This is a genomic window from Zunongwangia pacifica (assembly GCF_023499215.1).
GTDB classification, from domain to species: Bacteria; Bacteroidota; Bacteroidia; order Flavobacteriales; family Flavobacteriaceae; genus Zunongwangia; species Zunongwangia pacifica.
In genome coordinates this window covers 1-45784 of the sequence record NZ_JAKHSK010000038.1, presented here as the reverse complement: position 1 = coordinate 45784, position 45784 = coordinate 1, and the positions used below count along the sequence as shown (strand labels likewise).

Sequence of the window (45784 nt, the reverse complement as noted above, 5' to 3'; positions counted from 1 at the left end):
AAAGGTGGAAAAGTCCAAAGGCAAACGTGGCCGAGGTGCAGCAGGCAAATCCAATGTTGCGGTAATGGCAGAATCAGAGCAACTGGAAGATATCGATACTGGTAAGAAAAGCAGTCAGTGCGGTGGGTGCACATTACCATCAGCAATGCGAAGAAGAACTTCGTGGGCAACTATAACAAGATCAAGGGAAAGTACCTACAATTATACCTGAATGAATTTATCTACAAACTCAACAGAAGATATTTCGGAGAAAAACTCTTCGATAGGCTCGTTATAGCAGGAATTACAGGTTATGACTAATTGCGGATAATCAATTATTTTTTAAATGACGAAGGCGTTATTTTAAATTGATTGAAATTATATCGGAGATTAATAGTTTATTATCTTTACCAAGACGAATCAAATGAATTCAATTTTAAAGTTCACAGATCGTCAACATGAAAAATAGACACTATTATTTATAGGACTTTAAAGAGATGGGTGAATCCTGCCTAGGTCACTTTTAAAGAAGACAATAGACTACAAAACCACGCAAATCTTAGGAATTGCGTGGTTTTCGCGTTTTTTAGGGGGTTTATTTGTGAGCCGATTTATTACAGATCAATCCTAAAGTTGTGTTTAGGGAAAAATTGTGGTTCATCGGTATAGAAAGAATTACCTTCAAAACTGTAACGATTTGATAATTTTAAAGGGATCAGCCTAAAAGTTTAAAGCTCACAAATACTTAATTTATAGCTATCTTTAATATGAAATTACATTCTCAAAAGTAAGAAAATGACCCAATCTGAACTGATAATTTTAAACTTCACAGAAATAAGGAAAAAAAGCATAAAGCTTTGGAAAGCACTTCCTAAAAACCGTTACAATTGGAAGCCTGACGATAAAGCAATGACGGCAATAGAAATGATTAGGCACGTTTTAGAAGCCGATTATGGATGGAATATTATAATAAACAATGGTCAAATGACAAACTACAAAACTCCTTGGAATAATCGACCATTCATTAATGTTACTGATGAACTTGAATTTGCTGAACCCTACAGAAATAAATTTATAGAAAGTGTTCGGAAATTTTCGGATGCAGAATTAAATACAGTCGAAATTGTTCATCCTGGAAATGGAGACAAAAAAATCCTTGGAAAATATTTATTACGAATTGGATATCACGAATCTGTTCACGCAGGGCAATTCTTATCGTATTTGAGAGCAATGGAGATCAATAGACCAGAAATATGGGACTGAAAAATAAAATACTACAGTCAATAATGAAAAAAGCCTTTACCATTGTTTTATTAATTGCAATTCCTTCAGTCACGTACTTACAAAAACGAATGGAGTTTTAATCAGATTAAATAATTCATCTATTGCTGAAGGATTTTTGGAACAAGTTTCAATTACCGGCAAAATGGGATTCCATATCGTGGGGGTATGAATTTGACTTATATGAAAAGATAAAATTTAGTCTAAAACTGACGTATTCCCAATAAGGAAGTATGGCATTTGATTCTTTTGGAATGAATTGTTTGTTTTAGTTCTTACTATAATTTTTATGGATCTCATGAGAAGCTTTCTTATATCTAAAGAAGATCGCAAAGCTTCAAAAAGTCAAGAGTGATCCTTTTAATTCTTCAAACTTTAATTTCTTCAAAATACTTTTTTATTGATCCTTCCACTATCATTTATTGGCATTGGCGCGAAGGACGATTTAAAAAGTGTTGACAATGAATTGATTGTGATTAATGAGTTTTGCTTATTAATTTTTCGTTATCGTATACAATATTCATTTTACAATTTGTTGATTTTTGTTTTTACGGGAAAATTCAACTTTCGGGACTCCTTATAGTAAAGGACCTGACGCATGAATAAAATAAGTAAAAAAGAACTAAAGTGTATTCGATATCTTACCAAAGAGATGTCTCGGGAAGATCGTTCGGTTTTCGAAATTGAATTATCGCTAGATGAAGGGTTGCGTGAAATTTTCGAAAATTATAAATCGGTTTGGGAGCATTACGAAACCGAACAAAGTATTCCTGTAAGTTTTCAGGAGAAATCTTTTTCCCGTAAAAAAGTATTGGTTTTTAGTTCTATAGCAGCTGTAGGCTTACTGATTTTCTTTAGTTTTTCCTGGTTTAGCACTATACCAAAATTCCACGAGGTTATTGCAGAAAATGGCCAAAGAAAAACCCTTTTTTTATCAGATAGCAGTAAGGTGATTTTAAACGCCGGGAGTAGTCTTTTTTTTCCAGAAGAGTTTGTCGATAACCGGGAAGTTAAACTTATTGGGGAAGGCTATTTTGAAATTACAAAAGATGCCTCACATCCTTTTATCGTGAATAGTAAAGATTTTAAGGTAAAGGTACTGGGTACGCAATTTTCAGTAAACAATACATTCTCTAAAAAAGAGATTGCTTTAAGAGAAGGAGCTGTAGAATTCATTCAGAATACCAATAACGATAAGATTACATTATCACCGGGCGAGCGTTTAATTTGGGATACGGCAAATAATCAGGTCCATAAAGAACGCTTTAATGCTAAAGTAGAATTCGCCTGGACCACCAATACACTGTTACTTGATAATATATTATTCAGCAATGCCATAAAAGACATCAACCAGTTTTATGGGGTCACCTTTGTGATTAAGAATGAAGGCTTATTAAATCAACATATCACAGGGACATTTAAAAATGAAAATCTAAATGACTTTATCCATTCTTTAGAATTTATTGCCGATGTAGAAATAGAAGAACTTCAGGATAAAATATTTCTAATTAAATCTAAGCAAAATGATTAAGCCATTAAAATCTTTAGGTGTGACAAAGTCTACAGATAGGCAACTCTTTATAAGAATGAGTAATGGCGAATACAAAGCATTAAACATTCTTTTTAATAGATATTATGCGGCCTTGTGCAAATTTGGAAATCTCTATGAGAATGATGCTGCACTGGTAGAAGAAAAAATTTCAGATGTATTTATCCAATTATGGAATAAAAGAAACCTCTTAAAAGATATCACAAACCCAAAACCATATTTATATGTAACAGTTAGAAATAAGCTGCTCAAAAAGAGTAAAACTCAACTAGACCTTCAGTATCTCGACGATCATAAAACCGATATTGGACTTTTGCATGCACCCAGTATCGAGGAAGAAACGATTATAGAGGAGCAAAACGAAGGAATTAAGCAGTATATCAACAGGGTTTTAAATATTCTGCCAAAAAAATCTAGAAGGATTTTTGTAATGAGTAGGGTAGAAGGCTTTAAATACCATGAGATTGCTGAAATTATGGAGATTTCTCCAAGAACTGTAGAAACACATATTGCTATTGCCATTAAATATCTAAGCAAACAACAAAAATTTCCAAACACCTAAAACAGGAAAAATGCGGGTACGTATTTTATAAAAAGTACCCACAAAAACTAACAAAATGGTAAGAAAATTATTTTTAATACTTTTTGCGTTTAGTTTAAGTGTAAACTTTTACGCAAATTCTTTCAGGAAAAAATTGAGTCCTGATATAACCAAAATCAGGATTAAAGATCAGTTAATAGGTCTGGACCTTAAGGATAGTCCTTTAACACAGGTTTTTGTAGAAATTGAATCACAAATAGAGAAAAAGTTTATCTATTTACCAGATCAGGAAATCTATCGATCTAAAGTTTCTCTAAAAATTAGCGATGCACCTTTACAAGACGTGTTACAGCGATTAGAGAAACTGGTGGCTTTAAAGTTTAAAGTAACCGAAAATGGAATATTAGTTAAAGAAAAATCGACATCTGGGACAACAAGCCTACAGCAGGTGCGCATTCAGGGTAAAGTTTTAGACGAAAAGGCTTTACCAATCCCGGGAGCTACCGTTATGTTAACTTCTGAAAATAGAGGAACAGCTACAGATTTTGAAGGAAACTTCAATTTGTCTTTAAATGCCAGCGATTTACCGGTAGAACTTAAAGTTACTTTTGTTGGATATAAAACAAAGTATATTCCTATTACCAAAGCGGTGAACGACCTTCAGATTATTCTTGGAGCTTCTACAGAAAGCCTGAATGAGGTCGTAATTACCGGCCAGGGAGCCGATGTGCGAAAAAAGAGATTATCTACATCGGTGGTGACTATTAATGAAGACGAGCTTAATAAAATTTCAGCCCAACGGATCGACCAAAAATTATCGGCAGAACTTCCAAATGCTCAAATCAATTTAACCGGTGGGCAGGCAGGAGCCACTTCTATTATTCGTGCAAGAGGGGTGAACTCTGCTTTTTTAAGTTCTACACCAATTATTTATTTAGATGGGGTAAGAATGGATAATTTAAATACCAAAATGCAATTGGGAGGAACGTCACAAGGAGCTGCAATTAGTGCTTTGGCCGATATCCCCATGGATAATATCGAGAAGATTGAATATATTAACGGTGGTGCCGCCACAACTTTATATGGTTCTGATGCGGCAAACGGCGTCATCCAAATATTTACCAAGAAAGGAGGAAAATTAGGAACGAGTCTAACCTTGCAAGCTGAAAGCGGGGTAGAAACGCCAACGAACGATTATCTGTATTTTGATCGTACTAAAGATCTTTTATTTAGAAATGGTTTTTACCAAAATTACAGGCTTAATTTAAATGGTAAAGGTGAAGGAGGCTTTGGGTATAGTTTTTCCGGAAGTTATAGAAATAGCTCAGGGGTACAAATTCACGATCAAAACGAGAATCTAAAAGCCGATTTTAGCACCGGTTTTCGCGCTAAACTTAATGATAAATTGACTTACGAAAGTTCTTTTATATACGTCCACAACGAATATAAAAGGAACAGAAACGGAAACCAGGGTGGATATACCGGTCTTTGGTTTGCTGAAGATGGATCGTCGTCGTTTACCGGCCCTGGATTTAATAATAGGCTCGACGAACTTACAAGCCAGGAATTTGAAGATATAAAAGCCTATGTAGATAATGCTGAACGATTACAGGATAATCAAATTGTTGTAAACCGTTTTACTACTTCCCAAATCTTTAAGTATACGCCTTTAGATCATCTTAATTTTAGATTTACAGGAGGTCTGGATTATCGTGCACAGGATCAAAATACGGTGATTACTAATGAGTATCTAACCGCTACTCGTGGGCAGGAAGTTATGGACGAAGGTAGTATTCAAAATGTGCAACGTAATTATCTAGGGTTAACCTTAGAGCTTACCGGGCAGCATAATTGGGAGGTTGGAAACTTCTCTTTAATTACCACTTTTGGCGGACAGTTTTTTAGGACCAAAGATCATCAGATTTTATATAGCGGCTCTAATATTCGTGATGGCGCGCAAACCATTAGTGATGCGGCCGTAAAAGATAGTGACGAGTATCTAAGCGAAGTATTAAACTATGGGGTTTATCTTCAGGAAAACATAGGATTTAAAGATAAGCTGTTCTTTGATCTTGGTATTCGTGGGGATCGTAACCCTGCCTTTGGAGAAAATATTGGAACACAATTTTATCCAAAAGCAGGAATCTCCTATATGCTTTCTTCAGAATCCTGGTTTAATTCAACATTATTCAATTCGGTTAGACTTCGGGGAAGCTACGGGGTAGCAGGAAACTTACCACCGGCGTATGCTAATGAGAAAACGATTAAATTCGATGGATTTTTAGGAGAGCAATCTGCTTATTTTGGGCAGCCGGGGAATGATAATTTAAAACCTGAAAAAACCACAACTATTGAAGGTGGTATAGATATTTCACTTGCCAACAGCCGTATTAATTTTTCAGCAGGTTATTATAGATCGCTTACCAAAGATGGTCTCTTTTATGTTCCCTCTGCGCCCTCTACGGGCTACAGCATTGCTCAGCTTTATAACATTGGGGAAATAGAAAATTATGGTTTAGAGGTTAGTGCAAATTTTATTCCTATAGAAACTAAGGATATGAATCTAAGCATTACCGCTTCTTTTAATACCTTGCATAACGAAGTATTAGATTCTGGTGGTGCTCCTGCCTTCAATATTAATGGGTTTAGTTCCAGGACTTTGCAAACTGTGGTTCAAGAAGGTTATCCAATAGGTTTTCTTCGTGGAAACTACGGCACTTTTGATGAAAACGGAGTTTTAGAAAAATCAGAGCCACAATCTTATTTAGGAACTACCATACCCGATATTTTTGGAAACTTAAGCCTGAATTATAGTTATAAAAACTTCGGTTTATTTGCGAATGCTTCCTACCAGGCGGGTGCTTATGCGCATAATTGGGATGCACAATTTAGATATTATTATGGAGCTTCCGAAGATTATATTCCGGCAGGGGAAATTGAAGCAAATGGTAGACGCAACTGGCTTTCGTTCACGAATAGATTTGTAGAAAAAACCGATTTCATAAAAATTAGGACTATCGGTCTTAGCTATACACTTCAACCAAAAAATAAAGCCATTTATAAAACGATTATGTTTGGTTTTACCGCGGTAAACCCATTGAATTTTACTTCCTCTTCATTCGATCCAGAAGCGACTATAAGTGGCGCGGCACAAGGCCAGGGAGGTGCAAGTACAGGAGGTATTTCTTATGCAACATACTCGGCTCCAAGACAATTTTTAGGTTCAATTAGAATTAACTTATAAACTTATAATTATGCATTCTTATATAAGGCATAACATAATGACCATGCTAGTTGTACTAGTAATGGTTGGTTGTGTAGAAAATCCAAATGTAACTGAAGAAGTATATCTTGAAAATCCTAATGCTATGCGCAGTTGGGTAGTGGGATTACAAAGGCAATTAGCGGTAACCACCAATACCGTTACCGTCAACACAGCGATTACATCAGATAATTACTATAATAATTACACGCAGTATAGTAAGATTTTTGATCGTTTACAGATCGATTATTATGACACCGATGTAAACAACCTTCAGGCAGATATTCAGGAATTAAGAGCAATGGCCATGTATGGGTTAGAGGTGGTATTGCCGGCAGATCCCGTATCGACTAAAGAGCAGGAAGCTTATCTTTATTTTTGTTTGGGTTACGCCGATCTTTTAGGAGGGGAATTATTTATTGGTTTACCACAAAATAATTATGGAGAAGTAGAATCCTGGGAAAAATTGCTCCAAAATGCAATCGTCGCTTTTGATGAAGCAATGGCTTTAGAAACCTCTGCTGAAATGAATAGGGTTTACACACTATTACAGGCAAGAGCTTATTATAACTTAGGGGATCGTGAAAATGCTGTGCAACTAGCCAGTCAGCTTATTGGGCAGGAGGTACTTTACAGCGTTGAATTTGATGGGCAAAATGGAGTCGCTAACGAAATGCAAAATGCTACATTCGATGCCTTACCAAACCGTCTGGCTCCATTGCCAAGATTAGACTTTTTAGACCCTAAATATTATTCAGTAGGAACACCTGCAACAGATCAAAAAACAGTAGCTATAGCAAAGGTAGAAGAAGCTTATTTAATCCTTGCAGAAGCAAATTTGGGAAAAGGAGATCTGGCTGCTGCTCAATCTAACTTAGTGCAATTATTGCAAGTAGTTAAGAATAGACCGGTGGTAATGATCGATGATAGCGGCGAAACCCGAAATGGCGGGAAGCGGGAAGATTATCCAAATCAGTCGGTGCCGGTGCGTTTTACCAAAGAGGGAAAATATCAGGAAGGTTATATTTTAAATCGTCAGGAAGGACCAATTGCCGCGCATACCATCTCTGGAACCAAGGTAACCGAATTGGATATTAATAGTACCAGCACCATAGACGATTTATTGTATTTAACGTATCGTTTACGCCAGGAGATTTTTATAAGTGAAGGTAGACGCTTATCTGATCTTGGAATTAAGTTTCCGGTTTCTCAAATAGAACAATTAAATAATCCTAATGTATCTGAAGAATATACGATCCCGCAAATTCCATCCTTTTTACCCGCAGAATCTATGGATGATTTTAGTGTAGCCGAAGATGGAAGCATTACGATTGTTGAAGACCTTAACCGATTAATTATCCAGAATAAATCACTGCCTGAAGTAGTGCCATTCTTTTAAAATTAGATGATGCTAAAGAGATTTTTTATAAGTAGTTGTTTGTGCATGCTTCCGTTTTTAGGAACCGCACAAAAAGTAGAACATGTGGTGCTAATAAGTATAGATGGTTTTAGGCCCGATTTTTATAGGGATAGCAAGTGGCCAACACCAAATTTAAAAATGCTGGCTGAAAATGGGGTATCTGCCGATGAGGTAAGAACTATTTTCCCATCGGTAACTTACCCTTCACATACCACATTGATTACGGGTGTTTTACCAGAGCAGCATGGGATCTATTATAATACTATAATTAAAGACGATGGTAGTCCCGGTGGTTGGGTTTATAATTTTGCCGAAATAAAGGCGCAAACATTGTGGCAGGCCGCAAAAGAGAAAAACTTAAAAACGGCTTCCATTTCCTGGCCTATATCTGTAGATAGCCCGTATATCGATTATAATATTCCTGAATTTTGGTCTTTTACAGATCCATTAGATCGAAGGCAGGCCACTTCAGAGCATGCTCATCCAAAAGGACTCTTTGAGGAAGTGGTTAAAAATGCAACCGGAGATTTATCTAAAAATGAGTATAATCTTACTTCTTTAAGGATGGACCAAAATTTAGGAAGGATCGCTAGCTATATTTTAGCCAATTATAAGCCTAATTTTTTAAGTATGCACCTACCCAATCTTGATGGGGCAGAACATGCTAATGGCAGGGAAGGTATAGAAGTCTCCAGAGCAATAGCAGGTGCAGATTTTGTTGTAGGACAAATTTACGACGCGTTAAAGCGTGAAGGAATGATTGAAAATACGGTGATAATTGTAACCGGAGACCATGGCTTTGTAAGTACACATACCAGTATAAGTCCTAATCTTTGGCTTAAAGATATGGGGGTAGACGATAAAGCTTTTTTCTTTTCTGTTGGAGGATCTGCATTTCTTCATATAACGGGAAAAGAGGAAAAAAAGATCATAGAAATCGTAAAATCTGGATTAGCTAAACTACCATTAGTGCAGCGAGAAATGTTTAGATTGGTAGACAAAGAAGAAATTGAAAAAATGCAAAGCGACCCAAGGGTGAAGTTGGCCATTTCAGCTAAAGAAGGATTTTCTTTTAGTAATGATAAAGAGGGAGAACTGCTTCAGAAGAAAAAAGGAGGGAAGCACGGTTATTTTCCTGATTTCTATAATATCTATACCGGCTTTATTGCTGCCGGAGCTGGCTTGGAGAGAAATGAGAAAATACAGCATATGCAATTGGAAGATGTCGCTGTAATTATCGCAAAATTATTAGATCTGGATTTACCACAAGCAACCGGAGTTACTTATCCCGGGATCATGGCGAGATAAAATTGTGTTTGTTTTTGATGTTAAAGAACCGTCTAAATTTTTTAGGCGGTTCTTTTTTAAAATCACTTTTAATACCCGTTTCAGTTTTTATTTTTTTATGAGATTCCAAAAACTTATTTTTCTTCTTGTTGAAAAACCTAACTTTTTATAAAGTTTAATTGCCCCTGTATTCGATTCTGCTACATGCAAATAAGGGATTTTATTTTCCTTAAATATTTCATCGGTCGTATGCTTTATCAATTGCTTAGCATAACCTTTTCCTGTGTATTCAGGATGTGTATCTACGGCGCTTACTTCAGTATATTTATTCATTTTCATTCGCTCACCTGTTACAGCAAGCAACCAATTTATGGTCTTTATATATGCCGTAATAGCTTCCCAAATCTGAAGTATTATCTTTAAAGTATCCGGGCTGGACCAGGTTTACAAGCTTAATTAAATCGATTTTTTGGTTTATAGTTTTAAGTTCCGTTATACATTCAGAAATTACCAGGTCAAATGGTTCTTTGAGTAACATCTGATGACAAACCAATTCTTTTTTGAGCTTTATGTTGTTACTAAAAGCAGGGCTATTTCCAACTACATAAAAATCTTACGTTAATAACGAATATTCATTGATTCCGGTTGTGGTTTTATCTTGCTCTATAAACTCACCAAAAGGACAATACTTTGGTTTATAAAATCTTATGTTGTCGTATTCTGCGGAAAGTTCACGATGTTCTTCTTGCAAAGAATACCATACAGGATGATCTAATTTTTCTTCTTCTATTTCCATCTTCAGTTTTAAATGAATGCCAATCGATATAGATACCTAACGTGCATAGGCGTGGGTAATTGTTGGTTAAAACCTTTTATTGTTTATAAATTCTTTGCTTTGTTGAAGGGAAGAAAAGCGAATTAAATTTTTCAATAAATGCATTCATCTATTCTAATAAAATCGTTTAGCTTAATTTTGAAATTTTAATTTACGCGATAATGGGGATAGGGATGCCTCGAAAAAAAATAATTTTCTAATAACAACCTCATGGGATTGCCCTGAGGTCGTTTACTTGTATTGTAAACACTACATTTGTGTTATTCCAAATAATTGAAGAGGGAATTAAGTAATGAAAATTTTATTAGTCGAAGACAACAAACACCTGGGTCAATCTTTAAGCAAAGGACTTATGGAAGAAGGTTTTTCTGTACAGCTTGAGCAAGATGGCTTTAAAGCACGCGACTTAATCTTTCAGCAAGACTGGGACCTGTTTATTTTCGATATTATGCTGCCGGGGCTCTCGGGTATCGAGCTTTGCGAACTTATTCGGTTTAAAAAAATGATCACTCCCATTATTATTCTTAGTGCGCTGGGAGAACCCGAAGATAAAATTAAAGCCTTAGATAAAGGTGCTGATGATTATCTGGTAAAGCCTTTCCATTTTCAGGAGCTTATTTCCAGGATCAACGCCTTAAATCGGCGTAGTAACAATTACCAGCAACAGCTTCAGGAAGATTTGTTTTGCGATAATTTAAAGCTGAATTACAAAGCGCATAAAGTAGAGCGTAACGGCCATACAATCGAATTATCACAAAAAGAATTTTTATTGCTAAAAACCCTACTCGAACATAAAAACGAAGTCGTAAGCCGCCAAACCATTTTACAAAACGTTTGGAAAACGCAGCAGGACACCTACACCAATGTGATCGATGTATATATCTCTTACCTTCGTAGCAAAATAGATACTAAAGGCGAAACCAAACTTATCCATACCGTAAAAGGCAGAGGATATATGATTGCTGAGCATTAATGAAAATTCAGCAAAAAATAACGCTTATTACCAGTCTAATTTTCGGGCTCATTTTCCTATGCTCGTCCTTTATTATTTACACCGCTTTTTATAGAAGTTCAAAAAATATTTTCTTTCAGGAACTCTCTAGAACCGCAAAAATATCGGCAATGTTTTACCTGGAACGGGACGAGCTGTCACAAAAAGGATTTCAACCCATTCAGGATGCGTTTTATAACCTGAGTGCCGATCAGGAAGTAAGTATTTTTAATAAAAACGGACGTATTGCCTTCAACACAAAACAGTTAGAGAAAGACTGGAGCGAAAAGATCGAGATTATCAAAGAAAAAGGCGAACTCAATTTTAGGGAAGATGATACTTACTACCACGGCCTTTTTTACCAAGACAATCAAGGCGATTTTGTCGTGCTGGTTAAAGCCATTAATCCGCTTATCCAAAGTCAGAAAAGTAAACTAATCAGTATTTTGGCGATTAGTTTTTTTATCTCGATGACGATTTTAATTTTTCTCACCTCTTACCTTTCCAAGCTCGCTTACAAACCCGTTCGGGAAATTATCAAACAGGTAAGTCACCTCAATTTAAACAAAACGCCGCTGCAACTTTCCTATAAAAGTTCTAAAGACGAATTAGAAGAGCTTTTTCAGGCTTTTAATCACCTTTTAAGTGAAATCGAAACCAGCTATGAGCAGCAAAAAAACTTTGTCGATTTTTCTTCGCACGAGCTAAAAACGCCACTGGCCACAATTATTAATCAGCTGGAAATTAGTTTAAAAAAAGAACGTGAAAATGCCGAATATCGGCAAACATCGGCCCAGGTTTTACAAGAAGCACGGCAATTGCAACAAATTTTAGAACATTTGCTCACGCTCTCTAATCTTAACCGAAAAATTCAGTACAAAGAAAAGCTAAGAATCGATGAAATTATCTGGCAAATTATCGAAAAGCTCTCGTTAACTTATGGCGAAGAAAAATTTCAGGTAAAATTGGAAGTTTTACCGGAAGATTTTGAAGTGCTTCAGTTTAAAGGAAATGAAACCCTGCTTTATATGGCACTTTTCAATTGCATAGAAAATGCGGCCAAATTTTCTAAAGAAGAAGTCGTAAACATTCGGCTTTTTCAACAAAAAGAACACTTGCATTTAGAAATACTCGATCACGGCATCGGGATTTTAGAAAAAGACTTAAAATATATCAACCAACCCTTTTTCCGCGGAAATAACACCGCCGGATTTCAGGGAAACGGACTGGGAATGAGCATTGCGCTAAAAGTTTTTCAGCTGCATCAAATAACCTATTCCATTACCAGCCAACCGCAAGAATTTACAAAAATTCAGCTTCAATTCCCGAAATGATTACTACTGCATATCACACCACATTAAAAAATTCTAATCTACTTTAACCTGTTTTTAATGTAGCTTCAATTTGGCTCTAAGCTTTGATTTCTTCTTTTGTACCGAAGAAATCAAAAAATGAAAAAAAGAACGCTAAATCCCTTAATCTTAATGTTTTGCTGTTGCCTCAACGTTTTACAGGCGCAAACGCAAGATACCCTTGTGCTCGATCTGGAACAGGCCGAGCATCTACTTTTAAAAAACAACCTGTCGCTACTTGCCCAGCAGCTTTCCATCGATATAGCTGAAGCCGAAGTTATTCAGGCAAAAGTTTGGCCCAATCCAACCCTAACGGTCGATGAAATGAACCTTTGGGCCACCGATTATCAAAAACGCACCGGCGAAGCACAACCCAGCCTTTTTGGTAGCGAAAGCTTTGGGAGGTATCGGCAGGTTTCAGCGCAAATAGAACAGGTTTTTGAAACTGCCGGGAAACGTAAAAAACGAATAGCCCTCGCAAAAGTATCGGCCCAAAAAGCACAGGCTTACCTCGAAGATTTTCTACTCAGCCTAAAAACCGAATTCAGGAAATCTATTTATGCATTTCGGTTTCACGAAGGCTATACTTTAATGCTGCAAAGCCAGCTTACTTCGTTAGAAAATATTGTAAAAGCCTACCAAAAACAATACGATCAGGGCAATGTTAATAAGGCCGAGCTAATACGCTTGCAGGCGTCTTTATTAAGTATTAAAGACGAATTAATTGATGAGCAAAAAACACTCAACGAGCGTAACGAAGAACTGGTGGTAATGCTCAACCTTCCCGAAGGCACAAGGCTCTCCTTTCATCCTGTTTTTCAGCGTGATTATAATTACCAGCTTCCGTTTAATTATACGCTGAATTATTTACAGGAAGAAGCCTTAAAAAACCGACCTGATATTGTGCTTAGCAATTTAGAAGTTAAACAAACACAACAAGAATTAAGTTATGAAAAAGCGATGGCGGTACCAGATCTTGCCCTGTCTGTGGGCTATGATCGCGGTGGTAATATTATGCGAGATTTTATTGGCGTTGGGTTTTCTATAGACCTTCCGTTTTTCGACAGGAATAAAGGAAACATCAAAAAAGCCCAATTTGCCGTAGAACAGCAACATTACCAAAATCAACATAAACTGCTGGAAGTACGCGAAGAAGTACGCAGAAAGTACCAAAATTTTCTAAAAGCGGCCCAGTTTTTTGATGATATCGATGCTGAATATATCGAGGGGGTCGATAAGACGATGGAAGCATATACCGAATATTTTAAGCTCCAAAACATCAACATTATTACCTATATGGATTTTCTGGAATCTTATATCGATACCAAACGCACAATCCTGGAAAATCAGCAAGAATATTTAGACGATCTAGAAGAATTAAAATACAGCACCGGATTAGAAATTAATACCCCTAACTAATGAAATTATTAAACAACATAAAATTGCCGGTCCTAATTATTTTAGGATCCATCATCTTAATAAGTTGCAAAGACGAACCTAAAAAAGAGGAAACAGCGCAGCAATGCCTTTCAGAAAAAGAAATTAGCGAATTACAGCCCTTAAAAATCACCAACGATAAAGTCGTGCGCAGCCTGCGATTAAACGGTGTAGTAGCCTACAATCCCAATGCCGTTGTGAACTACGTGAGTTTAGTAGGCGGTATTATTACCAATACCTATTTTACGTTGGGCGATAAAGTAGAAAAAAACCAGGTATTGGCAGAAATAAAAAGTACCGAGCTTAATGGAATCGAAGCAGAAATTAAACAGCTAAGAGCCAATATTGAAGTCGCCAAACGCCAGTTGCAATCTACCCAAAGTTTTTATGACGACGGTATCGCTTCAGAAAAAGAACTGATTGCAGCGAAAAGTGAAAAAGAAAACCTGGAATCAGATTTAGAAAAACTACGAACCAACCTTCAGTTGTATAGCGCCAGCCCAGAAAAAGGTGTTTTTCAGATCAAAGCACCACGCAGCGGTTTTGTAGTCGATAATAAAATTGCCGCCGGAATGCAGATTGGTGCCGAGGGCGATCCTTTATTTACCATTTCAGATTTAGATGAAGTGTGGATTAACGTGAATATTTATGCGACCGATATCGATGCGGTTGCTGAAGGAATGCCGGTTTCCATAAAAACCAGCAGTTATCCCGATAAGACTTTTGAAGGAAAAATAGACCGAATCTCTAACGTGCTAGAACCCGAAGCCAATGTGCTTAAAGCCCGAATCGTACTCGAAAACAAACAACTTTTCCTAAAACCCGGATTGCGCGTAGAAGCCATCGTAAAAAATAAAACCGAAGAAAAAGCGCCACATATTCCTGCAAAAGCGGTGGTTTTTAGCAACAATGCCTATTACACCGTTTTGTTGGAAGACCGTTGTACCCCAAGAATAAGCCAAGTACAAATTCTCTCGCAAGACGAAGATTCATTCTACATCAAAGAAGGTTTAGTAGAAGGCGACCAGATTGTGACCAATAATACGCTGTTGCTTTTTGAAAGCAGTGCTTCACTTTAAACCACCAGATTCAATAAAATAGTATGGAAAAATTCACCAATGCACTGGTTTCCTTTTCGTTAAAAAACACGCTCATTGTTTTTTTCTTAACCGGTTTACTGGCCGTTATCGGGATTTACAGTTACATCCACACGCCTATTGAAGCCTTTCCCGATGTAACCAATACCCGCGCAAGGATTATTACCCAATGGCCCGGACGAAGTGCCGAGGAGGTAGAGAAATTTGTCACTTTACCCATAATGAAAAAGATGAACACCATCCCCAGAAAGTCAGATGTGCGTTCCATATCACTTTTTGGGTTATCGGTAGTGACCATTATTTTTGAAGACGATGTAGAAGATTTTTACGCGCAGCAATATGCCGCCAACCGCTTGCAAGGCGTAGATTTACCCGAAGGAACCGATGCGGAAATTGATCCGCCTTATGGTGCTACGGGAGAAATTTTCAGGTATGTAATCGACAGTGAACGGCCTATTAAGGAACTTTCTGCAATTCAGGAATGGGTAATCGAACGCGAACTGTTGGCCGTTCCCGGAATATCAGATGTACAAAGTTTTGGTGGCGAAGAAAAAACCTATCAAATTCAGGTTAACCCAACCGCCTTAGAACAATACGATCTTACACCGCTCGATATTTACGAAGCCATCACCAAAAGCAACATCAACGTAGGTGGCGATATGATCCAGAAAGGGCAGCAAGCCTATGTAGTACGTGGTGTAGGCCTTTTAACCAGTATCGAAGATATTGAAAATACCCTGATCACTACCCACCACCAAACCCCGGTTTTGGTGAAAAACGTAGCCAAGGTTGAATTAACCGCAAAACCAAGATTAGGACAGGTAAGTTTAGATGATGAAGATGATCTGGTAGAAGGAATTGTAGTAATGCTTCGTGGAGAAAATCCTGCCGAAGTTATCGAACGCTTAAAAGATAAGATTACTGAATTAAACGAACGGATTTTACCCAAAGATGTTCAGATAAAACCCTTTATCGATCGCACCGAGCTCGTTAATTCAACCGTAAAAACCGTAAGCAAAAACCTGGTCGAAGGGATTGTACTGGTTTCACTTATCGTTCTGGTTTTCCTTTTTAACTGGAGAACTACAGTAACCGTAGCCTTAATTATTCCGCTTTCATTTTTGTTCAGTATTACGTTGTTGCGCATTCAGGGAATGCCTGCCAACCTAATTTCTATGGGCGCACTCGATTTTGGATTGTTACTGGAAGGAACACTGGTAATTGTAGAAGCCGTTTATGTAAAATTAGAAGAAAAATCGGCCCAATTAGGGATTGAGCGTTATAATAAAATCTCCAAAACCGATCTTATTCGGAAAAATGTGAGCAAAGTAGCCCCACATATTTTCTTTGCCCAGCTTATCTTAATTATTGCGCTCTCTCCCATTTTTTCATTTCAGAAGGTAGAAGGAAAAATGTTTACCCCACTCGCCTATACTTTAGGATATGCGCTTATGGGATCGCTGTTGCTTAGCTTAACTTTTGTGCCGGCAATGTGCAAAGTGCTCTTAAAAAAACACATTTCACCCAAAAACAATCCTGTGGTTAATTTTTTCCGCGGAAATATTTTCAGGTTATTTTCATTCACCACCAAACACAGAAGGCTAACATTGGCCGTTTTCGCTGCAATCTTTGCGCTCTGTATTTTTAAAATTATGAATTATGGAACAGAATTTATTCCGCAGTTAAACGAAGGTGCCGTTTACATTCGAGCCACGCTACCCAACAGCGTAAGCTTAGAAGAATCGGTAAAAACCGGTAAAAAAATAAAAGCCAAATTACGCCAATTTGAAGAAGTGAAATTTGTGTTGAACCAAACCGGGCGACCCAACGATGGAACTGATCCTACGGGATTTTTTAATAATGAATTTCATATTCAGCTAAAACCACAAGACGAATGGAACCGTGATTTAGACAAAGACGAATTGATTGCCGAAATGAAAGACAGCCTTTCAGAATTTAAAGGAATCACCTTCGGCTTCAGTCAGCCCATTCAGGATAATGTGGAAGAATTTGTTGCCGGAGTAAAAAGCTCGCTGGTAATCAAAATATTTGGCGACAACCTGTTCCAGATGGAAGAACAAGCCAATAAAGTGGCCAAAACCATTAGTAAAATTGAAGGAATTACCGATGTACTCGTCTATAAAAACATTGGATTACCCGAGTTGCGCATTAGTCTTCAGGAAAATAAAATGGCGCAATACGCTGTAAGTACCGAAGATGCCCAGGCTGTGATCGAGATGGCCATTGGTGGAAAAACAGCCTCTTATTTTTACGAAGATGAACGTAAATTTGATCTGCAAATTCGGTTTGAAAAAGCCTATCGGGATAGCGAAGAAGAAATTGGTAATATTTTAATCCCAACATTAGACGGAAAAAAAGTTCCGCTTAAAGATATCGCCAACATCGAGTTTAAAACCGGCCCTGCATTTATTTATCGGGAAGGCAGCAGCCGCTACACCGGGATTGGCTTTAGTATCGACGGAAGGGATTTAGGAAGTACCATTGCCGATGCACAAAAAGCCGTCGATGAAGAAATCAATTTCCCTGAAAACACCAAAGTGGAATGGGCCGGTGAGTTTGAAAGTAAAGAACGAGCTACCAAACAGCTGAGTTATATTGTCCCTGCTGTACTATTACTAATAGTATTCTTACTCTATATGAATTTTGGAAATATAAAAGATACCATTATTTGTATTTCTACGCTTTCGTTTGCTTTTATTGGCGGTTTTATCTCGCTTTGGCTAACCGGAACCATTTTCGGAATTTCCGCAGGAATTGGGTTTATTATTCTCTTCGGAGTTTGTACCATTGACGGAATTATTCTGGTAGCTGTGATGAAAGAAAACTTAGAACATATGCCGTTAAAAAAAGCAATTTCTGAAGGAGTATATAGCAGAATACGTCCGGTAATTATGATTGCTTTAATGGGTTCTTTAGGATTGTTACCCGCAGCGCTTTCCAATGGAATGGGGTCTGAAGTACAAAAACCACTCGCAATTATGATCGTAGGGGGATTACTAATCTGTATGTTGTTATCATTTACAGTACTACCACAGATCTTTTATTTGTTTTATAGAAGGAAAGGGGAGAAGAAATAAAGTTTTAGTTGATTTTGAGGATATATTTCATCATAATTGTTTAATGTAAAGGCTGCTTTAAATAAAGTAGCCTTTTCTATATTTCTGCTTTGTAATAAGAAAGAAGTTAAAATTAAAATAGGAATATAGTATCAGGATTGGTGAGCCTAAAATGAGTTTAATAATTCTGGGTGATTAATCATTTACAGCGCAAACTATCTAAAATGAATAGTTTAAGTTTAGTTTCATGGCGAACATTCTATATGAAATGATTTTTAATGAAGAATTGCAATAAAAGTATGAGTAATAGCAAATAAAGGAGAAGAGAATAGTTAAATATTCAGATATTTTTGAGAGCTTATAATCTTTCAATATGTTTCGACACCTCCAAATCGTAGGTAGTTTTTTCCTTTTTATTTGCAGTATTTCCTGCTCAGAAAGTGGCGATAAAAAAACATCTGGTAATCTAAAATTATGGTACGATAAACCGGCAGATGTGTCTGTTGCCGATATTTCAGATCCCTGGACTAATGATGCAGAATGGCTAAAAGCCTTGCCAATAGGTAACGGTTTTTTAGGGGCAATGGTTTATGGAGGGGTAGATCGCGAGCGTATTCAGCTTAATGAAAAAACACTGTGGTCTGGCAGCTGGCAGCAAAGCAACAATCCTGAAGCTGCTGAAAGTCTGGGAGAAATAAGACGGCTTCTTTTTGAAGGTAAATATGCGGAAGCAAATGAGTTGACTAAAAAAACTCAGGTGTGTTTGGGGCCGGGAACTGCCGGTCCGCAATACGGTTCGTATCAAAGTTTGGGGGATTTGTATTTTGATTTTGAATCGAAAAATTCCTTTTCAAACTACACACGAGAATTAGACCTACGTGAGGGACTTATTAAAATCTCCTATACTCAGGATGGGAATACATTTACACGGGAGATTTTTTCGAGCTATCCCGATCGGGTTTTGGTAATGCATTTTAAGGCTGACAAAAAAGGAGGTCTTAGTTTTAAAACCAGCCTTACCCGTAAAGAGCGATTTAAAACCAAAAATGAGAACGATCATCTTTTAATGACCGGAAGCCTGAGTGACGGAAATGGTGGTGAGGGCATGATTTATGCGGCTCGTCTAAAAGCGCTGAACAAGGGTGGGAGTGTAGTTTATAAAAACGGTTCTTTAAGTATAAAAGATGCCGATGAGGTAACGTTAATTCTTTCTGCCGGAACCGATTACAAGCAGGAGTTACCTAAATATGAAGGTGCAGCCCCGTTTCAAACTACGTTAGAGCAACTTGAGAAAGCTTCAGATTTTTCGTATGAAAAGCTTTTGGAACGCCATCAGGAGGATTACAAAACTCTGTTCAATAAGGTGGAATTAAAACTTTCTGAAGTTCAAAAAGACACTATTCCTACTAACATTCGCTTACAGAATCCGGGCGATTTATACTTGCAGCAATTGTATTTTCAGTACGGCAGGTATTTATTGCTTTCTTCCTCACGTGAAGGATCGCTACCCGCAAATTTACAGGGTTTGTGGAATAACAAAATTCAGGCACCCTGGAATTGCGATTATCACACTAATATCAATCTGCAAATGAATTATTGGCCTGCAGATGTGACCAATCTTTCTACCTGTTTTGGTCCGCTTACCAATTTGGTTGAATCTTTAAAAAAACCTGGTACGCTTACCGCCAAGGAACAGTATGATGCACCGGGTTGGGTAACGCAGACGGCTACAAACCTATGGGGGTTTACCTCTCCGGGCGAAGGCATAAGCTGGGGCATGTATGTGGCAGGAAGCGGCTGGCTGTGTCAACAGCTTTGGGATCATTATCAGTTTACACAGGATGAGGATTATTTAAAACGTATTTATCCCCTAATGCTTGAGTCTGCACGTTTTTATCTGGATTGGCTGGTAGAAGATCCACAAACAGGAAAACTGGTTTCTGGTCCTTCAACTTCACCTGAAAATAAGTTTATTGCTCCAGATGGTTCTGTAGTTTCCATATCTATGGGGCCAGCTCATGATCAGCAAATCATTTCAGGATTATTTACTAAAGTTTTACAGGCTGCAAGGGAACTTAATGATTCAAATCCCATTTTGCCAACGATTGAAAATGCGCTAACTCATTTGGCAAAAACCAAAATTGGTGAAGATGGCCGCTTGATGGAATGGAGCCGTGAATTTATAGAGATTGATACCACCCACCGCCATGTATCGCATTTGTTTGCCTTACATCCCGATAACGCAATCGATCCGCTCACTACTCCCGGGCTTGCCGAAGCCGCTCGTAAATCGCTAAATGTTAGAACAGATGTAGGTACCGGATGGTCTTTGGCCTGGAAGATTAATTTTTGGGCTCGTCTTAAGGATGGAAACCGGGCGTATAAATTGCTTGAGAACCTTCTAAAGCCTACCCAAAGTTATAGTGTTGAAATGTCAAGTTCGGGGGGGACGTATCCCAATCTTTTTTGTGGACATCCGCCGTTTCAGATTGATGGAAATTTTGGCGCTACTGCCGGTATTGCCGAGATGTTGCTTCAAAGCCATTTGGGAGAATTACATCTTTTGCCTGCTTTGCCCGATGATTGGAGCAAGGGTGAGGTGAAAGGCCTGAAAGCCCGTGGAGGTTTTGAAATAAGCGTGCGATGGGAAGAAGGTAAGTTGAAAACAGCTACTATAAAGGCATCGCAAAACGGCGAATGTATCCTACGCACAGATGTGCCGTTGGACATTGAGAAGATAGATTTTACAACCCGTAAATCAGAAGGCTATTACCTTAATATTTTTAAAGCCACTAAAGGAAAATCTTATTCAATTAAAGCTCAAGAAATCGAAGTCATCAAATCATATTCAGCCCAAAAACATTAATTTTAAAATCACTTAAATGAAGTATATTATGAGAACGTCTTTTTTTCTTCTAACCGCAGTTGTTGCTCTGCTTGGCTGCTTCAAATCAAGTGCACAAAAGTCTTCAGATAACTATGCAAATGCCTGGAAGGACGAGAAGATCTTTAGGGTTAATAAAGAAGAACCTACTGCCTGGTTTATTCCCTATCAAAATGAGGAGGCCGCAAAATCCCAAAACCCCGAAAAATCTTCCTATTATCTTTCGTTAAAAGGAAAATGGAAATTTAAATGGTCACAAAATCCAGCCAACGCTATGGTCGGTTTTGAAAAAACAGATTTAAATGATTCTAAATGGGATGAAATCCCAGTACCGGGCGACTGGCAAATGTATGGATACGATTATCCTATTTATACCAACATCCAATACCCTTTTGCAAATTGGGGTATAAATACAGATAATAGTCCTAAAGTTCCGGAAGACTTTAATCCAACCGGACTTTATAGAAAAAGCTTTAAACTTCCTTCAGATTGGGGTAATAAACAGGTTTTTATTCATTTTGGTGCTGTAAATTCAGCTTTCTATCTGTATGTGAACGGTAAGTTTGTAGGTTACAGTCAGGATACCAAAACACCTGCGGCTTTTAATCTTACGAAATATCTTGTTGATGGTAAAAATACCTTAGCGGTTAAAGTTATTCGTTGGAGTGATGGCTCTTATCTAGAAGATCAGGATTTTTGGAGATTATCGGGTATTGAGCGCGACGTATTTTTGGTTGCGACTCCGCAGCTGCGCATTCAGGATTTTGAAGTAACTTCTGTACTTTCCAATGATTATACCGATGGTAAATTTGATCTACATGTAAAACTAGAAGACCATCAGCCAAAGGCAGGCACAAACACAAGTGTAGCGGTTAAAATCAATCGTGATGGAAAAGTGGTTTATTCCGAAGAAAAGAAAACAGATAATACTGAAATAGATTTTGAAGCTACCATTGATGATGTCGCGCAATGGTCTGCAGAGTTTCCGAATCTGTACGAGTTAGAACTTGTTTTAAAGGAGGACGGAAAAGTTACTCAGGCCATCAGTCAAGATATAGGATTTAGAACGGTAGAAATTAAGGACGGATTATTAAAAATTAATGGTACGACGGTAACTTTACGTGGTGTGAATTTGCATGAGCATCATCCCGAAACCGGTCACTATGTGGATAAAGAAACCCGAAAGCTTGATTTGGAGTTGATGAAAAAAAACAACATCAATGCCATCAGAACCTGCCATTATCCTCAGGATCCCTTGTTTTATGAACTGTGCAATACTTATGGTTTTTATGTTGTTGATGAAATAAATATTGAATCACATGGGATAGGTTATGATCTCGATAAAACCTTGGGGAACAAACCCAACTGGGGACCTGCGCATTTAGACCGAACCAAAAACGCGGTAGAACGCGATCGCAATAATCCCAGTGTGATCATCTGGTCGCTGGGCAATGAGGCCGGAAACGGAGTTAATTTTTACAATACCTATAACTGGATTAAGAAAAATGATCCTACGCGCCCTGTGCAGTACGAGCGAGCAGGTGAAGAATTTAACACCGATATTGTTGCTTATATGTATATTAGGATTAAAGATATGGAGCGGTATGCCCGTGAACATTCCGATCGTCCGCTCATTCCTTGTGAATATGCGCATGCAATGGGTAATAGTTTAGGAAACTTCCAAGAGTATTGGGATGCTATTTATAAGTATAAGCAATTGCAGGGAGGTTTTATTTGGGATTGGGTAGATCAGGGATTGATGAAAAAAGGTAAAAATCCAGAAGATTTCTGGGCGTATGGTGGAGATTTTGGACCTGATGATGTGCCAAGTGATAATAACTTCTGTATGAATGGTTTGGTAACCCCAGATCGTAAACCGCATCCTGCCTTGTTTGAAATGAAAAAGGTGTACCAACCTGTTTATTTTGAAGCACTAAATTTAAAAACAGGAGAAATAAAATTGACCAGTCATTATAGCTTTGACAATCTTTCTAATCTGAAGTTGGAATGGATTATAGAAGCTAATGGAAAGGAAATTAAAAAAGGTACTTACGGCAACTTAGAAATTGAACCGCTTTCTTCCAAAGTAATAAATCTGAATTTACCCGATTTTGAGCCTGAGGTAAATGTGGAATACTTTGTCAACGTTTATTTAAAATCGAAGGCTGAAAAAGATCTGGTTCCTGCAAATTATACGGTAGCTTATGAGCAGTTTAAACTACCAGTTTCAATACTTAGGGAAGTAGCAAAATCTACAGCAGGAAATTTAAAATTGAATGAGGACGCCAAAGCCATTAATGTTTCGGGCAGTGATTTTAAAATTACAATAGATAAAACAACAGGCTGGGTAAAAGCAATTGAGAAGAAAGGCAAGTCGCTATTAGAAATGCCGCTAGAGCCCAATTTTTGGAGAGCACCAACAGATAATGATTTTGGTAACAAAATGCCTGAAAAAAGTGCGATTTGGAAAGCTATTGTTAATGATTTTGAGGTGCGACAAATTACCAACACTCAGGATATTCTGGGGCTGGTACAGGTAGATGTGGATTACGTTATTCCAACTTTAGGAAACCAAACAGCATCGGTAAGTTATAAGATCTATGGTGATGGTACATTAAGTGTTCACAGTGAATTCGACTTTTTAAACCATAGGCTGCCAGAAATACCAAGAATTGGTTTTAGAACCCGTATAAAACCAGAGTTTGATTCATTCAGTTATTTTGGTAGAGGCCCGCACGAAAATTATGTAGACCGTAATACTTCAGCACTTGTAGGATTATATGAGTCTCCAGTAAAAGACCAGCGCTTTAAATATGCGCGTCCTCAGGAAAACGGTTATAAAACCGATGTGCGTTGGGCGCGTTTGGAAAATAGCAAAGGGAATATTATCGAGGTTTCGTCTAATGGAACTTTTGGCACCAGTGCTATGCCGTACGCTCAGGAAAGTTTTGATGATGGTGGCGAAAAGGAGCAGCGTCATCCCGAAGATGTGGCTTTAGAGCCTTATGTAGAATGGCATATCGACAAATTACAGCGCGGGGTAGGAGGAGACGATAGCTGGGGAGCTTTGCCGCACGACCAGTATCGCATTTTCCCGGGACTGTATTCGTTTGATTTTACTTTAAAGTTTGATTTTTAGATTGGTTATTTCTAATACCATTTAAAATATTCTATAAAAAAACCACTTCATTGTATTAAACAATTAAGTGGTTTTTTTGTTTGTGGCTAACATGAAAATTAACCGTTAAACCTCGTTGGTTTAAAATGATCTTTAAATAATCAGGTCGGCATTATTTACTCGATAATCGAGATTACATGTTTCGATCCTGATAATTATAGGGATGCCTTTAAATAAAAATAATTTTCTAATAAACGTCTGCTGGGCTTGTTTCTAAGGTTGTTTACTTTTGAAGGTTTTATTTTTTATGTATAACCTCAAATCAATTAATAGCAGTGTAATAAGAATGATCCTTATTAATAATTATCCCAAGGCTCATTTTAGTACTCTAAATAGTTTTCTATTTATAATGATGGTACAGTTATAACCCACTATCCAATCTGACCGCCATCTACAATAATATTGCGTCCTGTTATAAATGATGCCTTGTCAGAACAAAGCCAAAGTGCGGTGTAGGCTTGCTCTTCGGGTTTACCCAGGCGGCCCATAGGGATGGTATCGGCAACTTGTTCTGGATGGTTACCCATAGACTCCATCAGCATAGGGGTCTATGTCTGGCCCGGGCACACCGAGTTGACCCGTATGTTCTGCCTGGCATATTCCTTCGCCACAGTTTTGGTAAGCCCGTTTACACCATGTTTAGAAGCAACATAAGAAGAAATCCCCGGTAAACCAATGTGTCCTGCCCCAGAAGAAGTATTAACAATGGCTCCCCCACCGGTTTTAAGCATCGCCCGAATTTCGTACTTCAGTGCATAGTACACCGAATCCAGGTTTACTTTAATAACCCGGTGCCAATTTTCAGACTCGCTTTCGGCTATAGGGGCATGATTGGGACTCATCCCGGCATTATTATGCGCAAAGTCAATTTTTCCGTAAGTGTCCACCACCTTGTCTACAAGTGCTTTTACCTGCTCTTCATTGCTAACATCACATTTAAAGAATATCGCCTCACCTCCCGCATCTATAATTTCACTTACAGTTTGTTTACCGCTTTCTTCATTAATGTCTGATACGACTACCTTAGCTCCTTCGGCTGCAAAAAGTTTGGCGCTTGCTTTGCCAATTCCAGAACCGGCACCGGAAATCAATCCGGCCTTTCCTTGCATTAATTTTTCCATATATTTAGAATCTCAAATTTATTTGTTTACGTTATTTTCTTGTCATTCAACATTAAAACCACTGTGGGTTTTGTATTGGCCAACCGCACTGTTAGTTTATACCGTCCTCGTTCTACAAATACCCAGAGGAAATAAAAGAAGCCCGGCCCGCTTATGAAACGATAGGTTTTTTAAGCTGTTGAAAATATACAACCTCACATCGTGCGGATGGCAAAATACCGCACTTGGCCATCCTCTAAACCTTGGCACTCCGCTAGTTGCTTGTTTTTACTGCAGCTATAAAAGCAGGCGGGACTTCATATCATAGAATTTTACCTAAAACGAGAATCTAATTTTACATAGTGATATTTACTTTTAATTTTAGTTTTTAAAGACGTTTCTGAAGTGGCTATAAATGTTTGGGGTTTTAGAATGCTATTGGTACTTACTCATAATGCCACCAAAATAATAGGCTAAGAAAAAGGCCATTACCCAGCAACCTGTGATAAAAATGATTTTGAGAAACTTGTTTTGGCTTTTTGTTACTTTTCCTAAATGCAGAAATAGATACCCCAGGATAAAATTGATCATTGCCCAAAGGATATTATACTCGGGTGAGGATAATCCTTCTCCCGGCGGATCGGCAAATGCTGATGGAAAGTTATTCCCAATAATGCCATTAATAAAATGGGGTAAGGTATTAATTAGACAAATACCGGCTAAAAACGCCCATATATAGTGATGCCATTTTGTTTTGGGATGCGAATGATTTTCCATAATTAAATAAGCTGAAGCATTAAATGATTTAAATTTTGTGAATTAAAGTGTACTCTTTGCGCTGTCGCGTGGCAATTAGCCACTCATTTTAGCTGCTAATTTTGGAAACAACCGACTCATAAAGCTCACGTATTTGGCCGGTCCCGGATAGCTGATTTGTTTACCTTTTTCGATGCACTTTTCCACATCATCAACAACTTCTTCCGGGGTAACCATCATCATTTTTTTCATCTTGCTTTCACCTTGTAAGAAGGAAGGACCGTCTTTGGCCTGATCTATTAAAGGGGTATCTACGGCCGGCGGACAAACCAGTACAAAACGTATGTTGGAATCTTTTAATTCTCCGTACAGGGCTTCGGTCAATATTTTAACGGCTGCCTTTGAGGCACTGTAAATAGATTGCCCGGGAAAAGGGATAAAACCACCCATACTGGCTACATTAGCAATATATGCTTCTGGTCGTTTTCGCAGCAGCGGAAGGAATGTTTTGATCATATTCAGGGTACCATAAAAATTAATGTTCATCACCCGTTCAATGGTCTCATAATTCAAATCTTCTACCTTTACAAACTCGTGAATAATCCCTGCGTTGTTAATAATCCCGTCAACTGCCCCAAAACGGTCGAGCACCATTTGGGGTAGGGTCTCTACATCTTTCCGGTTGGTTAAGTCTATTTTATGTATGGCTACGTGCTCTTTGCCCAGCAAATCTTCCACCTCTTTTAAGCCCTTTTGGTCGATATCTACGGCAACTACTTTTGTGCCTTTATCAACCAGCTGTATGGTGAGTTCGCGCCCCATACCATTAGCTCCTCCCGTAACTACTATTATTTTATCTTTTAAGTTTTTCATATTAAATTAATAACAGCAATCTAATTATGAATGAACTATCGGACCGTAAATCTCATCTAAAATGCCCAAAATCGATTTCTAAATATTACTCTAACAAATTTTTAAAATTAATTCGATACAAGCTGCACCAAATGGTGCAATATTTAATGAAAATGGATTAATTTATAGTTATTGATGGTGATATTATAAAAAAATAACAGCGATTTTATGGATAATGTATTAAGCGGGCTTGATTTAATTTTAGAGAAGGCGTGGCGGCTTTTTTATTGAATTTTTAAATTAGTTGAAGTCAAATCTTAAACGGGAGGCAGCATTAAAATGTAAAATACAAGCTTTGAATAATAAACTAATACAGACTGAAGTTTTCTAAATACCAGAAGTTTTTCTTCAGCGATTTGTGAAGCATATTTGTAAAATTTCCGCAGGGATATTCACTGTTTATTTAGGAATGAATGTGCAGGATTTTTGGCAAAGGAAGTTTTAGTTTTCTAAATGTCATTTTGGTTAAAATCAGTATTATTTTTTAACGGTTTTAAGTTATCCTGGCCAGGATTCTGCGGTAGGTATTGCGGTGCATCCCCAAATAGGAAGCGATATAGGAGTAGGGGAATATTTTAAAAATATTAGGTGATTGCTGCATTAGCTCTTTTACTTTATCGGCCGCATTTTTTGCCTGAAGCAATTTAATGGTATTCAAGGAATCAAAGTATCTCTCTTCGGCGAATTTTACCCTCACCACGATCAGGTTAGGGGCTTTTGCTAAAAGTTCATTAAATCTAACGTTGCTAAAAGAGATCATAACGGTATCTTCAAAGCATTCATACCATTGGCTAATGGCCTCTTCGTTAATGTAGCTTTGGTAATCGATAAGGGTATTTTTATTGGGTGGAAAATAAAATCCGGTCACCCTTTTTTCTCCGCTCTTATCGATATCGTAAGAATAAATGCTGCCTTTTATAATAAATCCAAACTTATTGCTTGGTGCAAATTTTTCAAGAAAAAGTTCTCCTTTTTTCAGTTCCTTAATGGTGCCGAACGTTTTTAGTATTTCCCGATCTGTGTCTGAAACGATGACTTCTTTCAGTAGGGTTTCTACTTGTTCACTATAATCTATGCAGGTATCCATCATAGCATTTACTTGGTGAATTCAAATTTACAACAGCTTTTATAGAATACTGTCCTAATATTTGCATCTGCTTTTACTGTGCTTCTAAGTTTTGTTATAAGTGACAAATTAGTGTTTTTTTTGTTTGAATTTTATTTTTAAGGGATTAATAATGAATAAACTAGTTTTATTAACCTCATTTTTGCTAGTTCAGCGTCAAGACCGTCCATTAAAGTAACATTTTGAATGCTAGATACAGTTGTTATCTGTCCAAAAATCACTCAAACTGACGTTTTTTTGTTTCTGAATTAATGTTGGTTTGCACCTTACTATTTTCGTCATTTTAAAGGGGAAATTTCATTCAGAATTATAATATTTTCTGAATGAATTCTTCCATTTTTTCGGGTTTGGTAGTAGGAGCGAACCTTTTTACGGGAGTTCCGTTTTTATCGATCACAAACTTGGTGAAGTTCCATTTAATTTTACTTCCCAATATACCACCAGAAAGTTCAGACTTTAAGTATTTGTATAGGGGGTGGGCGTTCTTTCCGTTCACTTCTATTTTTTCAAACATCTGAAAAGATACACCGTAATTCACCTGGCAAAATTCACTAATTTCTTCAGAAGATCCTTTTTCCTGGCTCCCAAATTGATTGCAGGGAAAGCCCAAAATCACCAATCCTTTGTCTTTATAATTTTGGTATAGCTTTTCGAGGCCTTCGTATTGTGGGGTTAAGCCACATTTGCTTGCGGTGTTGACTACAATGATGGTTTTACCTTTAAATTGATCTAAACCCATTTCTTTGCCGGTTAAGGTTGTGGCTTTAAAATCGTAAATTTTTTGTGCTGTCGTTTCCATATCTAATTTTTTTTGTTGAGTATATCACGTAACGCGCCTGTGGACCATAAGGCCCAAAGAATTAAAACAGGCTGAAAGAATAAACGAATTAATCTTTTAGTGTCGGTATCCAGCCCAAAAGCACTAATTTCATTGGTGTATTGTGAAATATTCCCGGGGAATATTAATACATAAAAGATGGCTAGGGCTAATCCTACTTTTACTTTGTGTTTCATAGGAAATAGCATTGCCAAGCCTAAAAGGATTTCAATAATTCCTGAAGATAAAACCACGGCATCCATAAAAATTGGATTTTCTGGGAGCCATCGCGGTACTTGGGCTAAAAACTCTTCTCTTTGAAAGGTGAGGTGACCTGTCCCTGCTATTACCATTAAAGCTCCCAATAGGATTCTGGCAATGTTTTGAAGGGAAGACGTTTTGTTATTCATATCGATATAGATTGAATCGTTTACGACACAAATATAACGACAATTTTACTGGAGGAAAAGGATTTTATAATGACATTATGTTTTTAGGGGGCTTTTTTATGGAAAATTTAGCGGTTGATTTTTTTTTGGAGTAGGGCGGAAGCAATACTTGTTGAAATGGTCGTATGGATGATTTCTTTTCAACTTTAGCATCCCGGCCAAGTATTATAAGGAGAAGGAAAATGAAGGGTATGTTTAATTTTGTTATAAAGTGTTATTCTATACATTTTAATTCAGCTTGTAATTCCCCTTTGCCCACTTTATAGTTGGCTCCATCCACTCTTGTAAGGGTTTGAATAAAAAACCGTGTCCCATCCCGGTATTCAGTGCTATTTCTTTAAAATTCTCAATGTGACAGGTGGAATTATTTTTTCGCTCCATTACCGAAACTCCGAAAGGGTCTGACTTTTCATAAATCGTTAATATATTGCCACAATAGTTGATTTCTGGAATGTTTTGAATATCGCTCTCCTGAAAACTGGCCACAAACACAAAATTGAGTTCAGGATTGTTCGCTAAGGTCGAAACGTATTGCGCAATATATCCGCCTTTAGACGTTCCTACAACGGTTATTTTATTGGGTAAAGTTCCGTTTTCTATTAAACTGTCTATCTGATTCACAATGCCAACAGCGTATTCGCGGGCATTTACATTACCGTTTCTTTTTTCGCTGATGACTTGCAGTCCACTCTTTTCAAATTCAGCTAAGATTTCTTGGTATTCAGTCCGTCCAAATTCCGGATGCGATTCGTTTAATTGATGCTCTTCTAAAAATCGGTTATGCAGAAAGAAAATGATCGGTTCCTTTTCTTTAAACAGATCAATCGTATAAGCTAAAAGCTCTTTCCCGCCGTTTTTTCCGTGTCCGGGAATTACAATTTCAACTTCAGGTAGTTCTCGTTTTAATTTTTCAATGGTTTTAGGCCATTCAGAAGTATTGGCATCGGCTAAATTCCCTTTTGACGCGTTAACTGACTTGATTAAACAACCGCCAAATAATGTTTTTTCACTGGGTATGTAACCAATAATATTATCTTTTGTGTGTCCTTGCCCAAAATATTTGGCAAAAACAACTTCATTTCCTATTTGAAATTCGTACTCACTTTCAAAACCATTTTGAGGTACTGTTTCTCTGTGATCTTCTTTGGCTAATTGAATGGTTTGTTTTGTGGCATAAGATTTAATTCCGTTAGCGTGAAATGGATTTAATCCGCCCAAACAGTCGATATGAAAATGAGTTACCAAAACTGCCTTGATATGTTTGTTACCTATCCAATTGATTAATTCGGATGAAGCTTTATCATTTGTGGGCGTGTCAAAAATGATAGCTTCATTTCCATTAAAATAGACCATTCCATTGCAAGGAACCACCCCTAAGCTTTTTGTTTCTAAATAAGAAGTATGCTGAAATATATTATCGTTGATTCGCTTGATTTGAAGTCTTTCCGATTCATAATCTTTATAGTGATTATTCGGTTTACAAGCACTGAAAATCAAGACAATGAATAATACGTTTAGTAGGAATTTTATCATTTTTGCAAAAAGGTGCTGTTGCTGATTGGCGAGGGACTAAGATAGCAAATCTACCGAGTCTTATACTTGCAATGGCAGCAGATTTATGGGGGTAACTAAATTTTGGAAGAATTTCTTAGCTCAGACCATGTTTTCATTGAACTTGCAGTGATTTTGAACGTAGTTCAGGTAGCTATTCTTGATTGTCGATTACGAAGGTTTGGTTGACTGGTTATGATTGTTGAGAATATCATCCCCGGGATAGTTCAGTTCATTCTAATTTTAGAATATAATAAAAAAGGGGACTAAAAGTCCCCGTATTCATGAACCGCTGCACTGAAAATGCAAAGTTGTTTAAATAAGACTGTAAAGCTATGAGGATTTGTGATCCTAAGTGTTACAATGGAGAAATCCTCCTTTATTTTATAAATTATCCGTTACAAACAAATACTTTGATTCTGCAATCTTATAATTGGCATAAGCATTGGCGTATTCGGTTTCTGCCGATTCTTCTTGTTGTTGCGCGTCTAACAGATCCGTAAGGTTGTTCAGTCCGCTGTTGTAATTATCCCGTTGAACTTTTAGGTTCTCATTGGCATACTCCAGATTGTCCTTTGCATAGTTAATTTGCTTGTAGGCATCCATCAGGTCGTACCAGGATTTCATAATGCCTATTTTAAGCTCGTCTTTGCGATCTTCGAAATTATTCTGAACAATTTTTTCCTGCAGCGCTTTTTGTTTCACTTTATGACGACCGGCTCCCCACCAATCGGAGATGGGAATGCTTACCATCCCAAAGGCCACCGGCATAAACTGACTGTCAATTGCATCGTTGAACGTCCCGAAATAACCCGCGTTTACTCCAACAGAAACCTGTGGTAATAAGTCGGCTTTTGTGATTTTCGTTTGCAGTTGGGATGCGGTTATCGATTTTTCAAGCAGCTTGTAATTATTGTTGTTTTGAAAATCGAGATCAGGATTAGGATATTTAAGTCTGGGTGGGGTAACTTGTTTTAACGTATCTGTGACTACGGTCGTCGTATCGTAAATTTTCCCTACATAAAGCCCTAAATCAAGTAATGCCAGTTTACGCTGATTGCCGAGTTTGCTTTGTTGTAAAAGTACTCTGCTGCGGTTGGTCCTTACCCGAAGTAATTGATTTTTGGCGATAAGTCCGGCTGAAAGCAAATCTTGTTGTTGCTTCAGTAATTCGTCCAGGTACATTTTGCTAGCGCGTATGGCTTTAAGTTGTTCTTGTACTTGTACCAGTTGCCAGTATTTTTGTTCGGTATTTAGAATTACCGAATCTGTTGCCTGCTCGGCTTGTATGGTTCGGGTTTCTGCCTGAAGACTTGCCAGGGCACTGGCGCTTCTTATTTTTCCGCCGGCGTAAACAACTTCGGTTGCTGTGGCTCCGGCCTGATAAAAATTATCGATTCCATCGGGCAGTATTTCTGGGATGGGTGGTACAAAGTCCTTAAACCCATATAAGCCGATTCCGGTTGCACTAATTTGCGGAAAATAATTGGCAATAGCTTCTTGTTTGGCGGCTTCGGCCTGTTCTATTCTTATTTTTCCGTTTTTGATATCGTTGCTGTACGATAATGCGGCTTGCTTAACTTCTTCTAAATTTAGTTTTTCTTGTGCAAGTAAACTTCCGCAGGACAAAAAACTTAGCATACACCAAATAACAAGGGGTGTACTGTTCTTTATTAGCATCTTTTTCATACTATTTCTAGGCGTTTGCATTATTTTCTTTTGTTTCTTCTTTTTCCTCTTCGTCTTTTTCGTTCCTAAAGAACAACCAGTATAATACGGGTAAAACATATAGGGTAAGTATCATAGACATCATTAAACCAAAGGCGATAACGGTTCCTAATGGTCCCCATAAACTTGATCTACTAATAATCATTGGCGTCACTCCAACGGCGGCGGCAGAGGAGGTAAGGAAAATAGGACGCATTCTTCGTTTGGCGGCGTGTGCGGCAGCTTGGTATACTGAATGGTCGTGATGAACTCTTAATTCATTGGCAAAATCGATTAAAATAATACCGTTTCTTACCACGATCCCGCAAAGTGCCAATATCCCTAAGAAGGAAGTAAATCCAAAAGGATATTGCATTAACATTAGTCCTAGGGCTGCACCAAATATACTAAGTGGCATTGTGATGAAACTTAATAGGGCTTGTTTAAATTCCCTAAAATGCCAAAGCAGGATAAGGAAAATAATAAGGACACTTATGGATAATGAGATTCCCATAGGTACCAGGTTTTCCTGACTCATTTCGTGTTCACCTCCATAGCCTACAGTGATACTGTCTGGAAGCTCCATTTCTTCGATTTTAGGACGAAGTTTACCTAATACCACATTGGCTACGGCTCCTTTTTCAATATCTACACGTACGGTTAAGCAGCGCATTCCGTTACGTCTTACAATTTGTTCTTGTTCCCAACCCGGGGTTATCTTGGCTACCTGACGTAGTGGTACTGTTTTACCGGTATTAGGTGAGATAATGGATAATTCCCTTAGGCTGGAAACCGATTGATCTTTATGATCTTCAGCCTTTACTTTTACGTTAATGGCATAATCGCCATCCCAAACCTGTGTGGCATTTAATCCTTCCATATTCATCGCTATGGTGTTGGCGATATTTTCACGGGTAAGTCCTATGCGTGATGCTTCGGCCTCATCGACATCAATGGCAACGGTTTGCTGCATTTCCCCATAATTGGTTCTGGACCAAATGGTTTCTGGGGTTTCTCTTGCCAGGTCAATGATTTTATCTCCGTAGCTTTTTAAGGTGTCGATATTATCACCAAAAAGGCGCACTTCTACCTGTGCGGGTTTGGCAATCATATTTAGCTGTTTCATCCTTAAATACGCATTGGTAAACATTTCAGCGTATTTTTTATCATATTCTTTCAGCACTTCTTCGGTAGCATCGTCTGAGGTAGTGGTGACCAAAATTTGAGCATAGTTCTTAGCGGGAAGGTTGGGCGCGTAAACCATATGGAAACGCGGTGAACTTTCGCCTATAAAACTGGTATAGTCGTGAATACGCTCGTCTTTTTCTAAAACCTTCTCAAATTCTTTTACTACTTTTTCGGTTTCTTCGAGACTGCTGTTTTTAGAAAGATAAACTTCTACAGCAAATTGGTTCCTTTCAATTACCGGAAACAATTCTTGCGATAGGTTAGAGAAAAAGAATACTCCCAAAACTATGGAAAGTACACCAATACCTACTGTAGTTCTATAATGCTTCATTGCGCTTTCAACACTCTTATCGAAGAAGTGCTGTAACTTTTCTAGCATCGATTTTTTCTTCTCTTTGTCTTCTTCCTTTTTGTTATGGTGCAATCCTTTTTTAATGAATATGGTATTGAAGAAGGGCACTAATAATACAGAAATGGCGAGCGAAAGGAATAATGCCAGCATTATGGTATAGGGGAAGGTACTTAAAAAGTCTTTCGCGGTTCCCGTCATAAAGAATACTAAAGGCAGGAAGGTGGCCGATATGGCAAGGGTTGCTGTAAATACCGATGGGAAAAGTTCTTTGGCACTGTTAAGGGCGGCTTTCCAAACCGATTGTCCTTCATCTAGTTTCTCTACGTGGTTATCTATGACCACAATGGGATCATCTACCACGATCCCCAGTACGATAATGAGGGCGGCTAAGGTTACGGTATTCAGCTCCATTCCCAACATAAACATTAACGCAAGGGTGGCGAGAATGGTAATAGGAATGGTGGCTGCGGCAACTGAAGCTACACGAAAGGGTAGGAGCAGTAGGGTTACAATAATTACACCCGCCAGGGCAAAGCCAAATTCTTTAAGGAAGTGGCTTATGGAGTGGTGAACTACTTCGGGCTGATTGGCAATTTTTCTTACCTGAATATCCTGCGGAAGTTGTTCTTTAAAGGTGTCGAGTTTTTCATCAATTCGGTCTCCAAATTGTACAATATTGTTGCCTGAAGCCATCTCGAGCGTAATGATCATCGCTTTGGTGCCGTTGGCGGTAATAAAGGAGTCTGGATCTTCGTATTCTTTTTTTACTTCGGCAATATCTTTTATACGGATCACACGACCGTCCCGATCGGTGCTTACAATGTGGTTGGAAATATCGGTCACATTTTTAAGGAACACGTCCATATTTATAGGGCGGTCAAAAGTGGGCGACTCTAACGTACCGTTGGGCCGTATGGTTCCCTGCGATTGCAAGCTTTGCATTAAAGTGCCCGGGCTAATGCCGTATTGTGCCAGTTTATTTTGATCTACGTAAACCGCAATTTGCTCGGTAAGTCCGCCAGAGTGGCTAATTTTTGCCATCCCTTCCACCTGGCGAAGTTGATCTTCTATTTCTTCTACGTGTTTTTGCAGGTCTTTGTAAGGTCTGGTTTTAGATTCTACAGCCAGGATCATCGCGGCGGTACTTCCAAAATCACTGTTCACTATAATTCCCTTAACACCGGGGGGAACACTACGCTGCTGAAAGATTAATAGGTCGTTTTTAATCTTGTTCCAAAATTGTTCAGTTTCATTGTGGCCTACGCGGTTGGCTACTTCCACATAAATGTACATTTCGCCATCACGGGTATAAGAGTAGGTTTTTTCTTTGTCTACTTCATTATAGCTGAACAGGAATTTTTCGACTTTAGCGGTAAGCTGCTCTTCTACTTCTTGTGAATTGGCGCCGGGATAAAACCCCATTACCAATCCTTGGCGAATCGTAAATTCAGGAAATTCGTTACGGGGCATATTGAAAAGCCCTAACAAGCCAATCACCACAAAAACAGAAGCTAATGCCAGTGGAAAAGCTTTGTTTTTCATTGCCCATTCTATCATCGAACCTTGCTTTTTCATAAAATAAGGACTTATTGTTTGTTTATAATTGTTACCGGAGTGTCTTGAGTGAGCTTATGGTAGCCTGAAGTAATAAGTTGATCTCCTTTTTGCAAACCTTCAGTGATGGTGATGCCATTGTTGTATAGTTTTCCGGTTTTTACAATGCGTCGTTCTGCTTTGTTTTCGTTTACTACATAGACAAAATTTTCATTCTTTTCGGTTACCGATACGGTTTCTACAGGAACAATGAAAGTGTTAGAGGTTTCTTCTGAAGTATTTTCTTTTTCGGGAAGTGTAACGGTACAGGCCATCCCGGGCTTAATTTTTTTATCGTCATTATTAATGGTAATTTTTGCGGTATAGCTAGGGGTGTTGCTGTCTGATTGTACGGATATTTCGGTGATTTCACCTTCATATTCGGTATCTAAGACTTCTATTTTTACAATGGCTTTATCTCCGGTTTGATATTGGTTTACCTGATCGTCTGGAATTGGAATGATGGCTTTAAGCTTATTGATATCAAAAAAATCGACGATGGGTTGCCCGGGTGATGCCAGATCTCCGGTTTCCATCATTTTTTCACCAATATAACCGGTAAAAGGAGCGGTAATACGGGTAAATTTTACGTTTTGGTAGCTGGCTTGCGCGGCGGCTTCGGCCTGTTTGTAATTAGAGCGTGCCTCTACCATTTTTACTTCAGCAATACTTCCTTTTTTATAGACTTCTTCTACACGGTTGTAATTGTCTTTTGCCATTTCAGCTTGCGCTCTTCTTGCTTCATATTGTTTTTGATAAGCGGTGCCGTCTATTTTGGCAATTAGGCTTCCTTTTTGTACAAAATCGCCCATACTTACCGGAAATTGTTCAATGGTCCCGGATACCTGAAAACTTAGTTTTACGCTTTTATCGGCAGCAATTCTACCAGTGGCAGAAAAATGGGCTCCACTACTTTCTAAAGAAGTGTTGCCAACCATTACGGTTTTAACCTCGATGGGTTGAATTTCCCTTTCTTTTTCTTCTTTTTTACAACTTTGAAGTGTTAACGTTGCTAAACAAAACAAAAGGATGAAATGAAACTTGCGCATATGTTATAATTTTAATTTGTGAGGATTTTCGTTATTGATCGTATTTTAAACCTTTAATAAGAATGTTGACCAGCCAATCGAGCCTTACCGACATATTTTCTAAGGAACCGTAAAGCAGCATTTCTTTTTCTAAACTGCTATAGGCGGTTACCATAGTCATTGCTAAAAATTGCATATTTTCCTGACTAATGGGAGCGATTTCTTTTTTATTGATAGCCCACGTGAGTATTTCCTGAAAAATGCTATTCTCTATATGTCTTAACTTCATAAATAGGGAATGTGCAATGTTTAAGTTTTGCTTAATGTCTTCCAGCAAAAAAGTATACTCTTTGGTTTTGTTTATGAGACTTTTGAGTTTAATCTCATTGTAGAACCGTAGGTTTTCTTCAATGTTATTGGATTTTTTAATTTTCGCTTTGGCTGGTTCTATTATAGAAAGGAATTCCACTTCGGCCACCTGCTCAAAAACCTCGTTTTTGTTTTTAAAGTAGTAGTAGAGTGTGCTCCTACCTTTATTTGCGGCTTTTGCAATATCATCCATCGTGACTTTATCAAACCCCAATTTTTTAAATACTGCAACAGAAGAATTAATAATGTGATCTTTAACTAAATCGTCTTTCATTCAACAAAAAATATAATTACGTCTGATTTTGGACAAAATTACTATTTTTGTCTAATCTGAAAAATAATTTAGTATTAAGTTAAGAAAAAAATTGATTGTGCATTGTTTTAATAGTCTTTTAAACAGGAGTTTATATTGAAAATTAATGATAAGGTACTAATGAAGCAGACTAAAGAGAACTAATAATAAAAGCTTTATATATTTATTTCTTCTGAGGCGTTAGTTTTTGTTTTTCTTTCTTGCAAAGCTTTTCCTAGTCTTTATTTACTGATGGTAGAATGGGATACTGATAGGTTTTTATAGGAAGCATTTGGATTTAAAAGACAGTTCGCTAAGCCATCCGCCTGAAGGGATATTGTTCATGATAGCATATTTTTTCTACTTTCTTTAAAGTAGCAAAGAGAAGTCTAATTTTAATAGATGCTAAATAGATGTATTTATTCAATGTCAATTTGAAAGCCAATAGCGATATTAAAAGGCATTTCATCTGGACAGGTAATAAAAAGGTTTTCATCTTCCTGTTGCCAGTCTAGTGCACCACTATATCCCAATAATTTTACTTGTTTGATTTTTTTTTGCAGGAGATTATCATTTAATCCTAAACATTTAATCTGTAATTTTTCACCTGCTTTAGGAACGGCCATCACCCATACATACAATTTATCATCTTTGCCTTTGGTAAATCGGATATCAGCAGTGCTAAATTTATGATTTGCTTGTCTGGCCCCTATTTTTCCACCTGGTAAAACATTAAGTTTGTCATTTTCTCCTTCTCCAATAATTTTCCAGGCATAGCTGCCGTAGATCCCTTCTCCATTTATTCTCATCCATTCTCCCATTTCTTTAAGCATTTGAGAACTACCAGCATCTAGTGAACCATCAGGGAGTAAGGACACGCAAAGACCTACATTACCATCCCGGGCAACTTCTTCTAACAGGTAACGGATAACAGCTTTAGAACTGTAGGTGAAATCAGGGGCATAAAACCAGTCTCCAACGGGAGTTTCAGCAATCCAGGCCTGATCTGTTTTAATCTGTTGTGGTATTCCGCCTTCTTCGGTATTTACTGTTCCGTTTGTCTTTTTTCTAAATTTGACTATGCTGAATACATCAACCTTGCCCCGGCGTTTAAGAGTTTTGTTATAATAATCTGCAATTACATGCTGCATGGCATTTGACTTATAACCAGTACCGGTACCATAACCGCTAAAAGGTTGTTGATCGGTTCCATCAGTATATATAAAATCGGGCTGGTATTTATCTACAGCATCCATCATGCGGGCTGCCCACCATTTGCTATACCAGTTGGCATAGTTGAGGTGATTTTTAAAAATTCCGGCGGGTGGTGGACTCCAGGCCGAATTGGCTGCGGATGCAACACCTTCATATTCCCTAAGATTTATGCCATAAAGCAGTCTGGGATCATAGCCTTCCCACCAGGTGCCTTTGCCATCTTCAAGACTTAGATTGCCATCGTAGGGAACTCCCGCAAGTGAGCCTTCTTGGTCAGCCTGAAATGCGGTTTGCCACCACCACCAAGAATACTCGTGATGAAAAGTGATTCCAAATCGCATATTTGCTTCGCGTGCCGCCTGTTTCCATTCCTTTAAAAGATCGCGTTTAGGGCCTAAATTTTTAGCATTCCAGGGTTGATATTTCGATTCCCATAAGTCAAATTGATCATGATGAACCCCTTGAATGATTAAAAATCTGAATCCGGCGTCCTTATAGATATTCACAAGTTTTTGAGGATCCAGTTTTTCGGGGTTCCATTCGCGCAAGACTTCTTTGTAACCTATTTTAGAAGGATGTCCATAGTTTTTAATATGATTTTTATAAGCTTTTGTTCCGGGTATATAAAGCCTTCGAGCATACCAGTCACCGCTATTTCCTGAAGATTGTGGGCCAAAATGTACCCATAACCCTAATTTGGCCTCCCTTAGCCATTCAGGAGTGCCTGGATAATTATGTTCAATGGAGGCCCATGTAGGCTTATAAGGTCCCTGCGTTATCGGTATGTCAATGGTTACCTGTTCAAAAGTATCTGAGTTTTCCAAAGGAACAGAGTTTTCCTTAAGGGTATGAGTGTCAGGAATAGCCGGTAACTCATAATTCATTTCTGTAGTAGAAACCTCTGATATAGCCGTAGAATTTTTACATCCGACTAATAAAATGGGCGCAGTAAGCATTGAAAAAATGAGGATTTTTAATTTAGACTTAAGCATTATGTATGAGATTGAAAGGGACTTTAAACTTTTTAGAATCATTCAGGTTATATACTTCCTTATTTTAAATTCAGGAATTTGTTTATTCTTTGTAATAACTTTTATAAATGATGTATACGTGATAACATCAAATTAAAAATAATGAAACTCTATGTTTATAAGCGCACAGCTAGCTAAAGTTATATATTATTTCAGTGATTTACTGTTTGATTCTTTGCCAATACTTATACTTATTTTGCTTATTCATAGTTTTTTATTACCTCAGAAATGATTACCTATTTTAAATATTTATACAAGCTGTTGTTTGTAGCTAATATTTATAAAATAATTTATGAGTATGAGCCAGTATACTCTATGAAGCTGTGATATTTTCTAAATAGTATTTATATCGTATTGCAACCTATGGTTTGAGGTTTTTAATTAAAATTTTAAAATGATGAAACCTTTTTAAAATGCCCGGGTCTTTATAATAAACACCATCGAATACTTGGAAAAACTAACCGACGAAGAATTGATGACCAGGATTGCAAAGGATCACCTGGACGATATGAGGATACTGTATGAACGCTATCACCAGTGGATCTATAACTTTTTTATGCAAATGATCCAAGATAGAGATACTTGTGAAGACTTAATGCAAACCACATTTTATAAGGCGATTAAATATCGAAAATCTTATAAAGGCGGAAAGTTTGATTCCTGGATATTCAGCATCGCTCGTAATCTTAGTTACGATTATTTTAAAGATCAAAAAAAGAAATATGTACGTGAAGACTATTCTGGTGTTAAGGAAATTAGGGAGGAACATGATACAAACGAAGATATTGTAAAGCTAAAAATGGTGATGCGCAAATTAGCACCCGATGAGCGAGAAATAATAGTACTCAGTCGTTTTCAGGAAATGCGTTATCTGCAAATAGCAGAGCTTTTAGGAAGTACAGAAAATGCCGTAAAAATAAAAGCACACCGGGCATTAAAAAAACTAAAGAAATTATTTTTTGAATCTGTTGAGATATGAATTGTAAAGAAATAGAACTAAGGATTTTTGATTATTTAGAAGGGCAACTTTCAAAGCAAGAAGTCAGCCAATTTGAAGGACATCTTACCCAGTGTGAAGCTTGTAATAGGGAATTAAAAGCGCGTAAAAAACTGCTTGATACCTTACAAGTAATTCCACAGGAAAAACCACTGCCGGGACATCTTGATTCTTTTGAGCAGATGCTTACGCGAGAAAAGCATCGTCTAAAAAAAGATGACGCTTTAAAAGTACAACCCCTTTACTGGAAAAGGGCATTTCAGATTGCGGCTTCTTTTTTATTGCTGCTGTTGGGATATCTCTATGGGGAATACCGAGGGACACAACTTGCACACACACAAATTGTCCAATTGCAGGAACAGTCCCAGCAGCTAAAAACAAATATGACGTTAGCGATGCTAGACAATCGTTCTGCCAGTAAGAGAATTCAGGCGGTAAATTATTCGGAGGAAATAAAAATGCCAGATAATCAGGTATTGGAAGCTATTGTAGGAAGACTGCAAAAAGATGATAACGTAAATGTAAGATTAGCTGCAGCGGCGTCCTTATCAAGGTTTCAGGAGAACAGGCTTGTAAAAGATGCTTTTATATCAGCGTTGGAAACCGAGGAAAATCCAGATGTTCAGATCGCTATCATTCAGTTTTTGGTACATATCAAGGACGAACGCTCTGTTACCCCAATGAAAAAACTTTTAAATCAGCCTGAAGTGCCAGATTATGTGAAATTTCAGGTAAATCAGGGACTCGATCAAATTTTATAATCAATCAAAAAAAGAAAACAATGAAAAGAACAGGTATGTTAAGTATTGTCTTTATGCTTATGTGCATAGTTACCAATGCTCAAAAAGAGTTTAAAAAATCGCTAAGTGGGATTTCAAGAATCGAAATTGAAACGGGGACTTCTATTTTTCTTAAAAAGGGAGCATCAAATGAGATTATCATTAAAGAAGGTTGCAGCAACTGCGGAAATGAAGAGGAAATGGATCAGGAAGAGTTTTACGAACCAGAAGAAGATGAAAAGGCGAAAGGCTTAACTGCAATTTATGCCGGAGGAGAGGATAATACAGGGGTAGGGATTTATATGGAGAAGGATGGCGAAATTCTAAGGATAAACGATCTTAAATCGTTTTATAAGCGTAAAGGTTTAACGATAATTGTTCCTAATGCTGTTGCGATAAAAATGAACTGTGGAAATTTAGGCAGTGCGAACATCCAGAATATAACTAATGAACTTGAAATAAATACTACTGTTGGTTATATTAAACTTAATAATGTAACCGGTCCAGTAACCGCGCATAGTTCTACAGGAAATATTGATGCTGTTTTTACCAGCGTAAACCAAACGGCACCAATTTCCATCAGTTCTTCTACCGGTATGATCGATGTGAGCCTTCCTTCTAACACAAAGGCATCAGTAGAACTAAAATCTACAATGGGTTCGGTATACTCAAACTTTAATCTTATTGAACCAAGGGAGGACGGACTTAAGGCTATTGGTGGACATAAATCCATTACAGGAAATATTAATAACGGAGGAGTGAAAATAGCCCTAAAGGCATCCATCGGAAATATTTATCTAAGGAAAAAATAATTACAGTTATCAATCAAAAAATGACAATTATGAAAAATCTATTTTTAGTAAGCTTTATAGTACTTTTTACTACTGCTAATTATGCGCAACGAAAAGTTGAAGAGCAATTTAAGACCTCTGAAGGTCAACAGATCAATTTCAATTTTAAATTCGCCTCAAACATCAAAGTTATTCAGTGGGATCGTAATGAGGTAAATGTTACAGCCAGTGTTCTTTTGGATAACGGAGAAGGCAATGAAGCCTTCAGTTTAAAGTCTGAAGAATATTCAGGAGAGATGAATATTTATTCTGATTATGGAGATTATTTTAAGCAACGAAACAATATAATGCTTAATTGCGGAGATCATAAAACGGAAATCAATTATGTTGTTCATGTTCCAAGAAATTGTAATCTTAAAATAAAAAGCATCACCGGTAATGTGTTTTCAGACAATTTTTCTGGGAAACTGGTAACCGATTTAGTTTCGGGCAATGTAGAGTTAAAGAAGTACGAAGGGGAACTTTCACTGAAGACGGTTAGCGGTAGTCTGGATGTTACTATGGATAAAGCAGAAGTTGATGCAAAAACCCTTACCGGAACTATTTATTCTGATCTTGAGATTGATAGGTTTAATAACAATTTTAAAAAATCAGTTTCCAGTAGAGTTCAGGGGATTGTGAGTAATGGTAAGCAAAGAACAAAACTTGAAACAATTTCAGGTAATATTTATATGCGTAAAGAATAATGCAATAGAAAGAAAATCTAACAATTTGTATCGCCTAACATGTAGCGGAATATTTAAAGAATGTCAAAATTTTTATAAATATTCCGCTTTTATATTTCTTCACTCCATACTTTCTTACCTTTAAAAGAAAAGCTATGAAATCAAAAAAGAGTAGGAGTATAGTTAGAATTTTAATGGGTTCGGCTATGGTTTTTGCAGGTATCGCACATCTTACATTTAAGCGAAAGGAATTTCAGGGCCAGGTACCCAGATGGTTACCGGCCAATCAAAAAGTGATGGATTTCACCGTTATTTCTTCCGGTTTTGTCGAAATAACTTTAGGGCTTTTGATGATCCTTTGGAAGGAAAAGCGAATAAGTACCGGACTTATGTTGACCTTATTCTACGTAGTTATTTTTCCGGGAAATATCTCGCAGTATCGCAATAGGATCGATGCTTTTGGATTGGATTCAGACCGTAAACGTTTTATTCGGTTATTATTTCAACCCTTGTTAATTTACGGCGCCTTATGGTCTACCGGAGCAGATACGTATTTAGCCGAGAAATACGAAGATTTAAAAGTATTAGAAGCTTAAAAATAGAGTAACCAGTCCAAATAATGCGGACTGGTTATTTTTTATGTCGTAGTTTTCCAATTTTATGTTCTTCGTCATTAAAATAAATGATTTAGAATATCTTCAATTTTTTCTAATTTCAGCAAATTGGGATGCTCCATGTTTGTTTCATGTTTTTCGTGTATCCAGGTGGTGTGAAATGGGATATGTGCTGCATAACTGTTGATTTCTAATACAGGGATAATATCTGATCGTACGGAATTACCAACCATAAGAAAGTTTTCCGCTGGTACTTCTATATGTCGAAGTAGTTTTTGAAAATTCTTAGGTTTCTTATCGCTCATCACTTCAATATGATGAAACCATTTTCCAAGCTTGGAAGCTTCTAATTTTCTTTCCTGATCTAACAAATCTCCTTTTGTAGCCAATACCAATTTATAATTTTTACTTAACCTTTCTAAGGTGTATGCTACCCCTTCTATAAGTTCTACAGGTTGTTGAATAAGGGTTTGCCCCAAATCGATTACTTTTTGCACCAGCTTTAAATCAGCTTTTCCTTCCGTGATACTATATAGTGTTTCTATCATGGAAAGCATAAACCCCTTGATACCGTAACCATAAAGTTCAAGGTTTTTCATTTCGGTTTTAAGGAGCTCAGCTGAAATTTTATCTTCGGACATAAATTCATTTAATAGGCAGCAAAATTCTTTTTCTGTAGCTTGAAAATAGGGTTCGTTAACCCACAAAGTATCATCTGCATCAAAGGCTATAGTTTCTATATTCATTATTCTTACATTTGTTTGAAGTGCAAACTTCTGTTCAAATTAATCTGTAATCAAGGACATTTGTCCCAGTGAAAAAATGTTTAGAATAAATCAGGAATTTTTAAAATTTATAGAGGATCATTTTCAGCATGCAAATGATAGCGTAGGGATTGAGTTAGTTTCTTTTGAATCTAATGAAATTTTGATGGAGCAGGATCAGATTGTGCGAAATGTATATTTGATCAAATCGGGAATTTGTAAAGTCTATTTCGAAGAGGAAAATGGAAAGGAATATATACTGGAGTTCTTGAGTACAGGTGAAATACTTGGAGAGCTTGAAATCATTAGAGATGAAACCTGTTTATGCTCAGTAAAATCGATTATTAAAGTTGAAGCTTTTAAAATTCCTAAGAATTACTTTCTAAAGCTTTTGAATGGGAATCTTTCTTTGAACAAAATGATCATTCATTCCTTTGCTGAAAGAATAATCAATACGAGTAAAAAGGCTTCTCATCAAAAATTATATTCGATTGAATATTCTTTGACGAAAATTATGGAAATGCAAAAGAAGAATGATTTTGAAATCTCGAAATCAGACCTATCTGCTTATCTGGGAATTTCTATTCGAAGTCTTAATAGATCGCTAAAGAGTTTAAAAGAGAATCCATCCTAAATGGGGATAGATAATTGCTTTATATTTTTTGTTCAAGCTTCTTTAAAATCTCCAACTGTACTTGTTGACTTTCAAATAGTGTTTGAATTTGGTCTTCGATTAAAAGTTCTATCTTCTGGTTTAGTGCTTTTATTTCTAATTCGGCTTTTAAATTGATCAGATAATCATTTTCAGCTCTTTTTCGGTCTTTTTCTTCTTGCCTGTTCTGACTCATCATGATTATAGGCGCTTGCAGCGCAGCGATACAAGAAAGAATAAGATTCATTAATATAAAAGGGTAAGGATCAAAGTTATCTTTTACAGGGGTTAAGGTATTAAAGGCAACCCAGGCCACCAGAACGATAAAGAAAGAAATGATGAATGCCCAGCTTCCTCCAAATTTGGCTACTTTATCAGAAATTGTTTGGCCTCTGGTGAGTATTTCCTTCGGTGGATTTAAAAGATTGTTTGTGATTAACGATTCTTCTTCAATAGCTTTTTTTACTATTTCCTGGAGTTTCTTTATCTGCTCAGATTTAGCAGTTAAAAGGTTGTCTATATCTTTATCCATTATTGATCTGAATTCGGTTTTTAATAAATCTGCCACAACGAGCGTATAATCGCAGAGGCTTATAAAGCTAGTAAAAAATCATATAGCTTAACTAAGGAAAATCTAAATGAATGATGATTTATAGTATTACAGGTTTTTGGTGCTAGTTCACTATGAAATGATTTAAACTTTTTTTAAAAATAAAAAAGGGTTGCAGATATTTGTGTTGCGAAACATACAATTATCAAAACCAACCCTTTATGTACTCTGTACTTGACAAAGATACAATAGAATT

At 37.3% G+C, this 45784-nt stretch carries 34 protein-coding genes and 3 pseudogenes; 20 read left to right on the top strand and 17 right to left on the bottom strand.

Annotated elements, in window-relative coordinates:
• The 7 genes and pseudogenes from L1967_RS18895 to L1967_RS18865 all read left to right on the top strand — a co-directional run.
• Nucleotides 1-300: pseudogene (locus L1967_RS18895) on the top strand (transposase); the annotation flags it as partial.
• 474 nt (nucleotides 301-774) lie between these two features.
• The gene (locus L1967_RS18890) at nucleotides 775-1242 is read left to right on the top strand and encodes a DinB family protein (RefSeq protein WP_249603063.1); all 468 of its coding nucleotides are present in this window, start codon (nucleotides 775-777) and stop codon (nucleotides 1240-1242) included.
• A gap of 616 nt (nucleotides 1243-1858) precedes the next feature.
• A complete protein-coding gene (locus L1967_RS18885) occupies nucleotides 1859-2791 on the top strand; it encodes a FecR family protein (RefSeq protein ID WP_249603062.1) in 933 nt (310 codons plus the stop codon).
• Nucleotides 2784-3371: an RNA polymerase sigma factor gene (locus tag L1967_RS18880; protein WP_249603061.1), complete on the top strand. Its 588-nt coding sequence runs from the start codon at nucleotides 2784-2786 to the stop codon at nucleotides 3369-3371. Before L1967_RS18885 ends, L1967_RS18880 begins: the two co-directional genes overlap by 8 nt.
• A 55-nt stretch (nucleotides 3372-3426) precedes the next feature.
• On the top strand, nucleotides 3427-6594 hold the full coding sequence (locus L1967_RS18875; protein ID WP_249603060.1) for a TonB-dependent receptor domain-containing protein: 3168 nt from the start codon (nucleotides 3427-3429) through the stop codon (nucleotides 6592-6594).
• A 43-nt stretch (nucleotides 6595-6637) separates the two neighbouring features.
• The gene (locus tag L1967_RS18870) at nucleotides 6638-8011 is read left to right on the top strand and encodes a tetratricopeptide repeat protein (RefSeq protein ID WP_249603059.1); all 1374 of its coding nucleotides are present in this window, start codon (nucleotides 6638-6640) and stop codon (nucleotides 8009-8011) included.
• 9 nt (nucleotides 8012-8020) lie between these two features.
• Nucleotides 8021-9340, top strand: coding sequence for an alkaline phosphatase family protein (locus L1967_RS18865; protein ID WP_249603058.1), 1320 nt, complete (start codon nucleotides 8021-8023; stop codon nucleotides 9338-9340).
• Between the two features lie 87 nt (nucleotides 9341-9427).
• On the opposite strand, the gene L1967_RS18860 is transcribed toward L1967_RS18865, so the two are convergent.
• Together L1967_RS18860 and L1967_RS18855 are read right to left on the bottom strand one after the other, a co-directional pair.
• A complete protein-coding gene (locus L1967_RS18860) occupies nucleotides 9428-9658 on the bottom strand; it encodes a GNAT family N-acetyltransferase (protein ID WP_249603057.1) in 231 nt (76 codons plus the stop codon).
• 274 nt (nucleotides 9659-9932) lie between these two features.
• The gene (locus tag L1967_RS18855; protein ID WP_249603056.1) at nucleotides 9933-10115 is read right to left on the bottom strand and encodes a hypothetical protein; all 183 of its coding nucleotides are present in this window, start codon (nucleotides 10113-10115) and stop codon (nucleotides 9933-9935) included.
• A 331-nt stretch (nucleotides 10116-10446) separates the two neighbouring features.
• Here L1967_RS18855 and L1967_RS18850 point away from each other — a divergent pair, with 331 nt between their 5' ends.
• The 7 genes from L1967_RS18850 to lacZ all read left to right on the top strand — a co-directional run bounded on the left by L1967_RS18850 (nucleotide 10447) and on the right by lacZ (nucleotide 24131).
• A complete protein-coding gene (locus L1967_RS18850; protein WP_249603055.1) occupies nucleotides 10447-11127 on the top strand; it encodes a response regulator transcription factor in 681 nt (226 codons plus the stop codon).
• On the top strand, nucleotides 11127-12479 hold the full coding sequence (locus L1967_RS18845) for a HAMP domain-containing sensor histidine kinase (RefSeq protein WP_249603054.1): 1353 nt from the start codon (nucleotides 11127-11129) through the stop codon (nucleotides 12477-12479). The genes L1967_RS18850 and L1967_RS18845 overlap by 1 nt, the downstream gene beginning before the upstream one ends.
• A gap of 117 nt (nucleotides 12480-12596) precedes the next feature.
• On the top strand, nucleotides 12597-13916 hold the full coding sequence (locus L1967_RS18840; protein ID WP_249603053.1) for a TolC family protein: 1320 nt from the start codon (nucleotides 12597-12599) through the stop codon (nucleotides 13914-13916).
• Nucleotides 13916-15013 carry an efflux RND transporter periplasmic adaptor subunit gene (locus L1967_RS18835; protein ID WP_249603052.1) on the top strand — a complete coding sequence of 366 codons (1098 nt, stop codon included), beginning with the start codon at nucleotides 13916-13918 and terminating at the stop codon, nucleotides 15011-15013. Before L1967_RS18840 ends, L1967_RS18835 begins: the two co-directional genes overlap by 1 nt.
• Before the next feature lie 23 nt (nucleotides 15014-15036).
• Nucleotides 15037-18129: an efflux RND transporter permease subunit gene (locus tag L1967_RS18830; RefSeq protein ID WP_249603051.1), complete on the top strand. Its 3093-nt coding sequence runs from the start codon at nucleotides 15037-15039 to the stop codon at nucleotides 18127-18129.
• Nucleotides 18130-18481: 352 nt separating this feature from the next.
• A complete protein-coding gene (locus tag L1967_RS18825) occupies nucleotides 18482-20974 on the top strand; it encodes a glycoside hydrolase family 95 protein (protein WP_249603050.1) in 2493 nt (830 codons plus the stop codon).
• A gap of 16 nt (nucleotides 20975-20990) precedes the next feature.
• Nucleotides 20991-24131, top strand: a complete 3141-nt coding sequence (gene lacZ, locus L1967_RS18820) for a beta-galactosidase, LacZ type (RefSeq protein WP_249603049.1) — start codon at nucleotides 20991-20993, stop codon at nucleotides 24129-24131.
• A 410-nt stretch (nucleotides 24132-24541) separates the two neighbouring features.
• Here lacZ and L1967_RS18815 read toward each other — a convergent pair.
• The 13 genes and pseudogenes from L1967_RS18815 to L1967_RS18755 form a co-directional block, all read right to left on the bottom strand.
• A pseudogene (locus L1967_RS18815) lies at nucleotides 24542-25279 on the bottom strand (SDR family NAD(P)-dependent oxidoreductase).
• Between the two features lie 426 nt (nucleotides 25280-25705).
• Nucleotides 25706-26047, bottom strand: coding sequence for a hypothetical protein (locus L1967_RS18810; RefSeq protein WP_249603048.1), 342 nt, complete (start codon nucleotides 26045-26047; stop codon nucleotides 25706-25708).
• 75 nt (nucleotides 26048-26122) lie between these two features.
• Nucleotides 26123-26899 (bottom strand): SDR family NAD(P)-dependent oxidoreductase, encoded by a 777-nt coding sequence (locus tag L1967_RS18805; protein WP_249603047.1) that lies wholly within the window; start codon nucleotides 26897-26899, stop codon nucleotides 26123-26125.
• A 532-nt stretch (nucleotides 26900-27431) separates the two neighbouring features.
• Nucleotides 27432-28028: a Crp/Fnr family transcriptional regulator gene (locus tag L1967_RS18800; RefSeq protein ID WP_249603046.1), complete on the bottom strand. Its 597-nt coding sequence runs from the start codon at nucleotides 28026-28028 to the stop codon at nucleotides 27432-27434.
• A 343-nt stretch (nucleotides 28029-28371) separates the two neighbouring features.
• The gene (locus L1967_RS18795) at nucleotides 28372-28863 is read right to left on the bottom strand and encodes a glutathione peroxidase (RefSeq protein ID WP_262917466.1); all 492 of its coding nucleotides are present in this window, start codon (nucleotides 28861-28863) and stop codon (nucleotides 28372-28374) included.
• A gap of 2 nt (nucleotides 28864-28865) precedes the next feature.
• The gene (locus tag L1967_RS18790) at nucleotides 28866-29291 is read right to left on the bottom strand and encodes a DoxX family protein (protein ID WP_249603045.1); all 426 of its coding nucleotides are present in this window, start codon (nucleotides 29289-29291) and stop codon (nucleotides 28866-28868) included.
• A 267-nt stretch (nucleotides 29292-29558) separates the two neighbouring features.
• Nucleotides 29559-30155, bottom strand: coding sequence for an alpha/beta hydrolase (locus L1967_RS18785; protein ID WP_249603064.1), 597 nt, complete (start codon nucleotides 30153-30155; stop codon nucleotides 29559-29561).
• A pseudogene (gene bla, locus L1967_RS18780) lies at nucleotides 30138-30863 on the bottom strand (subclass B1 metallo-beta-lactamase); the annotation flags it as partial. The pseudogene bla and the gene L1967_RS18785, both read right to left, overlap by 18 nt.
• Before the next feature lie 402 nt (nucleotides 30864-31265).
• Nucleotides 31266-32570, bottom strand: a complete 1305-nt coding sequence (locus L1967_RS18775) for a TolC family protein (protein WP_249603044.1) — start codon at nucleotides 32568-32570, stop codon at nucleotides 31266-31268.
• A 7-nt stretch (nucleotides 32571-32577) separates the two neighbouring features.
• Nucleotides 32578-35703, bottom strand: coding sequence for an efflux RND transporter permease subunit (locus L1967_RS18770; protein ID WP_249603043.1), 3126 nt, complete (start codon nucleotides 35701-35703; stop codon nucleotides 32578-32580).
• Nucleotides 35704-35714: 11 nt separating this feature from the next.
• Complete coding sequence (locus L1967_RS18765; RefSeq protein ID WP_249603042.1) at nucleotides 35715-36770, bottom strand: efflux RND transporter periplasmic adaptor subunit; 1056 nt, start codon at nucleotides 36768-36770, stop codon at nucleotides 35715-35717.
• Nucleotides 36771-36801: 31 nt separating this feature from the next.
• On the bottom strand, nucleotides 36802-37392 hold the full coding sequence (locus L1967_RS18760; RefSeq protein WP_249603041.1) for a TetR/AcrR family transcriptional regulator: 591 nt from the start codon (nucleotides 37390-37392) through the stop codon (nucleotides 36802-36804).
• A gap of 437 nt (nucleotides 37393-37829) precedes the next feature.
• A complete protein-coding gene (locus L1967_RS18755; protein ID WP_249603040.1) occupies nucleotides 37830-39581 on the bottom strand; it encodes an alpha-L-fucosidase in 1752 nt (583 codons plus the stop codon).
• Between the two features lie 523 nt (nucleotides 39582-40104).
• On the opposite strand from L1967_RS18755, the gene L1967_RS18750 reads away from it, so the two are divergent.
• The 5 genes from L1967_RS18750 (at nucleotide 40105) to L1967_RS18730 (ending at nucleotide 43544) form a co-directional block, all read left to right on the top strand.
• Nucleotides 40105-40635 carry an RNA polymerase sigma factor gene (locus tag L1967_RS18750; protein WP_249603039.1) on the top strand — a complete coding sequence of 177 codons (531 nt, stop codon included), beginning with the start codon at nucleotides 40105-40107 and terminating at the stop codon, nucleotides 40633-40635.
• Nucleotides 40632-41414 (top strand): zf-HC2 domain-containing protein, encoded by a 783-nt coding sequence (locus tag L1967_RS18745; RefSeq protein WP_249603038.1) that lies wholly within the window; start codon nucleotides 40632-40634, stop codon nucleotides 41412-41414. The genes L1967_RS18750 and L1967_RS18745 overlap by 4 nt, the downstream gene beginning before the upstream one ends.
• 20 nt (nucleotides 41415-41434) lie before the next feature.
• Nucleotides 41435-42244 (top strand): DUF4097 family beta strand repeat-containing protein, encoded by an 810-nt coding sequence (locus tag L1967_RS18740; RefSeq protein ID WP_249603037.1) that lies wholly within the window; start codon nucleotides 41435-41437, stop codon nucleotides 42242-42244.
• Nucleotides 42245-42273: 29 nt separating this feature from the next.
• Nucleotides 42274-42969 carry a DUF4097 family beta strand repeat-containing protein gene (locus L1967_RS18735; protein ID WP_249603036.1) on the top strand — a complete coding sequence of 232 codons (696 nt, stop codon included), beginning with the start codon at nucleotides 42274-42276 and terminating at the stop codon, nucleotides 42967-42969.
• A gap of 134 nt (nucleotides 42970-43103) precedes the next feature.
• On the top strand, nucleotides 43104-43544 hold the full coding sequence (locus L1967_RS18730) for a DoxX family protein (protein ID WP_249603035.1): 441 nt from the start codon (nucleotides 43104-43106) through the stop codon (nucleotides 43542-43544).
• Nucleotides 43545-43621: 77 nt separating this feature from the next.
• On the opposite strand, the gene L1967_RS18725 is transcribed toward L1967_RS18730, so the two are convergent.
• Entirely contained in the window at nucleotides 43622-44308 is a 687-nt protein-coding gene (locus L1967_RS18725) for an HAD family hydrolase (RefSeq protein WP_249603034.1), read from the bottom strand.
• A gap of 76 nt (nucleotides 44309-44384) precedes the next feature.
• On the opposite strand from L1967_RS18725, the gene L1967_RS18720 reads away from it, so the two are divergent.
• Complete coding sequence (locus L1967_RS18720) at nucleotides 44385-44960, top strand: Crp/Fnr family transcriptional regulator (RefSeq protein ID WP_249603033.1); 576 nt, start codon at nucleotides 44385-44387, stop codon at nucleotides 44958-44960.
• Between the two features lie 19 nt (nucleotides 44961-44979).
• Here the strand turns inward: L1967_RS18720 and L1967_RS18715 are convergent, their stop codons facing one another.
• Nucleotides 44980-45510 (bottom strand): DUF1003 domain-containing protein, encoded by a 531-nt coding sequence (locus tag L1967_RS18715; RefSeq protein ID WP_249603032.1) that lies wholly within the window; start codon nucleotides 45508-45510, stop codon nucleotides 44980-44982.
• Nucleotides 45511-45784 lie beyond the last annotated feature (274 nt).

Excerpts from the sequence above, each read along its gene's own strand:
- L1967_RS18890 (WP_249603063.1), top strand. The coding sequence starts at position 775 with ATGACCCAATCTGAACTGATAATTTTAAACTTCACAGAAATAAGGAAA.
- L1967_RS18885 (WP_249603062.1), top strand. The coding sequence starts at position 1,859 with ATGAATAAAATAAGTAAAAAAGAACTAAAGTGTATTCGATATCTTACC.
- L1967_RS18880 (WP_249603061.1), top strand. The coding sequence starts at position 2,784 with ATGATTAAGCCATTAAAATCTTTAGGTGTGACAAAGTCTACAGATAGG.
- L1967_RS18875 (WP_249603060.1), top strand. The coding sequence starts at position 3,427 with ATGGTAAGAAAATTATTTTTAATACTTTTTGCGTTTAGTTTAAGTGTA.
- L1967_RS18870 (WP_249603059.1), top strand. The coding sequence starts at position 6,638 with ATGCTAGTTGTACTAGTAATGGTTGGTTGTGTAGAAAATCCAAATGTA.
- L1967_RS18865 (WP_249603058.1), top strand. The coding sequence starts at position 8,021 with ATGCTAAAGAGATTTTTTATAAGTAGTTGTTTGTGCATGCTTCCGTTT.
- L1967_RS18860 (WP_249603057.1), bottom strand. The coding sequence starts at position 9,658 with ATGAAAATGAATAAATATACTGAAGTAAGCGCCGTAGATACACATCCT.
- L1967_RS18855 (WP_249603056.1), bottom strand. The coding sequence starts at position 10,115 with ATGGAAATAGAAGAAGAAAAATTAGATCATCCTGTATGGTATTCTTTG.
- L1967_RS18850 (WP_249603055.1), top strand. The coding sequence starts at position 10,447 with ATGAAAATTTTATTAGTCGAAGACAACAAACACCTGGGTCAATCTTTA.
- L1967_RS18845 (WP_249603054.1), top strand. The coding sequence starts at position 11,127 with ATGAAAATTCAGCAAAAAATAACGCTTATTACCAGTCTAATTTTCGGG.
- L1967_RS18840 (WP_249603053.1), top strand. The coding sequence starts at position 12,597 with ATGAAAAAAAGAACGCTAAATCCCTTAATCTTAATGTTTTGCTGTTGC.
- L1967_RS18835 (WP_249603052.1), top strand. The coding sequence starts at position 13,916 with ATGAAATTATTAAACAACATAAAATTGCCGGTCCTAATTATTTTAGGA.
- L1967_RS18830 (WP_249603051.1), top strand. The coding sequence starts at position 15,037 with ATGGAAAAATTCACCAATGCACTGGTTTCCTTTTCGTTAAAAAACACG.
- L1967_RS18825 (WP_249603050.1), top strand. The coding sequence starts at position 18,482 with ATGTTTCGACACCTCCAAATCGTAGGTAGTTTTTTCCTTTTTATTTGC.
- lacZ (WP_249603049.1), top strand. The coding sequence starts at position 20,991 with ATGAAGTATATTATGAGAACGTCTTTTTTTCTTCTAACCGCAGTTGTT.
- L1967_RS18810 (WP_249603048.1), bottom strand. The coding sequence starts at position 26,047 with ATGGAAAATCATTCGCATCCCAAAACAAAATGGCATCACTATATATGG.
- L1967_RS18805 (WP_249603047.1), bottom strand. The coding sequence starts at position 26,899 with ATGAAAAACTTAAAAGATAAAATAATAGTAGTTACGGGAGGAGCTAAT.
- L1967_RS18800 (WP_249603046.1), bottom strand. The coding sequence starts at position 28,028 with ATGATGGATACCTGCATAGATTATAGTGAACAAGTAGAAACCCTACTG.
- L1967_RS18795 (WP_262917466.1), bottom strand. The coding sequence starts at position 28,863 with ATGGAAACGACAGCACAAAAAATTTACGATTTTAAAGCCACAACCTTA.
- L1967_RS18790 (WP_249603045.1), bottom strand. The coding sequence starts at position 29,291 with ATGAATAACAAAACGTCTTCCCTTCAAAACATTGCCAGAATCCTATTG.
- L1967_RS18775 (WP_249603044.1), bottom strand. The coding sequence starts at position 32,570 with ATGAAAAAGATGCTAATAAAGAACAGTACACCCCTTGTTATTTGGTGT.
- L1967_RS18770 (WP_249603043.1), bottom strand. The coding sequence starts at position 35,703 with ATGAAAAAGCAAGGTTCGATGATAGAATGGGCAATGAAAAACAAAGCT.
- L1967_RS18765 (WP_249603042.1), bottom strand. The coding sequence starts at position 36,770 with ATGCGCAAGTTTCATTTCATCCTTTTGTTTTGTTTAGCAACGTTAACA.
- L1967_RS18760 (WP_249603041.1), bottom strand. The coding sequence starts at position 37,392 with ATGAAAGACGATTTAGTTAAAGATCACATTATTAATTCTTCTGTTGCA.
- L1967_RS18755 (WP_249603040.1), bottom strand. The coding sequence starts at position 39,581 with ATGCTTACTGCGCCCATTTTATTAGTCGGATGTAAAAATTCTACGGCT.
- L1967_RS18745 (WP_249603038.1), top strand. The coding sequence starts at position 40,632 with ATGAATTGTAAAGAAATAGAACTAAGGATTTTTGATTATTTAGAAGGG.
- L1967_RS18740 (WP_249603037.1), top strand. The coding sequence starts at position 41,435 with ATGAAAAGAACAGGTATGTTAAGTATTGTCTTTATGCTTATGTGCATA.
- L1967_RS18735 (WP_249603036.1), top strand. The coding sequence starts at position 42,274 with ATGAAAAATCTATTTTTAGTAAGCTTTATAGTACTTTTTACTACTGCT.
- L1967_RS18730 (WP_249603035.1), top strand. The coding sequence starts at position 43,104 with ATGAAATCAAAAAAGAGTAGGAGTATAGTTAGAATTTTAATGGGTTCG.
- L1967_RS18725 (WP_249603034.1), bottom strand. The coding sequence starts at position 44,308 with ATGAATATAGAAACTATAGCCTTTGATGCAGATGATACTTTGTGGGTT.
- L1967_RS18720 (WP_249603033.1), top strand. The coding sequence starts at position 44,385 with ATGTTTAGAATAAATCAGGAATTTTTAAAATTTATAGAGGATCATTTT.
- L1967_RS18715 (WP_249603032.1), bottom strand. The coding sequence starts at position 45,510 with ATGGATAAAGATATAGACAACCTTTTAACTGCTAAATCTGAGCAGATA.